Consider the following 52687-nt stretch of genomic DNA (forward strand, 5'->3'; position numbering starts at 1 on the left):
GGCCTCATCCCGTTCCCGTCATTCGCCGCGCCCGAGCGGCGCGAAGCGAGGGAGTTCTTAGTGCAGTCGACCGTCCTGTTCGTACCCGGCCTGCGCGATCATGTCGCCGACCACTGGCAGACCCTGCTGGCGGCGGAGATCCCGGGTTCGCGCACCGTGCCGCCTCTGGAGGCGGACCGGCTGAGCCGCGCGGCCCGCGTCGAGAGGCTCGACCAGGCGATCGCCGCCATCGACGGGCCGGTGATCCTGGTCGCCCATAGCGCGGGCTGCCTGATGGTCGCCCACTGGGCGCAAAGCCACGGCCGGCCGATCAAGGGGGCGCTGCTGGCCACGCCGGCGGACGTCGAGACGCCGCTGCCGCCCGGCTATCCCACGCCCGAGCAGCTTCGCGACGGCGGGTGGTTGCCGACGCCGCGCCGGCCGCTGCCCTTCCGGAGCATCCTCGCCGCCAGCGCCAACGACCCCCTCGCCGACTTCGACCGAATGGTTCGGCTGGCGAGCGACTGGGGGAGCCAACTGGTCCCTCTCGGCGACGTGGGGCATCTGAACCCGGTGTCGGGTTTTGGGCCATGGTCCAGGGGCCGCCACTTCATCGACATCCTGGACGCACCGGTCGCGGCGCCGGCGACCTCGGTCGGCGGCTGACCATGGCCAGCGATCTCCAGACCGACGCCCAGGAGGCCCACGGGCTCTTCGAGTCGCTTCACGGAATGGAGGGACTGCCCGCGCAAGCGTCGGCCGCGCGATCGCGCGGCCGCATGGCGGCGCAGCTCAACGCCGTCTATCCGGGCCTGCTGGCGGCCGGGACGATCGGGCTGGCGGCCACCTGGCTGTCGCAGCACTACGGCGCGCCGGTGATGCTGTTCGCGCTGCTGATCGGCATGGCCTTCCACTTCCTGCACGAGGACGGCCGCTGCGTCGCGGGCATCGAGTTCACCTCGAAGGCGGTGCTGCGGGTGGGCGTGGCGCTGCTGGGCGCCAAGATCACCCTGGGCCAGATCCTGGGCCTGGGCCTGATGCCGATCGCCACGGTCATGGCCGGCGTCGTCACCACGATCGGCCTGGGCTTCCTGGCCGCGCGCCTGTTCGGGCAGAGCCGGGCGTTCGGCGTGCTGTCGGGCGGGGCCGTGGCGATCTGCGGGGCCTCGGCCGCTCTGGCCATCGCCTCGGTGCTGCCCCGGCGGGAAAACAGCGAGCGCGACACCATCCTGACGGTGGTGACGGTCACGGCGCTCTCGACCGTGGCCATGATCACCTATCCGCTGCTGGTCGCCGCCGTCGGCCTGGACCACACCCGCGCCGGCGTCTTCCTGGGCGGGACGATCCATGACGTGGCCCAGGTGGTGGGCGCGGGCTACACCGTCTCGTCCAAGACCGGCGACGTGGCGACCTATGTCAAGCTGCTGCGGGTGGCCCTGCTGATGCCGGTGGTCCTGGGCCTGATGCTGGCGCTGCGCGGCCGTCGCGCCGAGGGCGAGCCTAGGGCCCGCCTACAGCCGCCGCTGTTCCTGCTGGGCTTCGCCGCGCTTGTCGTCGTCGGCAGCCTTGGCCTGCTGCCGCCGGTCGCCACCGAGGCCGCCTCGACGGCTTCGCGCTGGTGCCTGGTGGGCGCGGTCGCCGCGCTCGGCATGAAGACGTCGTTCGGCGCCCTGGTGAAGGTAGGCTGGCGCCCCGTCCTCCTGATCGTCACCGAGACCGTCTGGATCGCGGGACTGGTGCTCGTAGCCACGCTGGTGTGGCGATGAAAGGTTCTGTTCCGACCATGACCGTTTCGCCCGCCGACGCCGATGCGAGGATCGGGGGCCGCACCTGGCTGGTGTTCGCGGTCTCGTTCGGCCTGCTGCTCTCTGACTACATGTCGCGCCAGGTGCTGGCGGCGGTGTTCCCGCTGCTGAAGGCCGACTGGGGGCTCTCCGACGCCAAGCTCGGCGCGCTCGGCGGCGTCGTGGCCCTGATGGTGGGTTTGCTCACCGTGCCGCTGTCGCTGCTGGCCGATCGGATCGGCCGGGCGCGCAGCGTGGCGATCATGGCGTTCACCTGGAGCCTGGCGACCCTGGCCTGCGGCCTCTGCGCCAACTACGGCCAGCTTCTGGCCGCGCGGCTGGTGTTGGGCGTCGGCGAGGCCGCCTACGGCAGCGTCGGCCTGGCGGTCGTGTTCACCTACTTCCCGGCTCGCCTGCGGGGAACGATCACCAGCGCCTTCATGGCGGGCGGCGTGTTCGGCTCGTTCGCCGGCCTGACGCTCGGCGGCCTTGTCACGGCCCACATCGGCTGGCGAGGCGCGTTCCACGTGATGGCGGCGTTCGGCCTCCTGCTGACCTTCGCCTATGTCCTGATCGTCCGGGACGACCGGCGCAGGGGCGGGGAGGGCGTCGCCCGATCGATGGCCGGCCTGGGGCCGCGCGCGATCGCCGCGGGCCTGTTCGGCTCGAAAAGCCTGGTGCTGACCTATGTCGCCAGCGGCCTGCAGCTGTTCGTGATGGGCGCCGCGATCGCCTGGACGCCCAGCCTGCTCAACCGCTCCTACGGCCTGTCGCCCGCCAAGGCGGCGGTGGCCGCCGCCGTCCTGCTGCTGTCGTGCGGCGTGGGCATGGTGGCGTGCGGCATGCTCAACGACAGGCTTTGCGCCAAGCGCCCGGCGCTGAGGTCGCGGCTCGCCGTCGCCTTCTGCCTGATCACCTTCGTGTTCCTGCAGGCGGCGTTCCTGTTGCCCGCGGGACCGCTGCAGATCGCCTGCGCCTTCCTGGGCCTGTTCTGCGCCGCCGGGACCACGGGCCCCGCCGGCGCCGCGGTCGCCGAGGCCGCCCCGCTGGCGCTGCACGGCACGGCCCTGGCCGTGCTGACCCTCGCCAACAACCTGATCGGGCTCGCCCCCGGTCCCGCGCTGACCGGCGCCCTGGCCGACGTGCTGGGGCTCCAGGCCGCGCTCCAGATCGCCACCTTCGCCGCCCTGTTCTCCGCCGGATTTTTCTGGCTGAGCGGCAGGGGAGGACGTCGAAATCCATAAAAATTCATAAGAGGCCGATGTCGGCCCGTCGGGGAGGAACCACTATGAAACACCGTACTATCTTGTGCTGGGGCGCATCCTGGATCGCGCTCGCCGCCTGCGCGGCGCCCGCCGCCGCGCTTGCCGATGACCAGACTCAGAACGCCGGGACGGTCGAGGAGGTCGTCGTCACCGCGCAGAAGCGGGCCGAGAACATCCAGGACGTGCCGCTGTCGATCATGGCGGTCTCGGCCAAGGCCATGGAGGCCAAGGGCGTCGAGGACGCGACCGATCTTGAACGGACCGTCCCCAACCTGCGCCTCGACGCGATCGCCCAGGCGTCCGGCATCGCCATCCGCATCCGCGGTTTCGGCGCCCAGTCCAACGCGGCGATCGATCCCAGCGTCGCGCCCTATGTCGACGGCGTCTTCATTCCGCGGCCCGGGGCCGTCCTGTCGACCTTCCTCGACGTCGAGACCGTCGAGGTCCTGCGCGGGCCCCAGGGCACGCTGTTCGGCCGCAACGCCACCGTCGGCGCGCTGTCGGTCAAGACCTACGCGCCCCAGTTCGGCGGGATGTCCGGACGGATCGGCGCCCAGATCGGCAGCTATGGCGAACACCAGGTCGACGGCATGATCAACGTGCCCGCCGGCGAAAATTTCGCGCTCCGTTTCGCTGGCCTGGCCAACGAGACCGACGGCTTCGTCAAGAACAAGCTGGACGGCAAGACCTACGGGGCCAAGGACACGGTCGAGGGCCGCCTGTCGGCGAAGTGGCAGCCGACCGACGCCTTCACCTGGATCGGCCGGGCCGACTACGCCCATACCTCGGGTGACGGCGTGGCCATCAACCAGGTCGACATCTCGACCGCCACCCCCGCTCAGCTGGCCGCCTACACCGCCCGCACCAACGGCAACCCGACCACGCTGAGCGATCCGCCCAGCTTCACGGCCAACCAGCTCTACAAGAACCTGAACCTCGCCGACATCCAGTGGGGCGCCAGCAGCGACATCACCTGGGAGTTCGCCGGCGGCTACACCCTGCGCCTGATCGACGCCTATCGCGACTGGCAGAACCAGCAGAGCGACGGCGACGTGGTCTTCACGACCCTCGACCTGCTGAGCCGCGACGCCCGCTTCGACAGCAAGAGCCAGAGCCACGAGCTTCAGCTGATCTCCCCGAAGGGCGCCTTGATGGACGGACGGCTCGATTTCGTCGCCGGCCTCTACTACTTCGACGAGGACTACAAGATCGACGAGGTCTTCCACGTCGGCAGGCAGTTCTGCACCTTCGCCGCGCCGGTGGCTTTGCGGGCGTTGTGCGAAACCTTCCCCAAGACCGCCGCGACGGTGGGCGCCTTCACGCAGGACGCCAAGAGCACGGCGGCCTACGCCCAGGCCACCTTCGCCTTCACCGATACGCTCGACCTGATCCTCGGCGGTCGTGAAACCTGGGACAAGAAGTCGGGGACCTTCGTCCAGACGATCAAGAACCCGCTGCTGGCCTCGACCCTGCGGGCGCCCGAAAGCGCGGCCCTGACGTTCGACGACAGCCAGCCGAACTGGCGCGCCAGCCTGTCGTGGCGGCCCATGCCGGACGTGACCGCCTTCATCACCTACGCGACCGGCTACAAGTCGGGCGGACTGAACTCGGCCGGCGGAACGGTCGCGCTGGGCGCTCGCCGCCTGTTCGACTCCGAGACCTCCACGGACTGGGAAGTCGGCGCCAAGTCGGTGTTGCTCGACCGTCGCCTGCTGCTGAACGTCACCGCCTACCGGACCGACCTGGACGACTTCCAGGAGCGTTCATTCGACGGCACCAGCTTCATCGTCCGCAACGCCGGTTCGATCCGCGCCCAGGGCGTCGAGCTGGAAGGCCAGGCCAAGCCGACCGCCAATTTCTCGGTCGATTTCGGCATGGCCTACCTGGACTCCAAGTTCACGGCGAACCACTTCGCGCCGGGCCTGCCGGCCTGTACCGGCGCGGCCACCTCCTGTCCGCTGACCCAGGACCTCACCGGCAAGCGGCCCACCTACTCCCCGGAGTGGACGGGCAATCTCGGCGCCGAGTACGTCACGCCCCAGTTCGCGGACGGCTTCACCGTCGCGATCCGCGGCGACGCCAGCTACAGCTCCAGCTACGCCTCGACGAACGACCTGAGCCCGCAGGGCATGATCGATGCGGTCACGCTCTACGGCGGTCGGGTCACGTTGACGAGCCCGGACCGCAGCTGGCAGGTCGCGCTCTACGGCGAGAACCTGACCAACGAGAAGGTCTTCCGCACCAAGTTCCCGCAGGTGCTGGATGCCGCCTTCGGCACGCGCGACCCGGCCACGGGCCACACCCTGTACCGCGGCTTCATGGGCACGCCCCGGACCTACGGCGTGCGGATCAGCAAGACCTTCTAGGCTTCGACGGCGGCGGGTTCGACCTCGGGTCGGGCCCGCCAACCGCGATCGGCCCCAAAAGACGGGTGACGAATTCGCGAGGACTCGAGCCTGGCTCGAGAGCGGGATGGCTTGGGCGCGCTTGCTGGGCTAACACCCTGACATGGCACGAACCAAGCAAAGCCCTGAGTTTGAGATCGAGGTCGGCGGAGAGCCTTTTGTCTGGCGCCTTCATCGCCAACCCGGGTGGTCCAGCGACGCTCCGGTGCGGCACGGCATGGCGATCGCCGTGCGCCACATGGAGGGCCAGCGCGAAGCGGTGGTGGAGTTCCCGCCGGGCCCGCAGCCCCGGTACGGCGCGCCGCAACTGAAGCCCTCGCAGATTGCCACGGAACTGGTGGCCAGAGCCATCGCGTCCGCCATCGCGGCTGGATGGGATCCGCTGTCCCGGGGCAAGACCGTCGCCATCGTCGTGGACGCAACCGGCGCCTGACGCGGGCCTCGCCTTGCGCCGCCCGCTTCGCCCGTCGGGGAGGGCAAGGGCCGCGCCTGAATCCAGGCCCTGGTGCGGGCGGCCGGGGTCGAACCGGCAAGGGATTGCTCCCGACGGATTTTAAGTCCGTTGCGTCTACCAGTTTCGCCACGCCCGCGCTGGTCCTGCCCGTATAGGATGGGGGGAGAGCCTCGCCAAGGCCCTGTGCGGACAGGCGCCTGTGTGTGCGGCGCCGGCGCGAAACTGGACCTTTGCGGCTCGACGTGCGGTCGGTGCGTGATAGCTTCGCCGTTCTCGATCGCCTGGGGACTGGGCGACGACTGGGGGTCGTGATCATGCAGCGCAAACTGGCCGCTCTGGCTTTCCTGGCGGCGGCCTGCGCCGGGCCGTTCGCTTCCCATGGGGCTCAGGCGGCCGAGGTCGAGGTCGTGCGCGCCGCGCGGCTGCTCGACGTGGCCACGGGCAAGTATGTCGACAATCCGCAGGTGGTGGTGACCGACGGTCGGATCACCGCGGTGGGCAAGGCGGGCGACGCGGTTCCGGCCGGCGCGAGTGTGATCGAGCTGCCGGGCGCGACCCTGCTGCCGGGCCTGATCGACATGCACGTGCATCTGGACAGCGTCGCCGAGATCGGCGGCTACACCGGCCTGCAATACAGCGACGCCTTCTGGAGCGTGGTCCAGACCCGCAACGCCAAGGTCACCCTGGAAGCCGGCTTCACCACCGTGCGCAATGTCGGCTCGGCCGAGTTCGACGACGTGGGTCTGCGCGAGGCGGTCGACGGGGGCTACGTGCCCGGCCCGCGGATCGTCAGCGCCACCTACGCGATCGGCGCGACGGGCGGCCACTGCGACTCGACGTTCTTCCCCCCGTCGATGGAGCAGAAGAGCCCCTACAACGTCGACAGCCCCGACGAGGGCCGCAAGCGGGTGCGCGAGCTGAAGAAGTACGGCGCCCAGGTGATCAAGATCTGCGCGACCGGCGGGGTGTTCTCGCACGGCGACGAGCCGGGCCAGCAGCAACTGACCCTGGCCGAGATGACCGCCATCGTCGACGAGGCCCACATGGCCGGCCTGAAGGTCGCCGCCCACGCCCATGGCGCGGCGGGCATCAAGGACGCCATCCGCGCCGGCGTCGACACCATCGAACACGCCAGCCTGGTCGACGACGAAGGGATCAAGCTGGCCGTCCAGCGGGGCGCCTACTTCTCGATGGACATCTACAACACCGACTACACCCAGGCCGAGGGCGCCAAGAACGGCGTGCTGGAGGACAACCTGCGCAAGGACCGCGACATCGGCGAGCTGCAGCGCGAGAACTTCCGCAAGGCGCTGAAGGCCGGGGTGAAGATGATTTACGGCACCGACGCCGGGGTCTATCCGCACGGAACCAACGCCAGGCAGTTCGCGGTGATGGTCCGCTACGGCGCCACCCCGCTGCAGGCGATTCAGGCCGCGACGGTCACCGCCGCCCAGGCCCTGGGCCAGGAGAAGGACGTCGGCCAGGTGGCCGTGGGCCGCTATGGCGACCTGATCGCGGTGGCCGGCGACCCCCTGAGCGACGTCACGACGCTGGAAAAGCCGGTGTTCGTGATGAAGGGCGGGGCGGTGGTGAAGCAGCCCTGAGGGGTCTCGCCTCTCGCCAAATGGAGCGCCAGCGCCTAAATGCTCGCGCTCCATAACGCCCGAGCCCGCCCGTGATCACCTTCCAAGACGTCTCCAAGACCTATGCCGGCGCCGGCGACCGCGCCGCGCTGACGGGAGTCAGCCTGTCGGTCGCGCCCGGCGAGGTGTTCGGGGTGATCGGCGCGTCGGGGGCGGGCAAGTCGACGCTGATCCGGCTGATCAACGGCCTGGAGAAGCCTTCGGGCGGCAAGGTCGTGGTCGACGGCGACGACGTGGCGGCCCTGGGCGTCGAGGGGCTTCGGTCCCTGCGCCGCCGGGTCGGGATGATCTTCCAGCACTTCAACCTGCTGTCGTCCAAGACCGTGGCCGGCAACGTCGCCTTCCCGCTGAAGCTGGCGGGGCGCCCCGAGGCCGAGGTCAAGGCGCGCACCGCCGAGCTGCTGGCGCGGGTGGGACTGAGCGATTTCGCGGGCAAGTATCCGGCCCAGCTGTCGGGCGGCCAGAAGCAGCGGGTCGGCATCGCCCGGGCCCTGGCCACCGGCCCAAAGGTGCTGCTGTGCGACGAGGCGACCAGCGCGCTGGATCCCGAGACCACCGAGCAGATCCTGGAGCTGGTCTCCAACCTCAACCGCGAACTGGGCCTGACCATCGTGCTGATCACGCACGAGATGGACGTGGTGCGCCGCGTCTGCGATCGGGTGGCGGTGCTGGAGGGCGGCAAGGTCGTCGAAACCGGCGCGGTCGAGGAGGTGTTCCTGCACCCGGCCAGCGCCACGGCCCGGCGGTTCGTGATGGAGGCCGACGGGGTCCCCGGCGAGGCCGGCGCGGTGGTCGGCGGCCGCGTGGTGCGCCTGACCTTCCGCGGCGAGGCGACCTACAAGCCGATCCTGGGCGCGGTGGCCCGCGAGACCGGCGTCGACTACTCGATCCTGGGCGGCCGCATCCATCGCCTGCGCGAGACGCCCTACGGCCAGCTGACCCTGTCGCTGACGGGCGGCGACGTCGAGGCGGCGATCGCCCGGTTCCAGGCCGACGGCGTCCGGGTCGATCTGATCACGGAGGCCGGCCGATGAACGCCTTCATGGACAACATCGACTGGTCCGAGATCGGCCAGGCGACGCTGGACACCCTGTCGATGCTGGGCGGCTCGATGGCGCTGACCGTGGTGCTGGGCCTGCCGCTGGGCGTGATCCTGTTCCTGACGGGACCGGGACAGATGCTGCGGAACCGGCTCGCCAACGGCGTGCTGTCGCTGGTGATCAACATCCTGCGCTCGGTGCCGTTCGTGATCCTGCTGATCGTAATGATCCCGCTGACCGTGGCCCTGGTTGGAACCTCACTGGGCGTGGCCGGGGCGATCCCGCCGCTGGTGGTCGGCGCGGCGCCGTTCTTCGCCCGCCTGGTGGAAACAGCCCTCCGTGAAGTGGACAAGGGCGTGATCGAGGCCAGCTTCGCCATGGGCGCCCGGCGCCGACAGGTGGTGCTGGGCGCGCTGCTGCCCGAGGCCATGCCGGGCCTGATCGCCGCGGCGACCGTCACGGCCATCGCCCTGGTGTCCTACACCGCCATGGCCGGCGTGGTCGGCGCGGGCGGTCTGGGGGATCTGGCCATCCGCTTCGGCTATCAGCGCTTCCAGACCGACGTGATGGTGGTGACCGTGGTGCTGCTGCTGGTGCTGGTCCAGGCGCTGCAGATGATCGGCGACGCGGTGGTGCGGAAGGTTTCGCACCGCTAGAACGATCCCATGACCGACGACATCCCCATCCTGTCCGCCCCGCCGCCCGAACACTGGGACGAAAGCTTCGCCCAGGGCCTGGTCGGCAAGCTCATGCTGGTCAACCTGACCTTCCTGGACGCCGACGGCGAGCTGGAGGGGCGCGAGGCGTTCTACGGCGTGGTGATCACCGCGCACGCGGAGGAGGGGATCCTGCTCGACCTGCTGGGCCCACAGGATGGCGACACCACGACCCTGCCGCCCCAGACCTCGAACATCACGGCGGCCAAGCCGGGCCTGTACCCGCTGAGCGGCGGCGAGACGGTCGAGAACCCCGACTTCCTGTCGAGCTGGACGATCGCCGGGCCGGAAGAGCCGGCGAACGATCCCGAATAACCCTCTCCCATGGGGAGAGGGAGGGACCCAAGCGAAGCTTGGGAGGGTGAGGGGGTTCTGCCTTTGACGGCGTGCCGGCAGGGCGCTCTGAGAAAACGGTGAGGGTGTAACCCCTCACCCTCCCACGCCTTCGGCGCGGGCCCCACCCTCTCCCTCTGGGAGAGGGTGTCTTTAAGCCTGGTCGAAGGGAAACGGCAGCCGGCCGGCCTTGAACAGGATCACCGGGTTCTCGTCGTAGTCCCCCAGCTCGACGTCCGCCGAGGCCGCGAACGCCACCACGCCCTCGCGGATGGGAGCCAGACGCTCGGCCTTGCGGCGGGCTTCCTCGGCGTCCTTGCAGCCGACCTGCTGCTCGGCCTTCAGGCCCTTGCCGCGGCCGGCCTTGTAGGCTTGGACGATGTAGACGGTTTCTCGGGCCATCCTCATCCAGGCGACCTGTTTGGCGGCGAGGTCAAGGCTCGGAGAAGATTGATCCCCAAGGACGATGGTTGAAGACTCTGCGCGCCGGTTCAGGAAAACTGATTTCCCGATCCGACGGGAAGCGGGCAATACCCGACCCGATTAATCGCCTTAACGGAGCCGTTCATGGTCGCTCGCCGCGCCCTTCTCGTCAGCCTCGCCGTGCTGAGCCCCCTTTTCCTGGGAATGACGGCCTGCGGCAGGAAGCCCGCCGCCAGCGCCGGCGACACCCTGACCGTCGCCGCCACGGCCATCCCGCACGCCGAGGTCTTGGAGTTCATCCGGCCGAAGCTGGCCGCCGAGGGGCTGAAGATCGAGGTCAAGGTCTTCAACGACTACGTCCAGCCCAACACCCAGGTCGCCGAAAAGCGCATGGACGTCAGCTATTTCGAGACCCTGCCGTACCTGGAAACGTACAACACCGACAAGGGCACCAACCTCGTGCCGGTGATCGGCGTGCACATCGAGCCGATCGGGGCCTATTCGCATCGCCACAAGACCATCGCCGACCTGCCCCAGGGCGCGACCGTGGCCATCCCCAACGACGCCAGCACCGAGGACCGGGCCCTGCGCCTGCTCGCCCGGGGCAATGTCATCGCGCTGGACACCAGCAAGAAATCGCTGAGCCTCAAGGATATCAGCGGCAATCCCAAGGGCCTGAAGTTCAAGGAACTGGAGGGCGCGACCCTGCCGCGGACCCTGGATCAGGTCGACCTGGCGGTGATCAACACCAATTACGCCCTCGACGCCAAGCTGGACCCGTCCAAGGACGCCCTGCTGATCGAGGACAAGAACAGCCCCTATGTGAACTACCTGGTCGCTCGTCCGGACAACAAGGACGATCCGCGCGTCCAGAAGCTGGCCAAGGCCCTGACCTCGCCCGAGGTGAAGGCGTTCATGGAGAGGAAGTACCACGGCGCGGTGGTGCCGGCGTTCTAGGCTGACAACGATTGGGGACACACACGCATCCAACGGTGCGTGATTGCTGGGCAAGACGCGGGAACGCGTGTGTGTCCCCGTCAGCATCCACGCCCTTAAGTAGAACGCTCGCTGGCGCCGTCTGACATTTCACCTTACATATCAGGCTCGCTTTCCATCGGAGCCCCGCCTTGCGACAGTTCATGGCCCCTGACGACGCCCTGGCCAGCGGCCAAACCGCTGGGGGCCGCGACCGGATGCTGGTTCTGGACATCTGTTCGTCCTCGGGGCTCGAGGACTGGTCGCCCGACCTGCAGAAGGCCAAGGTCTACGAGCGCATCCTGCTGGACCTGATCCTGGGCCGCCTGGCGCCGGGCGCGCGCCTGGACGAGCAGTCGCTGGCGGCCCGCTACGACGCCGGCCTGGCCGGGGTGCGCGACGCCCTGGGGCGGCTGGCCCTGGAGGGGCTGGTCATCCGCCGGGCCCGGTCGGGCACCACCGTCGCCCCGCTCGACCTGGTCGAACTGCGTCAGGGCTACGAGGCCCGCGCCCTGATCGAGCCGCACTGCGCGGGCCTGGCCGCCCGGCACGCCAGCAAGGCCGAGGCCGAGGCCATCCGCGCGGCCTTCGACGGCGGCGAACAGGCGGCCCGCGAACGCAACCTGCCCGCCCTGGTGGCCATGGATCAGCGCTTCCACGCCGCCGTCGCCCGAGCGGGCGGCAACCTGGCCCTGGCCCGCATCCTCATCCCCCTGCAGCACAAGGCCGCCCGCTACTGGGTGTTCTCGTTCGGCGCGGCCACCGAGGCCGAACTGATCGCCGACGTCGAGCAGCACCGCGCGGTGGCCGACGTGATCGCCACGGGCGACGTCGAGGGCGCCAGGCTGGCCATGATGCGCGTGCTCAACATCATGCCGGAAGCGACCCGGCCGATGGTTCAGGGCTGAGTGCGCGGCTGACGCCCCCTCCGTCACGATGCGTATTCGCATCGCGCCACCTCCCCCGCGATGCGGGTGAGGAGGATGCGGCGCTGTTCTTCTCCTCACCCGTGCAACGGGGGAGGTGGCGCGTCGCTAGCAGCGACGTGACGGAGGGGGCGTCCCGCCGCACTGATTGCTTTCCTAATTGGCGCCTCAATATAATTCCTTCTGAAATGTCACATAACGTTTTGACGAACGTTGCGTAACATCCCATTTGCTAGCTCCACCGCCGCTTCCTCGGCGGGCCTTGGAGCTCCCGCGATGTCGATCCGCGCCTTCCTGCTGGCCTCCGCCATGACCTTCGGCGTCCTGACGCCGGGGCAGGCCCTGGCCGAGGATACGCCCCAGGCCGACGCCGTCGACGAAGTGATCGTCCTGGGGCGCGATAAGGCCGGCCTGCTTGAAAAGCAGCCGAGCACCACGGTGTTCGGCCTGGAAAAGTCGCTGCTGGAGACGCCGCGCTCGGCCAGCTTCGTCAGCGACACCACGCTGCAACGGTTCGGCATCGAGACCATCGACGGCCTGACGGCGGTGTCGCCGGGGACCTACACCGCCAGCTTCTACGGCGTGCCCGGCGCGCTCAACATCCGCGGCACCCTGGCCGAGAACTATTTCCGGGGCTTCAAGCGGGTCGAGAACCGCGGCACCTACTCGACCCCGATCGGCGGCGCTGCCCGGATCGAGATCGTGCGCGGACCGCCGACGCCGATCTACGGGGCCGGCAAGGTCGGCGGCATGCTGAACTTCATTCCCAAGTCGGCGCGCGACGAGGGGCGGTTCCTGACCGACCCCAAGGGCGAGATCACCGCCACCTTCGGGGCCTATGACAAGAAGAACGTCACCGGCCAGGTCGCCCTGCCGGTCAAGCTGGGATCGGCCGACGGCGGGGTCTACGCGTATGGCGAGCTGGACGACTCAAAGAGCTTCTATCGGGGCCTGCATCCCAAGCGGCAGCTGGCCGAGGTCTCGGCGGACTTCGACCTAAACAATGGCTGGAGCACCGCTTTCGGCGGCATGGTCTATCACTCGACCGGCGACATTCAGACGGCGGGCTGGAACCGCCTGACCCAGGACCTGATCGATCACCGGACCTACACCACCGGCCGCGACACCACCCTGGTCGACGCCGACGGCAACGGCCGGCTGACCCCGGGCGAGGTGGGCTTCTACCCGTACGGCAGCGCGCTCTACATTCCGTACTACGGCTTCCCCGCCACCGACGCCAACCACACGCTGGACACCGGGGTGGGCACGACCAAGCTCGACCCGCGCACGGTCCATGTCAGCGGCGCCGACTTCTCCAAGACCTGGACCAACACCTTCTATTTCGACCTGGCCAAGCGGTTCGACGACGACAGCCTGCTGAAGCTGCAGCTGTTCTATGACGACCAGGAAAACAAGCGCTTCGTCTCGTACGGCTACCCGGCCTGGTTCGACAGTTCGGTCTGGGAGGCGCGGGCCAGCTACGCCTTCGCCCGCGACTTCGGCGGGGTGGCGACCAAGACCATCGCCGGGGCCAGCTATCGCGCGTTCGACGGCCGCCGGCGCGAGAGCTTCAACAGCGGTATGATCGCCATCGACCGCCGCGACATCAGCCATGGCGCGACGGCCACCGACATCATCGACAGTCCGTTCAGCACCGAGCCGGCCGGGGCCCAAGGGCTGGACTGGGAGAACGACAACAAGAGCACCTGGCGCCAGACGGGCCTGTTCTTCACCAGCGACGTCAAGTTCGGCCAGCGCCTGACCCTGACCCTGGGCGGCCGCTACGACTGGTACGATGTGGCGGCCGAGGACACCGGCTTTCTGCCGTTCACCGTTGCGGGCCGCCAGACCGACGATCGGGGGAAGGCGACCTACAGCGCCAGCCTGACCTACCAGACCCCGCTCGGTCTGATGCCCTATGTCAGCTACGCCAAGGCCTCGGCCCTCGAGGTCAGTCAGGCGGGCGACATCGCCCCGGGCCTGGTCGCCGACGGCTCGTGGCTGTCGAACAGCGACCTGGCCGAGGCGGGGGTGAAGTTCCAGCTGCTGCGCGGGACCCTGGTCGGCTCCCTGGCCGGCTATCGCCAGAACCGCACCCAGCTGTCGGGCCTGACGCCGGTGGTGCAGGGCACGCGGGCCAAGGGCGTGGAGCTGGAGATCCGCTGGCTGGCTTCGGAGCATCTGAGCTTCACGGCCACCGGCAACAGCCAGCACACCACGGTGAAGGGCCCGGACCAGTCGTTCCAGTACATCCCGGCCTATACGGCTGGGGTGTCCGGGGCTCAGGGCTATGGCGGCAGCTATGTGGTCTGGACCTTCAGCAGCCTGCCGGGCCGGGCGGGCGACTACGACTACACCCTGATCCCCAAGTCGGTGGTCAGCCTGTACGGCGCCTACACCAGCGATCCGCACGACTGGGGCTCGGCCGGGGCGACCCTGGGCGTCACGCACGTGACCAAGACCTCGGGCACGGTGCAGCACGCGGTGACCTATCCCGCCTACGCCGTGGTCAACGCTTCGGCCTACATCGCCCGCGGGCCGTACACCGCCGAGCTCAACGTCGATAATCTGTTCGACACGCTCTATTTCACCCCGGACGCCGACACCTATGCCAATCTCGCGGCCTTGCCCGGCAAGGGGCGAGAATGGCGCGTGACCCTGAAGCGGACGTTCTGATGACCGAGCTGTCGATCTCCCGCGCCGCGACCCACTGGCGCCCGTGGCTCCTTGTCGCCGTCTTCAGCCTGCTGCTGTTCCTGATCACGGCGGCGACCTATTCGTCGCTGGGCGTGGTGATCCCGGCCATGGTTCCGGAGCTGGGCTGGAGCTGGGAGCACGCGTTCCTGGGCTTCACGATCCTGGGGGTGTTCACCGGCCTGTCGTCCTGGCTTCCGGCGCTGCTGATCCGCAGGATCGGGGTGCGCGGCGCGATCCTGGTGGGCGTGGCGGTGATGGCGGGGGGGCTGGCCTGCCTGTCGCGGGTTCACGCCCTGCCGATCTATTTCCTGGGCACGGCCCTCTGCGGGATCGGCTTCCAGATGGCGGCCCTGATTCCCGGCACCCACGTGCTGTCGGCGATCTTCAAGGAACGGGCCCTGCCGTTCGGAATCTATTTCACCTTTGGGGCCCTGGGCGGGGTGGCGGGGCCGTGGATGGTGGTCAGCGTTCTTGGCGCCACCCACAACGACTGGCGGCTCTACTGGGCGCTGCAGGCGGCGGTCGTCGGCCTGGTCGGTCTGGCCTGCGCCGTGGCCGTCGGCGGGCCGCGCTGGCTGGAGCAGGCCGGCGCCGCCCTGGACCGGGAGCTGGACGCCGAGGCCAAGGCGGGCAAGACGCCTTCCGGCGTCTATCACACCGATCACGAGTGGAGCGTCCGAGACGCGGTGCGCACGCCGCAGTTCTACGTGCTGCTGGCCGCCTATTTCAGCCACCTGCTGGCGGGCATCAGCGCCGCCAGCCTGACCCAGGCCCACCTGACCCAGCTGGGCGTCGCCGGCGCGGTGGCGGCGGGCATGCTCAGCCTGGAGGGCGGGATGCAGGTGATCGCGCGGCTGGGGGGCGGGGCGATCGGCGACCGGATCGACCCGCGCTGGCTGCTGGTGTTCGCCCAGGGTCTGCTGGTGGTCGGGCTGCTGGCCCTGTCGCGCGCCACGACGCCATGGCTGCTGACGCTGTACGCGGTCGGCGTCGGGGTCGGCTTCGGCCTGACCGTTCTGGCCGTCAGCCTGCTGCTGCTGAACTATTTTGGCCGGCGCAACAATGTCGAGCTGTTCTCCCTGACCTGTCTGGTCGGGGCGGTGTCGGCCGCGGGGCCGTTCATCGGCGGCGCCATCCGCGACCGCGTCGGCTCGTTCACCCCGGCCTTCCTGCTGTTCGCGGCCCTGACGGCGGTGGTGTTCCTGGCGGCGCTGTTCATGCGGCCGCCCGTGAAGGCGCGCTGAGCGGCGCGCAAAAGAAAAGGCCGCCCCGACGAGGTCGGGACGGCCTTTTCCGGTCTTTGGAAGCTTTAAGCTTAGAACGCGGCCTTCAGGGACACGGTCACGGCCGAGCCGTAGAGGCTCTTGCCGAAGTCGTGGCTGTCGGTGTCCGAGTAGCGCAGGTCGGCGGTCAGGTGGTCGGTGATCGCGGCCGAGACGCCCAGGTTCCAGGTGACGTAGTCGTTTTCCACGCCCGAGAAGTAGCCGTCGGCGTCGACGGTCTGGAAGCCCACGGCGCCGCTCAGGGTCAGCTTTTCGCCGATCGGGGCCGAGCCGTTGGCTTCGACGTAGATGGCTTCACCGCCGTCCGACGGGAACTCCGGCGAATAGTAGCCGGCGACGCCGAACGTAGCGGGACCGAACGCCTTGGAGGCGGCGGCCTTGACTTCGAAGTAGCTGTACGAGCCCGGGATGCCGTTCTTGTCCTTGGTGTAGCCGTAGTAGACCACGCCGAGGTCCAGGTTCACGTCGCCCACGACCGGCTTCACGCCGGCGTAGACGTCGATTTCTTGGTCGGGGTTCGGGGTGCCGAAGTCGACGTTCGAGGTCCAGACGCCCGCATAGCCGATGCCGTAGGTGGCGTCGATGCCGCCGAAGATCTGGCCCTTGTTGTTGGTGTTGCTGATGCCGCGGAAGATGTAGTCGCTGGCCACGCCAACATTGTACGAGAGCTTCAGCTCTTCAGCCATCGCGGCGCCGCTCATGGCGACCGAAGCAGCGGCGGCGACCAGCGCCAGTTTCAGAAACTTCATGTGTTCTATCCCCTTGATTTCGTTTTGCCGACCGAAGGGTGTGGAGCCTTCGACGTCCAGCGACGCCTGCAAGCGTGTTTGGGCACAACAGGAATAGTTGTCGGCTGCGCCCTAGTTGCAATCACAGTGGTCAAATCGCCAGCACAAACGGCGCCCTTGGCACAAAGAATGGGCGAAGTGTGACGATTTTGCTTCAGAAGTGGCGTTGGGCGCCACAGTGTCAAAGGATCGTTTGTTTGAGCTTTACCTGCGGCTTTAGCGCATCGCTAGACTCGCTCCGCCCAAGTGCAGTCCGGCGTCCACCAACAGCGTTTCGCCGGTGATGTGCCGCGAGTCGGGGGAGGCCAGGAACACCGCGGACCCGGCGATGTCCTCGGCGGTCGAGGCGACCTTCAGAGGCGTGGCGGCGGCCGCGCCGGCGCGCAGACGATCGACGCGTTCGGCGTCCATGGCCTTGCCGAACCACGGGGTGTCGATGAATCCCGGGCAGACGGCGTTCACGCGGATCCGCGGCGCCAGGGCCCGGGCCAGCGACAGGGTCATGGTCGTCAGGGCGCCCTTGGAGGCCGCGTAGGGCACCGACGAGCCGTTGCCGACCACGCCGGCGATCGAGGCGGTGTTGACCACGGCGCCCGGCTGGGGCGCGGCCTCCAGCAGGCTGCGGGCGGCGCGCACCATCTGAAAGGCGCCCACCACATTGACCGCGTAGAGCCGCAGGAAGTCCTCGGCGTCGACCGCGTCGAGGTCGGCGTGGTTGGGGGCGAACTTGGTCACCCCCGCATTGTTGAACAGCGCGTCGATTCGGCCCGTGCCGGCCGCCGCCTGGGCGATGCGGCGACAGTCGGCGTCCTGGGCCACGTCGCCTTGGACCAGGACGGCCTTGGAGCCTTCGGCCTCGATCAGCCGCGCGGTCTCCTCGGCCTCCCGCGCGCTGCTGGCGAAGTTGACGACCACCAGGGCCGCGCCGCGCCGCGCGGTCTCCACCGCCATGGCCCGGCCCAGGCCGGTGGAGGCGCCGGTGACCACCACCGTGAAGCCGTCGAAATCGCGTCCGCTCATGGCGTCTTCCTGTCCCAACATCTGTTTGATGCGACGATAGCGACGTCGCGCGCGCTTGTCTCGTCGGGGCGCGGGGCCTAGATGACCGCCCATGACCGAACTTCATGTGACCCAGCTGGGCCAGGTGGTTGAGCCCGCCGCCAGCCCCGACCAGGCCGTTCTCGAGCGCGTGCCCAACCCGCAGAGCGACGTGACCTATCTGGCCCGCTTCGTGGCCCCGGAATTCACCTCGCTGTGCCCGGTGACCGGCCAGCCGGATTTCGCGCATCTGGTGATCGACTATGCGCCGGGCGACTGGCTGATCGAGAGCAAGTCGCTGAAGCTCTATCTGACCAGCTTCCGCAACCACGGCTCGTTCCACGAGGACTGCACGGTCAAGATCGGCCGCAAGATCGTCGAGATCGCCCAGCCGCGCTGGCTGCGGATCGGCGGCTACTGGTATCCGCGCGGCGGCATTCCCATCGACGTGTTCTGGCAGACCGGCCCCGCGCCGGAGGGGTTGTGGGTTCCCGACCAGGGCGTGGCGCCCTATCGCGGCCGCGGCTGATCGGCTCGCGAACGCCGAAATGAAGAGGGGCGCGTCCAGGCGGACGCGCCCCTTTTTCCTTGCGCCTAGCGTGGAGGCGGCGCCGGCGGCGGGGTCGGGACCGCGGGCGGTCGCCGGCCCGGCGGTTGCACGGGGCGCGCCGGGCCGATCAACTTGCGGAAGCTGATCCGCACCGTCCGGCCGATCGGGTCGCGATAGTCGGGCTGATAGGCTTGGGGCGTGAGGCCCAGGCGGTCGTGGACGTCCTGGCGGGTGTCGAACAGGTTCTGGGCCTGGAGCTGCACCCGCGCGCCGCGCAGCCACGGATGGGCCCGCAGCAGGTCGGGTCGCGCCGACAGGTCCGCGAACAGGTTCAGGCTGACGGTCGACAGGTCGCCGAAGAACAGATCCTTGTCCGCGCTCGCGCCGTTGAGACGATAACCGCTGCGCCAGCTGCCGTTCAGGAAAGCGCCCATGCCGCTTTTGGAGACGCCGGCCTGGAGCTGGACCTCATGCTCGGGGCTCGCGCCCGAGCCGCCGTTCAGGCGATCGATGATCGGCAGGCCGTCGCGGATGGTGATCTCGTCCCGCAGTTTCCAGGTGTGATAGAGCGAGACCTGGAATTGGCCCTGGCCGGGCCGCGGGCCACGGAAACCGGCGCCGCCACGGAAGCCGCCGCCCCCGCCGCCTCCACCGCCGCTCGCGCCAGGACCGCCGCCGGGGGGCGGGCCGGGAGGCGGGCCGCCCCCACCGCGGCCTGGGAACTGGAAGCCCCCTGGGCGCGGCTGGCCGAACGGCCGCGACAGGTTGAAGCCCCAGCGAACCTGCTGCTGCTCGGTCTTGGCGTAGTTCACCGGCCGGGAGTCGACGGAGATCAGATTGCCGTCGGCGTCGCGGCGGATCCGGTCGGGGAAGGCCTGCTCGATGTCGGCGGTGATGGCCGGGAAGTTGTTGGTCGAATCGTCGACCCGCGTGGCCGTGTAGTTGGCGTTGATCTGCAGGTTGGTCTTGGCGTCCCTGGGCAAGGGCCTGATGTTGACGCCCAGCCTCACCACCTGCCGGCTGTCGGACAGCAGGTTCGGGTTGCCGCCTTCGATGCGCGTGGCCAGCACGGTCCGATTGTTCTTGAAGTCGAAGATCGAGACGTTCGGCGTCGAGAGGATCGGATCGTTCAGTTGCGAGGCGCTGGGGGCGCCCTGGTCGTCGCTGTAGCTGAGGATGAAACTGACCGGATCGATCGGCGTCCAGTTGGCGCCGGCGCCCAGGGTGGTCAGGCCGCCGAAGTCCGAGACCTCCTCGTACTGGCCGTTGAAGTTGACCGACAGGTCGCCCAGGAACGGCAGCACGCCCTGGGCGCGGTTGGCGATCGGCACGCTGATGCTGGCCTGGAGGTCGCCGCTGGTGCGCGAAATGTCGCGATCGACCACCAAACCCGCGCGGGTGCTCCGCGAGTCCTGGTTCTGGGTGTTGGCGCCGGCCTTGAAGGTGGTCGACACCTTGCCGGCCGGAGCCCGCAGAAGCGTCCCGACCAGGACCACCTCGCCGTTGGCGTTGTTCGAGGTCGAGTGGGCGGTGTCGGGCGAGGTCCGGGCCAGCAGCTGCGACGGGATGTTGCCGAACGGATTGAGCGTCGGGTCGCCGGCCGCGACCCCGGCCGCGAAGGCCGACGCGTCCAGGCCGCGCCCGGTGGTGGTTTCGCTGGTCGAATAGACGTAGCCGCCGGTGGCGGTCCAGCGCCAGTCCTTGATCCGGCCGTTGGCCGCCGCCGTCGCGGTGGCCTTCTGGGTGTCGACCTTGCGGGTCATCGAGACGTAGTCGTCGGCGTAGCGGAAGAGCTGGACGTCCTGGGTGAACGGCGAGAACGGATTGCCGTCGGGCACGACCACGCGGATGCCGGGCAGGCCCAGATAGCTGAGCGTGCTGGTGTCGTCGAAGCCGCCGGTGATCGTGGCCATCGACGATTTGCCGAGCGGGCGGGTGACCGCGCCGGTCAGGCTGGCGGTGGTGTTCTCCGGCGCCAGGCTGCGCCAGGACGTTAGGTCGTCGACGGCCGGCAATCCGGCGTCGGCGGCGAAATCGGCCAGGGTCGGCGCGCCGAGCGCCGCCGAGGCGGGCACGGGCGTGATGGTGACCGGCGCCCCGACCAGGGCGGTCAGGGCCGGGTCGATCGGCAGGAAACCGGTGAGGGTGCTGTTGGGGTCGTTGGCCGGGGCCCTGAGTCCGGTGACGTTGCCGGTCAGGTCGTAGGGCTGGCCCGACGGCGTCCGCACGATGTCGCGCTCGGTCTCGAACAGCGGCGTGTCGTGCGAGAGCTTGCCGTTGAACAGCCAGCGCTGGTCGCCCTGAACGCGGAAGAGCGTGCTCTGCAGGTCGGCGCTGGTGCGCCCGCCCGCTGTCGCGCCTTTCAGGCCGGCTTCGTTGGTCAGGGCGCGGAAGCGGCGGCGCAGAACGAAGTTCACCACCCGCTGGTCGGCGCGGTAGCCGTAGGTCAGGGACACCGCCTCGGGCAGGATCTCCATGCGCTCGATGGCTTCGGGCGGGATGTCGCGGACTTCCTGAAAGCCCGAGGTGCGGCGACCGTTGATCAGGACCACCGGCTGGCCGTCGCCCCGGCTCGAGCTGGTGCGCAGCTGCGGCTCGAGGAAGGCCATCAGCTCCGAGATGCTGCCGGCGCTGTAGGCGCGGATCTGGGCGGCGTTGAGCGTCAGGTCGGGCTTGACGTCGCCCTCGACCGAGCCGCGCGGCTTGCCGGCCACGACCTCGACCGCGTCGACCTCGGCGGCGTACGGGTCGACTTCGGCCCCCGCGGGCTGCTGCGGCGTCTGCTGGACCTGAGCCGCCGGTTGCTGCTGCGCGGGCGCGGCTTCGGGCGCGCCTTCGATGGCGGCGGTCATGCCGAGAATTAACAGAGAGAGCGTCATAAACCCCGTCGGCCGAAAAGTTTTGGTCGGCGTGTAGATACGCAGACATGGTCGAGCTTGGCCTTAGGCAACACAAGGCCAGATGACAAGTTACGATGCTTAAGGCCGATTTGATGCAGGACTGTTACATTCGATGTCATGGCTGATGCATGACGAAGCTTGCACTCAACAAGTCCCACGCCTTGGGACTAAAGACTAGGCTGGTGGCGATTCTACCGCGTCATCTGCCATTTCGGGGCGGAAATCGCCCGGACAAAGACGCCGGACCGATGCGGAAACGCAACAGCGGGCGATGGGATGCTCAGTCAGCTGACCATTCGGTGGTGATCGCCGCCACGTCGGGCCGCGCACGCTCCTGCGGGGCCTCGGTCGAGGTTCCCAGATAGAGGAAGCCCGCCACCAGCTCGCCGTCCGCGACGCCGAGAACGGCCTTGGCGCGCGGGTCATAGGAATACCAGTCGGTGATCCAGTTGGCGCCCCAGCCCATGGCGGCGGCGGCCAGCAGCATCTGCTGACAGACGGCGGAGGCGCTCTGGCGTTGCTCCCATTCGGGGATCTCGCCGGGGATGTAGCGCGAGATCACCGCCACGGCGACCGGCGGCCGGGTCAGCTTGCGCAGCGCCGCGTTAGCCTTGACCGGATTGGCCTGGCTGTCGGCCAGGGCGGTGATCTTCTCGGCGAAGACGTCCTTGGCCGCGCCCCGCAGGATCACGAACCGCCAGGGCGACAGCTTGCCGTGGTCGGGCACCCGGGCGGCCAGGCGCAGCAGATCGGCCAACTGGGCGTCGTCGGGACCCGGCCCGGTCAGGCTCATGGCCGACGCCGAGCGCCGCTTGGCCAGGAAGTCCAGCACCGCCTGCGACGGCTCGATCGGCAGCACTTCGCCAAATTCGGGGGCAGGGGGAACGAAACCGGTCAAGACGACCTCCAGGAACCAGGCCCGGAGACCGTTCCGGTCTCCAGATTTTTTGTTTGGCGCATTTTCTTCACGCGAACCGGAATCCACTTCGCTCGAAAATGCTCTAGAGCCAGCACACCTATGGCCGAGCCTCGGCCGCCACAAGCCGCGAGCCGCTCGCATGACCGATAAACCGACCTGGTTGAAGCCGCACGGGACGCCGTGGCGCGTGACCAGCGAAACGCTCGTCTACGACAATCCCTGGATCACCCTGACCGAATATCAGGCCGTCGCCCCCACCGGCCGGCCGGCGCTCTATGGCAAGGTCGGGTTCAAGAACCGGGCGATCGGGATCGTGCCGCTGCATGCCGACGGCACGGTCACCCTGGTGGGCCAGAACCGCTTTCCGTGCGACAACTACAGTTGGGAGATCCCCGAAGGCGGCGCGCCGCTGGACGAGGATCCGCTGGACGGCGCCAAGCGCGAATTGGCCGAAGAGGCCGGTCTGGAGGCCGCCGACTGGCGCCTGATCCTGACCATGGAGCTGTCCAACTCGATCACCGACGAGTTCTGCCACGGCTATCTGGCCCTGGACCTGACGTCGACGGCCAAGGCGCCGGACGAGACCGAGGACCTGGCGGCGGTCCGCGTCCCGTTCGGGGAAGCCCTCGACGCGGCGGTGTCCGGCCACATGCCGGACTCTTTGACAGTGGCTTTACTGCTTCGGGTGCACCATATGGCGGTGAAGGGCGAGCTGCCGGCCGACCTGGCGCGACTTGTGCTGGCTTAGGCGCGTTCCTAAATGGCGAACGGTTTCGCGGCTTGGCCGTTGAAATCGAAGAGCGTCTGGAGCATTTCCAAAAAGGATGCTCTATAAGAGACGTAGGCGAGGGAGATCCCGGTGGCCAAGCATCTAGAGGTCGTGACGCAGGAAGCCACGCCGCCCGTCTGGGCCGCGCTGCGCAATCAGGCCGAACATGCCGCCAAGGCCGAGCCGGCCCTGGCTTCGCTGCTCAACGCCGTGATCCTCAGCCACGACAACCTGGCCGACGCCCTGACCTTCCAGCTGGCGCGCAAGCTGGGCGACCAGGAGATGCGGGCCATGACCGCCCGCGAATTCGCCGCCGACGCCTTTGAAAGCGATCCGTCGCTGGTCGCCGCCGCCGAGGCCGACCTGATGGCGGTGTTCGAGCGCGACCCGGCCACCAAGGGCTATGTCCAGCCGTTCCTGTTCTTCAAGGGCTTCCTGGCCCTGCAGACCCATCGCGTGTCGCACTGGCTGTGGGCCCAGGGCCGCGAGACCCTGGCCTTCTACCTGCAGAGCCGGGCCAGCGAGGTCTTCCAGGTCGACATCAATCCGGCCGCCCGCATCGGCCAGGGCGTGTTCATCGACCACGGCACCGGCATCGTCATCGGCGAGACCGCGGTGGTCGGCGACGACGTCTCGATGCTGCACGGCGTGACCCTGGGCGGCACCGGCGCCGAGCGCGGCGACCGCCACCCCAAGATCGGCCGCGGCGTCCTGCTGGGCGCGGGCTCGAAGGTGCTGGGCAACATCACGATCGGCGACTACGCCAAGATCGCCTCGGGCTCGGTGGTGCTCAAGCCCGTGCCGCCGCACTGCACGGCCGCCGGCGTGCCCGCCCGGATCGTCAATTGTCCCACCTGCGACGAGCCGGCCCGGACGATGGACCATACGCTGGCCGACGTGGTCTATGACTACGTGATCTGATCCTCTCTGCGCGCCGATTTGCCTTCCGGAGACGCCTCGTCTAGAGGCGAACCGTCGTTCCGAGGGGAGGAAGGCATGACGGACACCGTGGCTTCAGCGCGATCGCCGCGCTTTCACCGTCTGATCTGGCTGATGCCGGCGGCCTATGCGCTGCATATCGTCGAGGAGCACCGAGGCGGTTTCGCGGCCTGGGTCACGCACGTCGTCGGCGGCGAGATGAACGATCTGGCCTTCGCGCTGAACAACGCCGCCTTCATGGCGATCCTGCTGGCGCTGGTGGTCTGGACCGCCGTCTCCAAGTCCCGGCTGGCGACCTTCCTGCTGATCGTGTGGTCCAGCGGCAACCTGTTCTGGGACGCGCTGTTCCACGTCGTTCTGACCCAGGCCTTGGACCGGTATTCGCCGGGCCTGGTCACGGCGGCCCTGCTGTATGTTCCGATTTCGCTGGTCGTCGCCCAGCTCGCGCTGGGCGAACGCCTGCTGACCCCGCGCGCCTTCCTGGCGGCGACCGCCCTCGGCGCGGGGCTGATGGGCTTGGTGATCTGGTGCGGACTGTTCCACTTCGCCGTCTGACGGCCGTCCCGCCCAGCAAAAAGGGCCGCTCCCGGAGGAGCGGCCCTTGATCGTCTCCAGGGCGTGGAGGACTAGTACACCACCCCGCCCACGCCGCCGTCGAGGCTGAGGCTCAGGCTGGAGCTCGACTGCTCGCGCACCGTCTCCTCGCGATAGTCGGTGTATTTCTCGGTGGTCAGCATGGTCAGGATCTTCACGCCGGCCCCGTAGCGGCGCAGCAGCGAGCGCTCGTTGCAGTCGCGGGCCGGTTTCTGCGGCCGGCAGGCCACGGTGCCCCCTTGGGCGCCGGGGGCGTAGTAGAGCGCGTCGTTCTTGCCGCAGATATAGGTCTCGCCGGCGAAATTGCTTTCGCTGGAGCCTTCGTAGCCGCCGATCACGTACTGCATGCGCGACCCGGCGATGCAGCGATAGAGCTCGCCGTCGTAGCCGCTGCCGATCTCGCGGTCGGGGGTGACCTGCGAGGCGGGGTGGGGCACGTCGCGGTCGTCGAGACAGACGGCGCGGATGACCACGCGCTTGAACTTGGTGCGGGTGGCTTCGTAGGACGCGCGGCGGCGCGCCTCGCCGCCCTCGACGTTCAGGCCCTGGATGTAGCCGGTCGAGACCGGGCCGGAATAGTAGCCGCCGTGCGTGCCGCCGCCGTAATAGACGGTCGAGCCGGCCGAAGCGCCGGCGCCGGCGCCCGCGCCCGCCCCGGCGCCGGCCACGGCGGTGCTGGTGGCCGAGGCGCTGGCGTTGACGACGACCGAGCCGCCGACATGGATGTTGATGCCGGGCACATAGACGTTGTGGCCGCCGCCGCAGGTGTTGCAGCTGGGCGGGGTGGGCGGACGCGGCGGGGCCGGCGGCGGCGCGCAGCAGGGCGGCGGCGGCGCGCAGCATTGGGCGTAGGCGGCCCCGCCCAGCATCAGCGCGCCCAGTCCTCCAACGAGGCCGGCCGCCAGGCTGATCCACAGCTTGGGCAAGGTCATTTTCGGCGCCTTCATAGGCCTCTTTCCCTTCACGACACGCCGGCGCGTCGCCTGGCCGAAGCCAAGCAAGTTTCACGCCATGGCCGCCGCTCCGCCGGGAAACTGTCCCAGGACGGCACGGTCCAGGGGGTGGCCCGGTTCTCCTTGCAAGCTCGGTGCGGTCGAAAAGGGACCGTGAGTGAGCCCGCGAGGGGAACGACGATGTTCCATCCAAGCACGGAACGGTTGATAGACTATTGGCGTGGCAAGGCCGTCGACGACGGCGTGCCCGCGCGAGCCAGCGTCAATCCGGGTGATTTCCTCGATCTGTTGCCGCAGGTGTTCATCCTTGGACGCGACCCCAAGGGCCGTTATCCGGTGCGGCTGGCCGGCGGCTTCGTCACCGATCTGCACGCCCGCGACCTGCGCGGCGAGGACGCCCTGGGCTTCTGGGCGCTGTCGCATCGCCTGGAGGTCAAGTCGGCCCTGGAGGTCGCGCGCCGCCGGGGCGAGCCCGTCGTGATCACCGCCGACATCCGCTCGATCGGCGCGCCGTCGGTGGGCATGGAGGTGCTGCTGGCTCCGATGGTCGGCGCCGACGGCCAGACCGACCGCTTCCTGGGCCTTTACCAGCCCATCGCCATGATCCAGCGCCTGATGGGCCGGCCGGCCTCGGAGCTGGGCGTCCGCAAGATCCAGTGCCTGGGTCCGGCCAACGAGGAATCGCCGCGGCTGCGGCTGGCGACGCTGCACGGGCGGCTTATCGCCTAGAGAAATTCACGAGCTTTTCCGTGCCGGGGGGGACGGAAAGGGCGGCGCGTTGGGGGCGCGCCGTTGATGGGAAGGGGGCGCCGCAGGGCGACCCCTTCCCATTGTCTTTTAGGCTATGCCGCCGCCGACCGCCCGTCCTCGAACACCGGCACGTCCAGCGCCGGCAAGGTCGCCTTGCCGCGGATCAGGTCCGAGGCGCGTTCGGCGATCATGATGGTCGGGGCGTTGGTGTTGCCGCCGATCAGGGTGGGCATGACCGAGGCGTCGATCACGCGCAGGCCGGCGATCCCCTGCACCCGAAGCTGGTCGTCGACCACCGCCAGCGGATCGCCCGCCGCGCCCATCCGGCAGGTGCCGACCGGGTGGTAGATGGTCTCGGCCTTGGTCCGGATCCAGGCGTCGATGTCGGCGTCGCTCTTGATGTCGGCGCCCGGCGCGTATTCGGCCTCGCGATAGGGATCGAAGGCGGACTGGGCCACCACCTCGCGGGCGATCTTCACGCCCTCGCGGACGGCGCGGCGGTCTTCGTCGGTGGCCAGGTAGTTGGCCAGGATGGTTGGATCGTCGAACGGATCGGCCGAGCGCAGGCCCACCTTGCCCCGGCTCTCCGGACGGAGCTGGCAGACGTGCAGGGTGAAGCCGTCCTTCTCGACCTGGGTCTTGCCGTGGTCCTGCATGATCGCCAGCACGCCGTGGATCTGCAGATCGGGGCGGTCGAGGTCGGGACGCGACTTGAGGAACGCCCCGCTCTCAAGGAACTGCTGACGGCCCAGGCCCTTGCCCATCAGCATGTAGGACAGGCCCGTGCTCAGCTTCTTCAGGCCCTTGTTGGCCGAATAGGCGGTGACCATGTTCTTGGTCGTCCATGACAGGCAGACGTCCAGGTGGTCCTGCAGATTGGCGCCGACGCCCTTGGCCGCGTGGGTCACCGCGATGCCCTGGGCCCGCAGATCATCCGGATCGCCGATCCCCGACAGCTGCAGGATGTGCGGCGACTGCACGGCGCCGGCGCTGAGCAGCACCTCGGCGTCGGCATGGGCGACGAGGCGGTCCGGATTGGTCCCGACCACGTATTCGACGCCGATCGCCTTGCCGTTCTCGATCAGGATGCGGGTGGTGCGGGCCTCGGTCACGCAGGTCAGGTTCGGCCGGGTCAGGGCCGCCGTCAGATAGGCCGCCGCCGCGCTCCAGCGCTTGCCGTCGCGGATGGTCAGGTCGTAGGGCCCGAAGCCCTCCTGCTGGTAGCCGTTGAAGTCCTTGGTCGTCGCGTGGCCCGCCTGGCGGCCCGCTTCGATCAGGGTCGGATAGAACGGGCTCTTGGACTCGCCGTGCGAGACGTGCAGCGGCCCCGACCCGCCATGATAGGCGTCGCCGCCGCCGTGGTGGGTCTCCGAGCGCTTGAAGTAGGGCAGGACCTCGGCGTAGGACCAGCCCGACAAGCCCATCTGCCGCCACTGGTCATAGTCGCGCGCATGGCCGCGGATGTAGATCATGCCGTTGATGGCCGAGCTGCCGCCCAGGCCCTTGCCGCGCGGCCACCACAGCTTGCGGTCGTTCAGATGCGGCTCGGCCTCGGTCCAGAAGCCCCAGTTCTGGTCGCCCTTGGCCTTGATCAGCTCGCCGACCCCGGCCGGCATCTTGACCAGGATCGAGGTGTTCTTGCCGCCCGCCTCCAGCAGCAGGACCTTGACGTTCGAGTCCTCGGTCAGCCGGGCCGCCAGGACGCAGCCGGCCGAGCCGGCGCCGATGATGACGTAGTCGTAGCGCGTGCTGGCCATGGCCCGACGTCGCCTCCCTGGTTTGTTATCGTTGTTAAGCCAGAGAGTGACGCGGGTTTGGTCAGGCGGCAAGAGGCCGTTACGTCAGCCGCCCGACGCGGCGGCGAACACCGCCAATTGGGCGTCGAAGGCGCGTTTGAAGGCGGGCCGCGCCTCGCCGCGGGCGACGTAGGCCGCCAGGTTCGGATAGTCCTGGACCAGGCCTGACGAGCCCAATCTGCGCAGCACCGTCACCATCGCGATGTCGCCGGCGCTGAACGCGCCGTCGAGCCATTCGGCGTCGCCAAGCCGGTTGGAAAGATCGCTCAGCCGAACGCGGACCTGCTGTTCGAGACCGGACAGGCGTTCCTCGAACCAGGGCTTTTCGCGTTCGAACAGCGTGGCCATGCCGTGCTCGACGATCGGCGGCTGCATCGTGACGAGCGCGGCGAACATCCAGGCGATCGCCCGCGCGCGGCCGTTCGCGTCGTCCGGCAGCAGCCCCGGATGACGCTCGGCGACATGCAGCACGATGGCGCCGGACTCGAACAGGACGAGATCGTCTTGCTCATAGGTGGGGATCTGCCCGAAGGGCTGGATCGCGCGATGAGCGGGCTCCTTCATTTCCGGGAAGGTGACGAGGCGCACGTCGTAGGGTCGGCCGACCTCTTCGAGCGCCCAGCGAACCGACATGTCGCGCGCCAGCCCCCGGCCGCGATCGGGCGAAGTCTTGAAGGCGGTGATGGTGGGGCTCATCGTCGTTCTCCCGGCTCTTGGTATCGTAACGACGAACGACCGGACGGCTCCACGACATGCGCTCGGATTTTTTTGCCGCGCCGGCCCTCAGGCCCCGCCGGCTCGCGCCGGAGCGGTTTCTTCCGGCTCCAGCGCCCGCGAAACCGCCGCCAGCAGCTCCTCTCGCCGGATCGGCTTGGCGACGTGGTCGTTCATGCCGGCCTGGCGGCAGCGGACGATCTGCTCGGGCAGGGCGTCGGCGCTGAGGGCGATGATCGGCACCCCGCCCCGCGGGCCGGGCAGGCCGCGGATGGCGCGCGCGGCGGCCAGGCCGTCCATGCCCGGCATGTGCACGTCCATCAGGATCAGGTCGAAGTCGCCCAGGCGCGCGGCCGCCAGGGCCTGGACGCCGTCGTCGGCGGTGGACACCTCGCAGCCGGCCAGGGTCAGCAGGGCGTGGCCCAGTTCGCGGTTCATCGGATGGTCGTCGACCAGCAGCACGCGGGCTGGACGGCGCGCCTCGAGCTGGGCCGGTTCGGCCTCCGCGACCGCCGCCGCGACGACCTGCGCCGACAGCGTCACCCAGAATCGCGAGCCCTCGCCGGACGTGCTGGCGACGTCGATCTCGCCGCCCATCCGGTTGACCAGCGCCTTGCTGATCGCCAGGCCCAGCCCGGCGCCGCCATAGCAGCGGCTGATCGAGCTGTCGGCTTGGCTGAAGCGCTGGAACAGACGGGTCTGGACCTCGGGCGCGATGCCGATCCCCGTGTCGCTGACCTCGAAGCGCAGATCGCCGGGACCCGGGCCGATCGTCAGCCGCGCGTCGACCTGGCCCTGGGCCGTGAACTTCAGCGCATTGGTGAGCAGGTTCAGCAGCACCTGGCGCAAGCGGGTTTCGTCGAGGGCCAGCAGCGCGGCCTCGTCGCCGTCGCCGACCGTCTCGACCCGCGCCGACAGGACCAGGCCCTTGGCCTGGGCGGCCGGCGCCACGATGGCGACGGCGTCGCGCAGCAGATCGGCGGGCGAGACGGGGGTCAGCGTCAGGTCCAGGCGGCCGGCCTCGACCTTGGCGAAGTCCAGAAGATCGTTGACGATCTCGGCCAGGGAACGGCCGGCGCGTTCGACCAGGTCCAGGCGGCGGCGGTTTTCCGGCGACAGGCCGGCGTCGTCGCTGACCAGGGCGGCGAAGCCCAGGATGCTGTTGAGCGGGGTGCGGATCTCGTGGCTGATGGTGGCCAGGAAGTCCGACTTGGCCTGATTGGCGGCCTGGGCCTTGGCCTGGGCGGCGCGCGCCACGGCCTGACGGCGGACCAGCAGGGCCTGCAGCCGCGTTTGCCGGCTCAGCGCCAGGGCGGCGGCCAGGCAGACGGCGTAGAGCACCAGGTGGAAGATCTGGGCCTCGCGCAAGGGCCGCGCGGCGGCGACGGGGTCCATCCCGGTCTTGTGCAGGATCGCCGGGATGGTCGCCGCCAGCGACCCGGTCACCAGCACCGCCGCCGCTCGCGGCCCGCCGCGGAACACCGCCAGCAGGGCGGGCGCGAACAGCAGCACCTGCAGGGCGGTGTCGGCGGTGAACACGGTCACGGCGGTGGCCAGCACCAAAGCCAGGACCAGCACCGATTCCAGCGGGCCGACGCGAAAGCCCTCGCGGTGTCGGCGGTCGAACAGGATCAGCAGGGTCGGCAGGGCGATGGCCACGCCCAGCACGTTGGACGTCGTCCATTCGCTCCAGCTCCGCCAGAACGGGCCGCCGAAGCTCATCGACAGCAGGCCGTTGACGACGATCGAGGTCGCGGCCGTCAAGGCCGTCGCGACGGCCATCAGGACCAGTAGGCCGGGCATCGAGCGCACACGGATCGGCAGGCGCATCAGCCGCAGCAGGGCCGCCGTCGCCGCCGTCTGCAGGACGTCGAGCAGGGTGACGCTCAGCACGAACCGCGGCGGGTCGCCGACCGACAGCTCCAGGACCACGTGCAGCACGGCGGTCAGGCCCAGAAGGGCCAGGCCTTGCCGGCGGTTGAGGATCAGCAGGCCGGCGATCAGCACGGCGTTGGCGGTCCAGATCGTCGGGATGTGTTGCGCCGCCCCGGCCAGGAACAGGCCGTAGGCCATGCACCCCGCGTAGACGAGCGTCAGGACCGCCAGGCGTCCGTGCGCGGGATTCCAACGTCGTCTCGGGCTCGCCGCCATACGCTTTTCCCAGGCCATGGCCCGAGCGTGCCTCATAAACCGTCGGTATTTTGTTAAGTCGGGTCGCCGACGCCCTAGTCCACGCGCGTCAGCTCGGTTCGATAGCGCTTCCAGTTCTCGACATAGTGCAGCGCCGAGGCCTGCAGCCCGAGGGCGTGCTGTTCGCCGATCTCGCGGATCACCTTGCCCGGCGCGCCCACGACCATCGAATTGTCGGGGATCACCTTGCCCTCGGTGATCAGGGCGCCGGCCCCGATCAGGCAGTTTTTCCCGATCCTGGCCCCGTTGAGGATGATCGAGCCGATGCCGATCAGCGAGCCGTCGCCGATCGTGCAGCCGTGAAGCATCACCATGTGGCCGATCGTCACATTGGCCCCGATGGTCAGCGGGCTGCCGATGTCGGTGTGCAGTACTGACCCATCCTGAACGTTGCTGTTCTCGCCGATCTCGATCGGATCGTTGTCGCCGCGAACTATAGCACCCCACCAGATGCTTGAGTTCTTCCGCATGATGACATTTCCCATCACCGAGGCACTGGGAGCGATCCAATATTCGCCTTCCGGGGGAAGCGAGGGATTTGTGGCGCCCAGGGAATAGACAGTCATCCGTACACCTCGTGTTCTAAATTTGGGCAAAGCCTTAACGAGTCGTAAACCATGCTCGCCCCATTGTATTTGTGCGATTCGAGGGGGAACACTCCCACATCGGGAGTCATTCTTCTCGTATCCGAGCCGCGCTCGATCGCCGAACGCGGCCTCCCGGTAACGGAGACCTTGGGTGTCGGTTTTGGGGTTTGGGCGTACATTACCGCCTTCGGGGGCAAGCTCCGAACCGCCCGGCCGCGCTCGCGTCTCCGTTTATCTCCTCCCCACCTGCTCCAAGGACGTCGCCATTCGGCCACGTCCTTTTTTCATGCCTGAATGGAGGCTTACATGACCAAGCGAGCTCTCAAGCGGATGGTGCGCGAAGGCGCGAACGACGCTGGCCGTTACGACGACGACGCCAAGGTGCGTCGCCTGCCGGTGGAGCATCGCAGCGCCTGGTCGCCGCTTGGGACTCCGGGGCATGAGGATCGGGATCAGAGTTACCTCAAAACGATCAAACCCAAATCGCCCGGTCAGGCCGGGCTGATGGAGGCGATCGACACCAAGAACCTGGTCATGGCGCTGGGTCCGGCCGGCACCGGCAAGACCTACATCGCCATCGCCAAGGCCGTCGAGGCGCTGGAAGCCGGCAAGGTCGGCCGCATCGTGCTGTCGCGTCCCGCCGTCGAGGCCGGCGAGTCGATCGGCTACCTGCCGGGCGACATGGAGGACAAGCTGGCCCCCTATCTGCGCCCGCTCTATGACGCGCTCAGCGACCGCCTGTCGGTCAAGCGGATGCGCGCCCTGATGGCCGAGGGCGCGATCGAGATCGCTCCGGTCGGCTTCATGCGCGGCCGCACCCTGAACAACGCCTTCGTGGTGATCGACGAGGCCCAGAACTGCACCTACATGCAGTTGAAGATGCTGCTGACCCGCCTGGGCTGGAACTCGACGATGGTGGTGACCGGCGACCCGAACCAGTCGGACCTGCTGCCGGGCATTTCGGGCCTGGCCGAGGTCTCGGCGAAGTTCGAGCCTGTCGAGAACATCGCGGTGGTCCGCCTGGCCGACCGCGACATCGTCCGTCACCCGCTGGTCGCCGAGATGCTGGGCGTCCTTTGAGCTGACGACGCCGCAAACGGCGTCAATTGACCTGTCAGGAGCGGGCCCGGTCGATCCGGGCCCGCTCTTTTCGTTCTGGCCTTGGTTTTCGAGGCGAACGGGGGATTGCGCCGTGTGTACGGCTGAGATTATTCTTCCAGAGGTTGAAGCTTGTCTCTGCAGGAGCTGAGGCGGCCAAGCTATCGGATGTCTGTTTGAGCCCGGAGAACGTTCAATGTCGTTGATCCGAACCGCCGCGATCGCCGCGATCCTCCTCGCCGCCGCTTCGCCAGCCTTGGCCGAACAGGCCATGGTGCCGGTCAACGTTGGCGCGATGAGCCCGCTGGACATGTGGGGCCGTCAGTTGACGGCCATCGCGGGCGCTCACGCGACTCGGGCGCAATGGAAGCGCGCGGTGAAGGCCGCCGATCTGATCAACCACAACCGCTGCAAGGACGCGTATTTGTTCGCCGCCAACAATCAGGACCAGCGGCTGGCCAAGCGCGTCTACGAGGTCTGCACCGCTCCGACCACCTTCTAGCCGGCGAATAAGACCGCGGCCTCGTTCGCCGGTTGCGGCGAGGCTTCGGGGCGCCTTCCGACTGGGTCGCGTCACGCCATGACCGCGGCGGGCCCAGGTGTCCGCCCCCGTTGTTTCACGTTGCGGCGTTATCCGTTGTGTAGCATGCTGCCTAGGGTTGAAGCCGCCGCGTTGAGCGTGTTCCGCCCTACTCATGTTGAAGCTGGATGGAGAAGCCGGGATGTCTTTTGTCAGAATCGCCGTGATCACCGCCGCCTTGTTCGCCGTCGGCGCGCCAGCCTTCGCACAGCAGGCGCCCACCCCGAAGCCCATCCCGATCATTGTGCCGCAAGGCGGAGCGGGCAACATGAGCGAGTTCTACCTGCAAAACGAACGGCGGACCGCCATCGCCCGCGCCCACGCCGGAAAGGTGCAATGGGAGCGCGCGACGCAGGTCGCCAGTCTGATCAACAGAAACCGCTGCAAGGACGCCTATCTCCTGGCCGTGGACGAGAAAGACGAGGTGCTGGCCAAGCGCGTCTACGAGGTGTGCACCGCCGCGCCTTCCCCGTTGGGATAACCGATCCCAAAGGGCGAAGCCGGCTTTCCTGGTCAACGCAAAGGAAACATCAGCGATGAAGGTCATGAGAATCGCGCTGACCGTATCGGCGATGCTCGGCGTCAGCGGGCCGGTCATGGCCCAATCGGTGCAAGTTCACAGCCTGAGGTCCGTTCAGGCCCAGGTCGCTTCGGGCAACTATTACGGCCAGTCCGACAACGTGCGCTGGACCAACGACCTGGAGGGTGTCGAGGTGGCGCGCCCGACACCCGTGCAGTTTGCCCGCGCGCGCAAGGCCGCCGCCCTGATCAACGCCAATCGGTGCGCGGACGCTTATCAACTGGCGGTGAAAGCCAAGGACGACAAGCTGGCGTCGCGCGTCGAAGAGGTCTGCGCGCCGCGGTCATAAACGACCGCAAAACCGCGAAATGCGGAACAAGACTTGAGTTTAGGGCGGTCGGACGTGCAAGGTCCGACCGCCTTAACTGTTTTGGGACCCTACATGTCGTCCGACGCCGCCGCGACTCCCCGTTCGGAGTTCACTATCCGAGGGGTCCTTCTCGGCATCCTCATCACCCTCGTCTTCACCGCCGCCCAGGTCTATCTGGGTCTGAAGGTGGGTCTGACCTTCGCCACCTCGATCCCGGCCGCGGTCATCTCGATGGCCCTGCTGCGCGCCTTCAAGACCGCGACGATCCAGGAAAACAACATCGTCCAGACCATCGCTTCGGCGGCGGGGACCCTGTCGTCGGTGATCTTCGTGCTGCCGGGCCTGCTGATGATCGGCTGGTGGAGCCACGTGCCGTTCCTGACCACCTTCGGCGCCTGCCTGGTCGGCGGGGTGCTGGGGGTGATGTACACCATCCCCCTGCGCCGGGCCCTGGTGACCAATTCCGACCTGCCTTATCCCGAGGGCGTCGCCGCCGCCGAGGTGCTGAAGGTCGGCACCGGCTCGCGGGCCGGCGCCGCCGAGGGCCAGGCCGGCCTGATGGCCGTGGTGCTGGGCACCGTCGCCTCGGCCCTGTTCGCGGCCCTGGCCGCCGCCAAGATCTTCGCCGCCGAGGTGGCGGGCTACTTCAAGGCCGGGGCCGGCGCGACCGGCCTGGGCGCCTCCAGCTCGCTGGCCCTGATGGGCGCGGGCCACCTGATGGGCATCACCGTCGGCGTCGCCATGTTCGCGGGCCTGGCCATCGCCTGGGGCGTGCTGGTGCCGGTCATGACCAGCCTGCACCCGATCCCCGGGGCCTCGGTGGCCGACCACGCTCTGACCGTCTGGAAGACCGAGGTGCGGTTCATGGGCGCGGGCGTCATCGGCGCCGCCGCCATCTGGACCCTGGGCAAGCTGGCCCTGCCGATCTGGTCGGGCCTGATGTCGGCCTTCGAGGCCAACAAGGCCCGCAAGGTCGGCGGCGCGGTCATCCCGCGCACCGAGCAGGACATCCCGATCGGCATCGTCGGCCTGGTGTCGCTGCTGCTGCTGGCCCCGGCCGGCTGGTTCCTGGCCCACTTCCTGACCGGCGGCCCGATCACCAGCCTGGCCACGCCCCTGGTGGCCATCGGCGTCGGTTACGTCCTGGTCGCCGGCCTGCTGGCCGCCGCCGTCTGCGGCTATATGGCCGGCCTGATCGGCTCGTCCAACAGCCCGGTCTCGGGCATCGCCATCCTGACGGTGCTGGGCGCCTCGCTGATGGTCGGCGTGGTCGGCCGCGGCGTGATCGGTCCCGACATCGCCAAGGCCCTGGTCGCCTACGCCCTCTATGTCACCACCATGGTGCTGGCCGTGGCCGTCGTGGCCAACGACAACCTGCAGGACCTGAAGACCGGCCAGCTGGTCGACGCCACGCCGTGGAAACAGCAGGTGGCCTTGATCATCGGCGTCGTCGCCGGCGCCATCGTCATCCCCTTCGTGCTGGAGCTGCTGAACCAGTCGAACGGCTTCGCCGGCGCGGCCAACCTGGCCACGGTGGCCGGCTCCACCCCGCTGAACGCTCCGCAGGCGACCCTGATCTCGACCCTGGCCAAGGGCGTGATCGGCCACGACCTGAACTGGAGCCTGCTGGGCTACGGCGCGATGATCGGCCTCGGGCTGGTGATCGTCGACATCATCCTGCGCCGCGTCAGCGACGGCCGCCTCAGCCTGCCGCCTCTGGGCGTGGGCCTGGCCATCTACCTGCCCAGCACCGTGACCGCGCCGGTCGTGGTCGGGGCGGTGATCGGCTGGCTCTATGACAAGATGGTCGACAAGGACCGGATGGGCGAGGCGGCCAAGCGTCTGGGCGTGTTGATCGCCTCGGGCTTCATCGTCGGCGAGAGCCTGTTCAACGTCGCCCTGGCCGGCCTGATCGTCGCCACCCAGAAGCCCGGTCCGCTGGAGGTCCCCTTCGCGCCGTCCGAGCACGTGGGCATGATCTTCGCCCTGATCGCCGCGGCGGCCGTGGTCGTGGGGCTGTACGGCTGGGCCCGCCGGTCGGCGAACAAGATCCAGGCCTAGTTGAAGGCTTGAGCGCTTTGAGGGACCCGGAGGGCGAAGGCTCTCCGGGTCCTTTTTTGTTTCAACTCCTCCCAATTGTCATCCCGGGCGTAGCGAAGCGAAGACCCGGGACCGCCGGAAGCTCTGAGTTCACGCGTCGGTCCCGGATCGGCGCGCTGCGCGCTTGTCCGGGATGACAGCTATTTGGGGGGCTAGGCGGCCGCCAGCACGGTCAGTACCTGCTCGCACCGGAACCGGAACCCCAGCGCCTCGTACAGCGCGATGGCGCCGGCGTTGTGGGCGTAGCTGTGCAGGAACGGAGTCTCGCCGCGGTCGACGATCTTGCCGGCCACGTGCAGCATCAGCCGCGCCGCATAGCCCTTGCCGCGATGGTCGGGATGGGCGCAGACGCCGCTGACCTCGGTGAAGCCGTCGGGCCTCATGCGCTCGCCGGCCATGGCGACCAGCCGGCCGCCGACCTTCACCCCGACGAAGTCGCCCAGCTCGTGGGTGCGCGAGAAGAACGGGCCCGGCGCGGTCAGGGTGGCCAGGGCCAGCATCTCCGGCGCGTCGGCGTTCGTCAGCGGCAGGATCTCGAAGTCGACCGGCTTGGGCTCGGCCAGGGTGTCGGCCGTCATCTGCCAGCAGAGGGCGCGGTTGACGACCGTGGTCCCGGGGACCGGCGGCGGATCGAACCGCTCGACCAGTCCGACCTCGCCGCCATGGGCGCGGACCAGCCGGCCCAGGGCCTCCAGCGTCTCGGGCCCGTCATCCGCCGTGGCGGCGAACAGGCCGAAGTCCGGATGCACCCGCAGCGCGCCGCCGTCGCGCAGCGCAAGGTCGGCTTGGCGGCCCGTGAAGGCGGACCAGACGGGACGGTCTAGGGGATGGCTCATCATCACTCAGTTGGGGAGCAATAGGCGCCGATCAACGCCTTGACGGCGCCGACCACGGCCAGGGCCGGCTTGTCGTCGTCGTCGAACATCTGGCTGGAGGTGAACACCCCCTCGACCAGCAGCATCATCGCATCGCCCAGCGCCCCGGGGTCGGACGCGCCCATCGCCTCGGCCTTGGCCCGCAGCCGCGCGCGCAGGTCCTGCTTGTGGACCTGGGCCACGGCCCGGCCGGCGTGGTCGCGGTCCGGATATTCGACCACGGCGTTGCTGAGCGCGCAGCCCCGATAGTCCGCGCCGCCCGACCGCGCGGCCAGGCCCTCGAAAAAGGCGACCATCTGGGCCCGGGGATCGTCGGGAAAAGCCGCCTCGGCCGCCTCGAAGCGGCCCCAGAACCCGACCTCGACCTCGCGCAGCACGGCGGCCACCAGATCGTCCTTGGACTTGAAGCCGCGATAGAGGCTGGGCTTGGTCACCCCGGCCTTGGTGACGATCTCGTCGACCCCGACAGCCCGGATGCCCTCGCGATAGAACAGCTCGCGCGCGGTCTCGAAGATCCGCTCGGCGGCGCGCGGGCCCGGCCCGTAGGGCAGGTGGTGTTCGGGCGTTTCGCCCAAACTCTTCAAGGCGGGGGTTTTTTCGTCGTTCTTGGCCATGGCTCTTGACGATGTTACTTACCGGTACGTATGCATGGCGACAAGCCCTGTACCGATCGGTTACATCGCATGCAGACTCTCATGGCTTTTGGCCGCCGCACCCTTGGAAACCGCTACGCCTTCGTCGTGGCCGCCGCGACTTTCCTCGCCCTCCTGTCGGCCGCCGGCCTCCGCGCCGCGCCGGGCGTGCTGATCCTGCCGCTGGAGAAGGCCTTCCACTGGGACCGGGGCTCGATCTCGCTGGCCGCCGGGGTGGGCATCTTCCTCTACGGCCTGACCGGACCGTTCGCGGCGGCGCTGATGCAGTCGTTCGGCGTGCGGCGCACGATCAGCCTGGCCCTGCTGCTGATGGCGGCCTCGACCGGGCTTTCGGCCTTCATGACCCAGAGCTGGCAGTACGTGGCCACCTGGGGCGTGATGGCCGGGGTCGGCAGCGGGGCGGTGGCCATGGTGCTGGGCGCGACCATCGTCAATCGCTGGTTCGTCCAGCGGCGCGGGCTGATGCTGGGCCTGTTGACCGCCGCCACGGCCACCGGCTCGCTGATCTTCCTGCCGGCCATGGCCTGGATCGCCGATCAGGGCGGCTGGCGGCCGGTGGTGCTGACCGTGGCCGCCGTCGCCGCGATCATGGCCCCGATCTGCTGGCTGCTGATTCCCGAGGACCCCGCCGCCATCGGCCAGCGCCCGTTCGGCGCGCCCGACGACTGGACGGCGCCGCCGAAGGGCTCGGCCTCCAACGCCCTCTCCGCCGCGTTCGGCGCCCTGCACCGGGCCAGCAAGACCCGCACCTTCTGGCTGCTGTTCGGCGGCTTCTTCATCTGCGGCCTGACCACCAACGGCCTGATCGGGGTGCACATGATCGCCTTCTGCGGCGACCGCGGCCTGCCCGAGGTCAGGGCGGCCGGCCTGCTGGCGCTGATGGGGTTGTTCGACTTGTTCGGCACCACGGCCTCGGGCTGGCTGACCGACCGTTACGACCCGCGCAAGCTGCTGTTCATGTACTACGCCCTGCGCGGGCTCTCGCTGATCTACCTGCCGTTCTCGGACTTCTCGCTGATGAGCCTGTCGGTTTTCGCGGTGTTCTACGGGCTGGACTGGATCGCGACCGTGCCGCCGACCGTGCGGCTGGCGACCGAGGCGTTCGGGGATCGCGACGGGCCGGTCGTGTTCGGCTGGATCGGGGCCGGCCACCAGCTGGGCGCGGCGACGGCGGCGATCGGCGCGGGGGTGATCCGCGCGCGGGACGGGCAGTACATGGAGGCGTTCATCATCGCCGGCGTCGCGGGACTGCTGGCGGCGGGGGCGTCGCTGATGGTGCGGCGGAGTTTGGTCGTGAGCGCGGCCTGACTTGCCCCCTACGGGTCGCTTCGCGACCGTCTTCCCCCATGGGGGGAAGAGGGTCTTGAGCGTGGCGTCCTCCGCCCCCTATGGGGGCGGACAGGCGGCGAAGCCGCCAGGTGGGGGCAAGTCGGAAGCCGAACTAGCCTTCCAGGTCTTCGGCCAGGATCGCCATCTCGAACATGAACGAGCCGTCCTCGTCCTCGTCCTGGAAGACGACGCCGATGAATTCGCCCTTCACCTCGACCTCGGCGGAATCCTTCTGCTTGGGACGAGCCTTCAGGGCGATGTGCGGGTTGCCGAAGGTGCGCTTCAGATGGCCTTCGAGCTTGGCGATGGTGGCGGCGTCCATGACGGGCTCCTGATCTCGGTGGGGCGCGCGGGGCGCGGGGGATCGGCGGAAACTAGAGGGCGGAACGCGAAAGTGTAAGGGGTTTTGCGCCGGATCCCGGCTCAGCCTGTTGAGAACCCGGTTCGGGTGTCGGGCGGGGAAGCCGTCGCCGCGCCCTGGACGACCAGCCAGTCGCGGAACCGCCGCGCCGCGCGGGTGGCCTTGCCCCGGGGTGTCAGGGCGCAGACCTGGGCCTGGCCTGGGACCAGGCCCAGCGGCGCCACGAGGCGGCCGGCCGCCAGGTCTTTCTCGACGAAAGCGTAGGGACTGAGGGCCACGCCCAGGCCGGCGGCGGCCGCTTCCAGCATATAGAAATAGTGGTCGAACTCGCGGTTCACCGTCGCCGGCGACAGGGCGACGCCCGCCGCGGCCTCCCATTCGGCCCAGCTTTCCAGAAAGGTGCGGGTGTGCAGTCGGGGCAGGCGGGCCAGGCTGTCCAGATCGTCGACCTGGGCAGCCAGATCGGGCGAGGCCACGGGGCCGACATAGTGTTTGAGGAACGGGGTGACGTCGGCGTCGGGCGAAGGCGGTGCGTGCGGCAGGCGCATGCGGATCGCCAGGTCGACGCCGTCGGCGCGAAAGTCGAACGGCCCGTTTGACTCCACGATCCGCGCCTGGATCTCGGGGTGGGCGGCGACGAAATCGGGCAGGCGCGGGATCAGCCACTTCATGGCGAAGGTCGGCAGGCACGAGACCACCAGCGTCCCGTCGCCGGCCCCCGCGGATCGGGGCAGGGCCGCCTCGATCTGGTCCAGCGCCTGGGTCAGGGCCTGGGCCAGGGTCAGGCCCGTCTCGGTCAGGGTCAGGCGGTTGCGCGGTCCCTCGGTCAGGGCGACGCCGAGGTGGTCCTCGAGCTGGCGGATCTGTCGGCTGATCGCCCCGTGGGTGACGCACAGCTCGTCGGCCGCCAGGGTCATCCGGCCGCGTCGGCCGAACGCCTCGAAGGCGCGCAGGGCGTTGAGCGGCGGAAGCGAGCGGGCGGCCATGTGACGAAACCTCACAGATGCCGCCTGATAAGTCGTTATTCGCGCCAGGGCAACCGGTCGATAAGGCCGGCATGAACCGGACCAAGCCCCACGACGTCACCCTCGCCCAATGGGCGGCCGTGTTGGCCGTTTGGGGTCTCGTGGCCTACGGGGCTCTCGCCCACGCGCCGGCCCAGACCCGGCGGGATCAGGTTCGCCTGATCGCTTGCCGCTAGGGCGCGGGCCGTGGCGCCGCGCATCGCCCGCTGCGTCTGCGGAGACCTCCAGCTGGCGTGCGGGGACGAGCCCCGGAAGGTCTCGATGTGCCATTGTCTCGACTGCCAGCGTCGGACCGGCAGCATCCTGAGCATCGCGGCCTTCTACGAGCGGGCGGCGGTGACTCTGGTCCAAGGGTTGCCGCGTCAATTCACCCGCGACTCCGCCAGCGGCAAGCCGGTCACCTTCCACTTCTGCGGAACCTGCGGCGCGAACGTCTTCTGGGAGCCGGCGCGGATGCCGCATCTGGTCGGCGTGGCGGTCGGGGCCTTCGGAGACCCCGACTTTCCCAGGCCTGAACAGGCGGTCTGGACGAAGGACCGACATCGGTGGCTGCACCTGCCCGCGGACACGCCGAGCTTCGAGGTCAATCCGCCACCGAGGTAACCTCAAAGCTCCGCTCATCCCGGCGTTCGCCGGGATGAGCGGATCCATTTGAAGGTCTTCGACCCTACTTCCCCTCCGGCTTGACGATCATCGTCCACGACTTGTCGTCGCCCAGGAAGGTCTGGGCGGCCTTCTGGACGTCGGCGATCGACACCCGCTGCAGGCCGGCCAGCACCGAGCGGGTGGCGGTCAGCAGGCGCGGGTCGGTCTGGGTCCCCGACAGGGCTCCCAGCCAGTATTCGTTGGTCTCGCGGGCCTTCTCGATCTGGTCGATGCGCGGCTTCTTGGCCCGCTCCAGCTCGTCGGCGGTGATCGGCTTGTCGCGCAGGTCGGCGGCGATCTTGCGGATGCTGGCGATCACGCCGTCGATCTTGTCCGGCGGGGTCTCGACGCTGACCGCCAGATAGCCCCAGTGGGTGAAGGCCACGCTGGCCGTCGCCGAGGCCGAGGGCGAATAGGTCGCGCCCTGCTTCTCGCGCAGTTCGTCGGTCAGCCGCAGCTGCATCACCTGGGCCAGGACCTGGGTGTTGCGGGCCCGTTGCAGGTCGGCGAACAGGTCGTCGGTCCTCCAGGCCATGAACAGCTGGCCCTGGTCGGCCCGGCCCTTGTGGGTGCGGGTGATCGGGGTCGGCGAAGGGGCGGGGAAGGGCGCGTTCTCGGCCCCTGCCGGGGCGGGAAGGTCGGCCCGGGGCGGCAAGGCGCCGAAGGTCTGGGCCACCGCCGCCACGGCCTTGTCGACCGTGGTGTCGCCGACGATCACCACCTCGATGGAGTCGGCGGCCAGCGGGCCCGACACCGAAGCCTTCAGCTGGTCCAGCGTCGTTCCGGCGATCTGCTCGCGGGTGGGGAAGGTCCAGCGGCCGTCGCCGCCGTGCAGCAGCCCGCCCAGGTCGCGGCCCATCACGCCGCTGGGCGTGCTCTGCAGCTGATCGTGGATCGTGCCGTAGTAGGTCTTGATGCGGGCGAAGGCCTCGGGGCGCCAGCCGCCTTCGGTGGCGTAGGCGGCCAGCACCTGCAGCTCGGTGTCGAGGTCTTCGGGACGGGTGCGGCCCGACAGGCTGAAGGCGTCGTCCTCGACCCCCAGGCCGGCGTTGTAGACCTTGCCGTTCAGCACACGCTCCATGTCCTGGGTGCTGATCTGCTTGAGGCCGCCCTCGATGAAGGCCGAGCCGGCCCACATCGGGCTCTGGGTGGCGGCCGGCAGGTCGAGCAGGCCGTGGCCGATCCGGGCCTTCACCAGGATCTGGTCGTCGCGGAACTTGGTCGGCTTGACCGTCAGGCGCACGCCGTTGGCGAACCGCACGAAGACGGTGTCCAGATCGGTGACGTCCTTCTGCTCGACGACCGCGCCCGTGGCTCCGAACGTCGCGTAGGGCCAGGTGGTGACGCCCGGCCCGGTCGGGGCGGCGACCGGGGTCTTGGCCGAGGCGGCGTAGGCGTCGGTCACGGCCTTCTCCGCGCCTTCGATGGCGGTCGGCGTCGGGATGGTGATCAGCGGGCCCGAGCCGGCGAACTGGGCCTTCAGCATCGCCGAGACCTTGTCGGCGGTCAGGCCTTTCGTGGCTTCGTCGAACACCGCCAGGTTCTGGGACGGGCTGGTGACGATCTCTCGGTCGGTCAGCGTGCCGACGATCGCGCCGGCCAGGGCGGTGGTGCGCTGGGTGGCCTCGCCCGCCGCGGCGGCCGCGAAGCCGGCGCGCAGGGCGGCGATCTCGCGGTCCAGCTCATCCTGGCGCACGCCGTACTGGACGATGCGGCGCTGTTCTTGCTCCAGCGCGGTCAGGGCCTGATTCCAGTCGCCCGGCCGGACGGTGGCGGACAGGGTGGTGATGTCGGCGGCGTGCTCCTGGTCGTTCTGCATGGCCACGGCGACGATGAACGGCGGTTCGGCCGAACGGGTCAGCACCTGCAGCCGGCGGTTCAGCACCGCGAAGCCCAGGGCCTTGACCAACTCTTCCTTGTCCTTGGCGCGGGTTTCCAGCTCCAGGTCGGGCGGCAGGACCCAGGCCATCTGGACCGAGGTCTGGGCGCCGGGCTCGACCAGCACCTTGGCGGTCAGGCCGCGCTTGGCCACCGGTCCCAGATCCGGCCTCACGCCGGGTTGGCCCTGACCCTTCCAGTCGCCGAACCGGGCCTTGATCTTGGCCTCCATCGCGTCGACGTCGAAATCGCCGACCGCCACCACCACGGCGTTCTCGGGCCGGTACCAGGCCTGGTAGAAGTCGCGGATGCGGTCGGCCGGGGCGGTCTTGAGGATCTCGGTCTGGCCGATCGGCAGGCGCCGCGGCGGCCGTTGGCCCTGCAGCTGAAAGCCGAAGGTGTTGACGAACACCCGGTAGCCCGGGCTGTCGCGCGTGCGCTCCTCCGACAGCACCACGCCGCGCTCGCGGTCGACCGCCTCGGGCGCGATGGTCAGCTCGCCGGCCGCCTCGCGCAGCAGCATGATGGCGCTGTCGACGGTGTCGTCGTCGGTCTTGGGCAGGTCCAACTGGTAGGTCGTCTCGCTGAAATTGGTCGAGGCGTTGGTGTCGGCGCCGAAGGCCAGGCCGTGGCGCTCGAGGATCTTGGTCATCTCGCCTTCGGGCACGTTCTTGCTGCCGTTGAAGGCCATGTGCTCCAGGAAGTGAGCCAGGCCCTGCTGTTCGTCGGTCTCGTTCAGCGAGCCGGCGTCGAACCACAGGCGCAGGGCGGCCTGGCCGGGCGGGGTGGCGTTCTTCTGGATCGCGTAGCGCATGCCATTGGGCAGCACGCCGAACCGGATGCGCGGGTCGGGCGCGACGTCCGACACCGCCTGCGGCCACTGGCCGGGCTTCACCAGGTCGATGGTCGGGGCGTTGGAGGAGGCCGGCGCGGCGGGAGCCTTGGGCGTCGACGAAGACGCGACGGTCTTGTCGCCCTGGCCGGGCTTCAGATGGGACAGGGTCGCGCAGGCGGAGAGGCTGAGCCCGGCCGAGAGAACGAGGGCCAGGCGCGAAACGCGGATCATGTGCGACCTTGAAGCAGAGCGTTGAAAGTCGCGCGCCTTGGCCGGAGCGCGTGGCGCAAGCAAGGCGACGGTTGGGCGGAAAGGCCACGCTTCGGCGCGGTCATGCGAGATTCAGCCCTGCGCCGCCGAGGCGCCGATCATCGCTCTCGGCGCCAATGTCCTGGCCCGGCAGATCGGGAAATATCGCGCTTGCGGGAGGAACGATCCCATCGCCAAGCCGATCGCCGTCGGCGAACTGCCGAGCAAGGTGGCGCCGTGGAGCGATGCGGCCGCCGGGGCGCGGACGCCTCAGGGCGCCTGATCGAGAATCTTGCCGGTGAGGCCGAAGATTTCCTCCGAGCCTTCGGGCGCGTCGAGCAGCAGGTTGGAGCCGGCGTAGACGAAGGTCCGGTTGTCGTTCGCGGACACCGACTTGACGCTGGAGTCGCTGGTGATCCGCACGGGGGTCTTGGCGCAGGCGCGCAGCGACGGGATCACGGTGTCGCCGACGGTCTCCAAGCGCAGGGACCAGGCGTCACCGGTGAAGGCGGCCAATGGGTCGTCCGACCGCCCGGTGTCGCGAAACAGCGAACCGGCCGGCACCACCAAGGCGCGGATGGGCGGCGTCGCGGTGTCGAACACTCTGCAGATCAGCAAGGTCGCGGCCCGGCTGGTGATGGGCGTCGTCAGCACGACGCCCATCGCCAGCGCGCACGCCAGGACCCTGGATCTACTGATTGATCGCGAAGGTGTAGCCATTGTCCCCCGCGGTGACGATCAGGTTGGCGGTGGCCCCGGGACTCTCCTGGCTGACCAGGATGCCGCCGGTCAGGGCGTCCACCGTGTCCGAGCCCATGGTGAAGGCGCCGCCGTTGACGGTCAGGCCCAGGGATGCGCCGCTGCCCGTCTGGACGACGCGCACCACGCCCGCCGCGCCCGCCGCGCCCACCGTATTGCTCAGCGTGGTGTTGACGGTCGAGCCCACGCCGCTGGCCTCGACGCTGTAGTCGACGCGGGAGGTCACGCCGGTGACGGTCAGGTTGGAGACCTGGGTCCCCGTGCCGCCGGTGAAGTCGTTGCTGATCGTATTGCCGTCGGCGCCGCCCACCGGCAGGGTGACGCTGAAGGTCTTGGCTCCGGCCCCGTTCGAGGTGTTGCTGACGTCGTTGTCGTCGGAGGCGATGGTGATCGAGCCGGAGATCGAGGTCGCGCCGGTGACGTTGTTGGTGACCGTGTTGCCGAGCCCGAGGACGCCGCCGGCGATGCTTTCGGTCAGGGTGACCGCGCCGGTGGCCGCCAAGGTGTTGCTGATGACGTTGTCGGTCCCGTTCAGGGTCAGGTTGTAGGTCAGGCTCGAGCCGTCCAGCACGTCGGTGATCGTGTTGGCGGCGTTCGTGGGATCGCTGTTGATGACGGCCACCGTGACGCTGGGATTGACCGGCGCCGTGGTCCCGCCGATCGTCAGGGTGTGATGGTTGTTGCCGCCGGTTCCCGCGGCCCCATAGGTGAGGCTGAGCGCGGCGGTCGTCGAGCCGCTCGAGGTGAACGCGCCGCCCAGGGTGTTGCTCTCGCCGATCTGGGTGATGGCGATGGTGTTCCAGGCTCCCCGAATCGGCAGGGCCGCGCCGTTGGTGGCGCCGTTCGCGGTGATCACGTGGGTGGGTCCGACGTTATCCTGTCTGATCCGCAGGCTCCGAACCGTGCCGCCGCCGCTGATGTCGATATTGAGCGTGTTGGCGGCGAAGGCTCCGTCGGCGGCCAGCCAGGCGGCTGACGCCAGCAGAAGCATTCTGGCCGATCGCGCCAGGCGGCCTTGACGGCCCGCGGCGAATTGAAACCGAGACATTTCCTCACTCCCTTTTTATCGAGACCCGTTCAGGACCACCATCCGTCGCGAAGCCCCTGGTTGATTAGTGCGATGAGTGCGCTGCGCACGGCGGCGCCCAGCGCCAGACCCACGGGCTCGTTGCCCGCGCCGCCGAATTCCAGTTCCACGACGTCGGCCGTGTAGATTTTCGAGATGTGTCCGCCGATCGACAGCGAGGTGACCGACTTGCTGACCGTGGTCTGGCCGAGGACCTCGCCCGTCTGCACGGCCACGGCCCGAAGGCTGAAGGTCACCAGGTCGGTGACGTATTCTCCGCTGCCGCCCGTGGAATTGACCGCCACGCCGCCGGCCACCTGACGCGTGGCGCGGTCGTAGGCGACCACCTGGCCGATCAGCAGGATCTCGGCGACCCTCAGCGTGATCAGACGCCGCACCGGCGGCGGTGGAAGCGCCTCGAGGCCGGCGGCGGGGGCGGTGGTCTCGGTCGGCGCGTTGAGCGCCAGGGTGGCCAGTTGCCGCTCGCGCAACAGCTCGTCGACATGCTGCCGCTCGACCAGGAAGACGTATCCTCGCGGCACCGAGCGCACGGCGTCGATCAGATAGGGGGTGCAGTCCATCGGAACGGCGGTGCTGAGCTCTTGCGGCAGGCGGGTCGGCCGCCGCTGGCCCGAGGTGTCGATGCAGCTGTAGACGCCGACCGTCAGGGCGCGCGCCGGCGCCGGCGGCAGGGCGATCTGCGGCTGGGCCAGCACCTCCGGCGGGCTGACCGGCGCGGATACGCAGCCGGCCAGGGCGGCCGCCGCTATCAATCCGATGAACGCTGGGCCCCCCCGCATCTTCAGGCCCCGCCGGAGGGGATGACCAGGGTGGTCGTGCCGGTCGGCGAGGTGATGGTCACGCTCAGTTGCCCGTCCGAATTGACGTAGGTGATGGTCACCGATCCCGACTGGACGGTGCCGGCCTGGCCGGGTTGGGCGTTGGCGATCTTCTGGGCGATGGTCTGGGCGACGATGCCGTTGAGCTGCGAGACGATGGCGTTGATGAAGGCCTGGTTGGGGTCGCTGGGCGTCGCCGAGCGGGCCGCCGCGGCCTCGGCCGCCGCTTCGGCGGCCTCCAGGGACTTCTTGTACTGCGCCATCTGGAAGGCGACGGGATTGAAGCCGCCGAAGTTGGGCGACATCGGCGCGTAGCGCAGATCGGTGGCCAGGGCCGGCGTCGTCGCCAGCGACAGGCTCAGCGCCGCCGCGCCGCCCGCGACCCAGCCCGGCCGCCGGGAGCCCTGTCGGGAACCCCGCCGACGAGACGGCGCAAGATCTCGTTCGCCGGAACCGGCGAGATTTCGCACCCGCCCGCCGGGGGGTGCGTAAGTGAAACTGTGCATAGTCAAGCCATCCTGGATGGCGATCGTCTTGACGGCAAACCGTCAAGCGGCGCCATAATAACCAAACCCTTGCTCCCCGGGTCTAGGGGTGTCAATCAGGTCTTTTACCTAGTTTTAGCTGTAGTGCGAAAATGAAGTCTGTGTATTCCATGCTTGGTGAAATACAGGAATGTCGACTTCCAATACTGTGTCGCCAACTTCGTCCGCTGCGCTTGCCTGTCTTGGAACGGGAACGGTTTTGGAAGCGTCGTGGATGGCGTTAGGCCGATCGCCATGGGCGACCCGCTGAGCAAGGTGGCGGTGTGCGGCGCACAGGCGGAAGGGTGAGGGCGGCCGCGTCCGCCTCCCGGCGCCGGCGCGGCCTCGCCGCTGCGGGCGGGTGTTTGACGAATGTTTCCCTACTTTTCAGTCGTCATCCCGGGCCTTGTGCCCGGGACCCCTCTGTCCGCCGCAAGGGGCGGGGGTGTGGCGCGCCGGCGCGCCATTGCACTGCACCGTCGGCTGAACCAGGGGGCCCGGGCACAAGGCCCGGGATGACGGGGTTTAGGGGATGGGCGAAGGTCTATCCCCGCCAGTGTCGCGAAGAACTCCAACCTTTCCAGCGCGTTGCAGAAAAATCAGCGTCACAACCGCGCCAGCGTTCAAACCCGGCGCACAATCATACCCGTCCCCATCGCGGGGGAGGGCTCTTGGTACCGGCCCAAGCAGGCGATGGAGATCGAACCGAGCGGGGCCTGGCTGGCCTGGCGGGCGGATCGTGTCGGGAAGCGGGTCTCAGAAGGATCCAAGGCCCGGGATGGACGAACGCCGGACAGTCGGGGTCGACGGGGCCGGAACGTTCAAACCGGCCTGTTCCAGGATCAGTCGGAGTCGCCGACGGCCCCTTCCGGGCGACCTGATCCTGCCCGTCCGAGGGGGAACGTCGATCGGGATGAAACAGGCCCTCAATCGACGTCCCTCGGTCAAAACGGTTCGGCGGAGCGGTCAGGTCTAGCCGAAACGCACATCCAAACCCACGGTCATCCGGGCTGGGCCCGGACCGCTCCGCGCCTCCCCATCCACTCGTCGCGAAAGCCCGAGGTCGAAGAGCCGTGCCTGCAACGTCGTGCCCGCGAACACTTGCCCTCACCTGGCGGCTTCGCGGTCTGTCCGCCCCCACAGGGGGCGGAGGACGCGCGGCGCCGGCGGCGGCGCCTCTTCCCCCTGCGGGGGAAGACGACCGCGAAGCGGTCCGTAGGGGGCAAGTGATCACCGCACCCCATCAAGAAGGGAGCCCGGTCCTGACGATCCTAGTTCGTTACCGAGAAGGTGGCGTTGTTGCCGGTCGCCGTGGCGACGCCGACCACCGAACGACCGGCGTTCACGGTCACCGTCGAGCGGGCGCTGACGTCGACATTGTTGGCCTGGCTGTTGGCGGCGGTCATGGCGCCCCCGCACTGATTGCAGGCGTATCCGCTGACCGCGTTGCCGATCGCCGTGGCGCCGGCTCCGGCGTCGTAGCCGCTGGTCCCCTCGAAGCTGGCGATCACCTCGACACCGCCGCCGTCATTGACCTGGACGTTGTCGAGCACCAGGCCCGGGCCGTTGGCGTTGCTGGCCATGGCCGAATTGCCCACGCCGTAGGCCGTGGCCTGGGCGCCGCCGAATTGGTACGAGCTCTCCTCGGCCTGGGCCCGCACATAGGCGGTGTTGACCTGGTGGCTGGCCACGTCCAGCAGCGTGCCGTCGTTGGCGGCGTTCAGGTTGTTGCCCGAGGCGGTGGCGGCCGTGGTGGTCAGGTAGCTGTTGCCGTAGGCGGCGAACTTGGTGGCCGTGACATTGGCCGCGCCGTTGTTCTGGTCGGTGATCACCCGGGCGGCCGACTGGCTGGCGCCGGTCAGGTCGATGTTGTTGCCCGCCGCCGTGCCGGCCACGACCGCGGTTCCGGCCACGTACTGGATGATCGCCCCGCCGTCGGCGGCCACGTCGGCCTGGTTGTTCTGGCTGACCCGCGCGCCCATCGCGCCGTTGACCATCAGCAGGCCTTGGCTGTTGCCGGCCGCCAGGCTGGTTTCGATCACGTCGCCGGCCTGGGCGGTCTCGGCCTCGATCTGACTGCGGGCGGTGACGGCGCCGCTGTTGGTCTGGACCATGAAGCCGCTGAGTGTGCCGTAGGCCGCCGTGGCCGTGCCGCTGTTGCCCACCGCCGTGGTGGTGACGTTGCTGCTGTCGCCCATGGAGCTTGAGACATTGACGACCCCGTGGGCGGTGACCGCGCCCTGGTTGACCTGGTTGGAGGTCAGGCCGGCGTCGGCGCCGACCACGGTCATGCCGAAGGTGTTGGCCCCGGCCGTGGTGGTGGCGGTGACGCCCTCGTCGGCGGTGACGACGTTCAGGGTCTGGTCGGCGAACAGGGCGCCGACGTTCAACTGGTCGTTCGAGCCCTGGGTCGTTTGGCTAGTAGCGACCCCGCTTGCCAGCATCACGCACATTGGGATCGCTGCGATCGTTCCAGCGAGACGGGTCTTCGCGGGTCTGCGCATTGTTGGTTCCCAGGTTGTTGTAGGCGGGGACGAAGGCTCCGGTCGCGCCCACCGTGTTGCCGGCGTAGGGATCGTACTGCAGGCAGCTCTGCGGGCCGGGCATGCCATAGAGGTTGGCGCTCATCTCGATGGTGGCTCGCTCGATCAGCGAGCGCACAGCCAGCTGCATCGGCTCCAGCGCGCCGCGACCGGCCGAGATGTCGAAGATGTTGCCATTGAGGAAGTCGAAGACGCCGACGCTGATCTCGCGGCCGACCACCTGCTTCTGGTAGGAGATCACGTCGACCACCTCCAGCGTGCGGGTGTTGATCAGCCGCAGGTCCAGGGCGATGTTCATCACGAACACCCGGCGGCGGAAGTTGGCCTTGAAGCCGTCGGTGTCCTTGTCGCCGCCATAGGCGTCGACGCCCGCCGAGCGGATGTTGTAGTTCAGCTCGGTGATGCCGCCAGCCACGTAGAAGTCCGACCCTGGCACCTGGCCCGCCAGGATGCGGCGATAGTCGGCCGGCGCGTCGGCGCCCGGCTTGGGGTTGTCGGAGATCAGCTTGTTGTTGGCGTATTTCAGTTCGTACTCGGACACCGAGGTGTCGAAGCGCTCGACCATCGGCATGCCGGCCTTGGCGAAGGCGGTCATGGCCAGCAGCGAGGCGCCCTGGGTGACCTTGCGGCCCGAACCGTCGGACTCTTCCTTGCCGGTGTAGTCGGCGATGCGGCCGATGGCGACGCGCGGCGCGACCACGTGGTTGGTCCGGGCGTACTGAGCCAGGCAGACGAGGCCCGCGGTGTAGGGGGTCGGGTTGGCGGTCACCGGCGCCGAGCCGATCGGCGTGGCGTAGTTGCCGTCGGTCATGGACTTGGGAACCCCGCCGCAGGCGCTCAGCGCGACGCAGGCCCCCGCCAGCAGGAGGTTGAGGCGCTTACTGGCCATTTCCCGATTTCCCGACGTTCGTTCCGGCCGTTATGGAGCCGTTGTTGATTTGACTGGAGTTGACGATCACCGTGTTGTTGTTGCCCTGGGTGACGACCGTCAGGTTGTTGCCGATCGCCGTGGAGCTGCCGTAGCCCCCCAAGGCGCCGACCCCCGAATAGCTGTCCAGCGATCCCGACGATTGGCTGGACGAATAGACGCTCTGGTCGGCGCCGGTCAGCATGACCCCGTCGACGATGACCCGGTTGCCGTTGGCGTCGCGGGTCGAATACTGGAGCACGTGGTTCTCGGAACCGGCCGTGCGGCCGTAGCCGGCGTTGAACGCGGCGGAATTGCTGTCCAGGGTCTGGGCATGGGCCTGGGTGGAGAGCACCAGGCCGGTCGCGGCCATGGCCAGAGCCAGAACCGCCGCGCTGATCGCCAGCGGGCGACCGGCGCCCGGCAGTTTCTTCTCACTCGCAGCCATCAGGAACCTCGTGAACACCGACGTGTCCGACGGCTAGCAACCCCCGTGCCAATATCGGACAGCGTTCGGTCTAACCCCGAAGGTCTCGCGATTTGGTTAAGTTCGCCGGTTCCGGGACGACTTTGGCGGTCGCGACAGGGATCCAGCGGGCCCCCCGTGATCCAGCCCATTGATAAGGGGGCCGCTTTGCGAGACCCTGAGCTGAAATAAGTATCAGGGAGGATTAAGCTTTGCTGGTTTCTCAGATCCTGAAGGACAAGGGCGACCTCGTCTTCACCGCCTCGCCCAACGAGACGGTGGGGGCCGCCGCGGCCCTGCTGCACACCCGGCGCGTGGGCGCGATGGTGGTGCTCGAGGAAGACGAGACGATCGCCGGCATCCTGTCCGAACGCGACATCGTGCGGGTGATCGCCGAGGGCGGCGCGGCCGCCCTGGCCAAGCCGATCTCCTTCTGCATGACCCGCGACGTGGTCTTCGCCCAGCCGGAAGAGACGGTCGACGCCCTGCTCGAGCGCATGACCGACCGCCGGATCCGCCACCTGCCGGTCTGCAAGGGCAAGCGCCTGGCCGGCATCATCTCGATCGGCGACCTGGTCAAATACAAGATCAGCGAGGCCCAGGCCGAGGCCGAGGGGCTGAAGGCCTATATCGCGGCCGGCTGAGGCGGCGTCGCGGATCTGTTTTGGGCGGCGAAACAGGGGCCGCCCACGCACTCTATATACGGCGCCTATATAGAGCGTCGATCAGCGCGCCGGTTCGCCCAGCAATTCCGCGCCCGAACCGGCGACCGCGTCGGCCAGGCTGTAACCTTCCAGCACCGCCGCCGTGGCGTCGCGAGCCCGCAGCAAGGCTTCGCGCAGGGCGCAGGTGGCCAGGTCGCGGCAATCCTCGCAGCGGCGAAACGCCGTGCGGCTGACGCACGGGGTCAAGGCCAGCGGACCATCGACCAGTCGAATGATCTCGGCGAAGCTGATCAGGGTCGGCTCCCGGCCCAGCAGATAGCCGCCGAACTTGCCGCGGCGGCTGATCACCAGGCCCTGGCGCGCCAGTGTAAGAAGTATGGCCTCGAGGAACTTGCGCGGCGCATCGGCGCGCACCGCCAGCTCGCCGGCGGTGACCTGTCCGTTCTCGCGGGCCAGTTCGATCATGGCGCGCAGGGCGTAGCGCGCTTTCTGGGACAGCATGGACGCGGGGCCTCCTCTTGCAGAGGTCTATGGAGGCAGGGGAGGGGATGGCGCAAGAGTCGTCGTCCCGGCAGGGCGACGAGGCCCAGCCTCAAACCATTCACAGATCCGCGCACAGGGAAAGAGATGTGTGCGGTTGATCAGGTCGCTTTTGCGGTTGCGACTCTTCGGGGCGGTGGCTAAACACCGCCCTCGCTTCGGGGCCAACGCCCGCCGGACGAATTCGAGGCCTTCGGGCCTTGCTTTTGGAAAGGTGGATCGCTAGGTTCCGCAGCCTCAATCGGCTCGGTGACGAATTTGCGAAGACCCTGTCTTCAAGGGCTTCGTCGCCGCGCTTTTGTCCTTCGAAGCGGCTTCGGCCAGCTCATAGACGAAAGCGAAAAGGCCGGTTGACAGGGAATGGCGGCTTCAATAGAAACCGCTCTCCCGAGAGTAACCAAGCTGGTTCGCAAGAACTTCTGAAGTTACTCTCCAAGTCTAGGTGGTTAA

Annotated in this window: 50 protein-coding genes and 1 tRNA gene; 27 read left to right on the forward strand and 24 right to left on the reverse strand. The window is 68.7% G+C overall.

Annotation, left to right across the window (positions count from 1 at the left end):
* The first annotated feature begins 60 nt into the window (after window positions 1-60).
* The 5 genes from ASD38_RS19990 (at window position 61) to ASD38_RS20010 (ending at window position 5866) form a co-directional block, all read left to right on the forward strand.
* Window positions 61-645 (forward strand): RBBP9/YdeN family alpha/beta hydrolase, encoded by a 585-nt coding sequence (locus ASD38_RS19990; RefSeq protein WP_056462827.1) that lies wholly within the window; start codon window positions 61-63, stop codon window positions 643-645.
* A gap of 2 nt (window positions 646-647) precedes the next feature.
* Window positions 648-1745 carry a YeiH family protein gene (locus ASD38_RS19995; protein ID WP_082560825.1) on the forward strand — a complete coding sequence of 366 codons (1098 nt, stop codon included), beginning with the start codon at window positions 648-650 and terminating at the stop codon, window positions 1743-1745.
* Between the two features lie 17 nt (window positions 1746-1762).
* The gene (locus tag ASD38_RS20000; protein WP_056462830.1) at window positions 1763-3007 is read left to right on the forward strand and encodes an MFS transporter; all 1245 of its coding nucleotides are present in this window, start codon (window positions 1763-1765) and stop codon (window positions 3005-3007) included.
* Window positions 3008-3051: 44 nt separating this feature from the next.
* A complete protein-coding gene (locus ASD38_RS20005; RefSeq protein ID WP_162252151.1) occupies window positions 3052-5394 on the forward strand; it encodes a TonB-dependent receptor in 2343 nt (780 codons plus the stop codon).
* Window positions 5395-5650: 256 nt separating this feature from the next.
* Window positions 5651-5866 carry a hypothetical protein gene (locus ASD38_RS20010; protein WP_235523907.1) on the forward strand — a complete coding sequence of 72 codons (216 nt, stop codon included), beginning with the start codon at window positions 5651-5653 and terminating at the stop codon, window positions 5864-5866.
* A 70-nt stretch (window positions 5867-5936) separates the two neighbouring features.
* Here the strand turns inward: ASD38_RS20010 and ASD38_RS20015 are convergent.
* A tRNA-Leu gene (locus tag ASD38_RS20015) sits at window positions 5937-6023 on the reverse strand.
* Window positions 6024-6201: 178 nt separating this feature from the next.
* Between ASD38_RS20015 and ASD38_RS20020 the strand changes: the two genes are divergently transcribed.
* From ASD38_RS20020 to ASD38_RS20035, 4 genes are all read left to right on the forward strand, one after another.
* A complete protein-coding gene (locus tag ASD38_RS20020; RefSeq protein ID WP_056462935.1) occupies window positions 6202-7491 on the forward strand; it encodes a Xaa-Pro dipeptidase in 1290 nt (429 codons plus the stop codon).
* Window positions 7492-7562: 71 nt separating this feature from the next.
* Complete coding sequence (locus tag ASD38_RS20025) at window positions 7563-8564, forward strand: methionine ABC transporter ATP-binding protein (protein WP_056442635.1); 1002 nt, start codon at window positions 7563-7565, stop codon at window positions 8562-8564.
* The gene (locus ASD38_RS20030) at window positions 8561-9226 is read left to right on the forward strand and encodes a methionine ABC transporter permease (RefSeq protein ID WP_056442634.1); all 666 of its coding nucleotides are present in this window, start codon (window positions 8561-8563) and stop codon (window positions 9224-9226) included. Before ASD38_RS20025 ends, ASD38_RS20030 begins: the two co-directional genes overlap by 4 nt.
* Before the next feature lie 9 nt (window positions 9227-9235).
* On the forward strand, window positions 9236-9601 hold the full coding sequence (locus tag ASD38_RS20035; protein ID WP_056442631.1) for a hypothetical protein: 366 nt from the start codon (window positions 9236-9238) through the stop codon (window positions 9599-9601).
* Between the two features lie 171 nt (window positions 9602-9772).
* Here ASD38_RS20035 and ASD38_RS20040 read toward each other — a convergent pair whose 3' ends face one another.
* Complete coding sequence (locus ASD38_RS20040; RefSeq protein WP_156390805.1) at window positions 9773-10021, reverse strand: hypothetical protein; 249 nt, start codon at window positions 10019-10021, stop codon at window positions 9773-9775.
* A 165-nt stretch (window positions 10022-10186) separates the two neighbouring features.
* Here ASD38_RS20040 and ASD38_RS20045 point away from each other — a divergent pair, with 165 nt between their 5' ends.
* From ASD38_RS20045 to ASD38_RS20060, 4 genes are all read left to right on the forward strand, one after another.
* Window positions 10187-10999 (forward strand): MetQ/NlpA family ABC transporter substrate-binding protein, encoded by an 813-nt coding sequence (locus tag ASD38_RS20045; protein ID WP_056462839.1) that lies wholly within the window; start codon window positions 10187-10189, stop codon window positions 10997-10999.
* Between the two features lie 200 nt (window positions 11000-11199).
* Window positions 11200-11925 carry a GntR family transcriptional regulator gene (locus ASD38_RS20050; protein WP_442856979.1) on the forward strand — a complete coding sequence of 242 codons (726 nt, stop codon included), beginning with the start codon at window positions 11200-11202 and terminating at the stop codon, window positions 11923-11925.
* A gap of 294 nt (window positions 11926-12219) precedes the next feature.
* Window positions 12220-14619: a TonB-dependent siderophore receptor gene (locus ASD38_RS20055; RefSeq protein WP_056462840.1), complete on the forward strand. Its 2400-nt coding sequence runs from the start codon at window positions 12220-12222 to the stop codon at window positions 14617-14619.
* The gene (locus ASD38_RS20060; RefSeq protein ID WP_056462844.1) at window positions 14619-15884 is read left to right on the forward strand and encodes an MFS transporter; all 1266 of its coding nucleotides are present in this window, start codon (window positions 14619-14621) and stop codon (window positions 15882-15884) included. Before ASD38_RS20055 ends, ASD38_RS20060 begins: the two co-directional genes overlap by 1 nt.
* Window positions 15885-15955: 71 nt before the next feature.
* Here ASD38_RS20060 and ASD38_RS20065 read toward each other — a convergent pair whose 3' ends face one another.
* Together ASD38_RS20065 and ASD38_RS20070 are read right to left on the reverse strand one after the other, a co-directional pair.
* The gene (locus tag ASD38_RS20065; RefSeq protein ID WP_056442615.1) at window positions 15956-16672 is read right to left on the reverse strand and encodes a TorF family putative porin; all 717 of its coding nucleotides are present in this window, start codon (window positions 16670-16672) and stop codon (window positions 15956-15958) included.
* A 255-nt stretch (window positions 16673-16927) separates the two neighbouring features.
* The gene (locus tag ASD38_RS20070; RefSeq protein ID WP_162250239.1) at window positions 16928-17752 is read right to left on the reverse strand and encodes an SDR family NAD(P)-dependent oxidoreductase; all 825 of its coding nucleotides are present in this window, start codon (window positions 17750-17752) and stop codon (window positions 16928-16930) included.
* A gap of 70 nt (window positions 17753-17822) precedes the next feature.
* Between ASD38_RS20070 and queF the strand changes: the two genes are divergently transcribed.
* Window positions 17823-18278, forward strand: coding sequence for a preQ(1) synthase (gene queF / locus ASD38_RS20075; protein WP_029907399.1), 456 nt, complete (start codon window positions 17823-17825; stop codon window positions 18276-18278).
* 65 nt (window positions 18279-18343) lie between these two features.
* On the opposite strand, the gene ASD38_RS20080 is transcribed toward queF, so the two are convergent.
* Both ASD38_RS20080 and ASD38_RS20085 read right to left on the reverse strand, forming a co-directional pair.
* Complete coding sequence (locus ASD38_RS20080; RefSeq protein WP_235523908.1) at window positions 18344-21151, reverse strand: TonB-dependent receptor; 2808 nt, start codon at window positions 21149-21151, stop codon at window positions 18344-18346.
* A gap of 328 nt (window positions 21152-21479) precedes the next feature.
* Window positions 21480-22097 carry a nitroreductase family protein gene (locus ASD38_RS20085; protein WP_056462850.1) on the reverse strand — a complete coding sequence of 206 codons (618 nt, stop codon included), beginning with the start codon at window positions 22095-22097 and terminating at the stop codon, window positions 21480-21482.
* Window positions 22098-22257: 160 nt separating this feature from the next.
* On the opposite strand from ASD38_RS20085, the gene ASD38_RS20090 reads away from it, so the two are divergent.
* The 3 genes from ASD38_RS20090 to ASD38_RS20100 all read left to right on the forward strand — a co-directional run bounded on the left by ASD38_RS20090 (window position 22258) and on the right by ASD38_RS20100 (window position 24381).
* Window positions 22258-22866 carry an NUDIX domain-containing protein gene (locus ASD38_RS20090; RefSeq protein ID WP_056462853.1) on the forward strand — a complete coding sequence of 203 codons (609 nt, stop codon included), beginning with the start codon at window positions 22258-22260 and terminating at the stop codon, window positions 22864-22866.
* A gap of 111 nt (window positions 22867-22977) precedes the next feature.
* Window positions 22978-23808, forward strand: a complete 831-nt coding sequence (cysE, locus tag ASD38_RS20095; RefSeq protein WP_056442604.1) for a serine O-acetyltransferase — start codon at window positions 22978-22980, stop codon at window positions 23806-23808.
* 75 nt (window positions 23809-23883) lie between these two features.
* Window positions 23884-24381, forward strand: coding sequence for an HXXEE domain-containing protein (locus tag ASD38_RS20100; RefSeq protein ID WP_056462856.1), 498 nt, complete (start codon window positions 23884-23886; stop codon window positions 24379-24381).
* Between the two features lie 71 nt (window positions 24382-24452).
* Here ASD38_RS20100 and ASD38_RS20105 read toward each other — a convergent pair whose 3' ends face one another.
* A complete protein-coding gene (locus ASD38_RS20105) occupies window positions 24453-25367 on the reverse strand; it encodes a hypothetical protein (protein WP_056442597.1) in 915 nt (304 codons plus the stop codon).
* A gap of 186 nt (window positions 25368-25553) precedes the next feature.
* Here ASD38_RS20105 and ASD38_RS20110 point away from each other — a divergent pair, with 186 nt between their 5' ends.
* Window positions 25554-26102, forward strand: coding sequence for a PAS domain-containing protein (locus ASD38_RS20110; protein ID WP_056442595.1), 549 nt, complete (start codon window positions 25554-25556; stop codon window positions 26100-26102).
* Between the two features lie 113 nt (window positions 26103-26215).
* On the opposite strand, the gene ASD38_RS20115 is transcribed toward ASD38_RS20110, so the two are convergent.
* The 4 genes from ASD38_RS20115 to ASD38_RS20130 form a co-directional block, all read right to left on the reverse strand.
* Window positions 26216-27880: a choline dehydrogenase gene (locus ASD38_RS20115; RefSeq protein WP_056462860.1), complete on the reverse strand. Its 1665-nt coding sequence runs from the start codon at window positions 27878-27880 to the stop codon at window positions 26216-26218.
* An 84-nt stretch (window positions 27881-27964) separates the two neighbouring features.
* A complete protein-coding gene (locus ASD38_RS20120; protein WP_056462863.1) occupies window positions 27965-28615 on the reverse strand; it encodes a glutathione S-transferase family protein in 651 nt (216 codons plus the stop codon).
* Between the two features lie 87 nt (window positions 28616-28702).
* On the reverse strand, window positions 28703-30784 hold the full coding sequence (locus ASD38_RS20125; RefSeq protein ID WP_156390806.1) for an ATP-binding protein: 2082 nt from the start codon (window positions 30782-30784) through the stop codon (window positions 28703-28705).
* A 74-nt stretch (window positions 30785-30858) separates the two neighbouring features.
* Window positions 30859-31389: a gamma carbonic anhydrase family protein gene (locus ASD38_RS20130; RefSeq protein ID WP_056442582.1), complete on the reverse strand. Its 531-nt coding sequence runs from the start codon at window positions 31387-31389 to the stop codon at window positions 30859-30861.
* 315 nt (window positions 31390-31704) lie between these two features.
* On the opposite strand from ASD38_RS20130, the gene ASD38_RS20135 reads away from it, so the two are divergent.
* From ASD38_RS20135 to ASD38_RS20155, 5 genes are all read left to right on the forward strand, one after another.
* Complete coding sequence (locus ASD38_RS20135) at window positions 31705-32490, forward strand: PhoH family protein (protein ID WP_156390807.1); 786 nt, start codon at window positions 31705-31707, stop codon at window positions 32488-32490.
* A 214-nt stretch (window positions 32491-32704) separates the two neighbouring features.
* Entirely contained in the window at window positions 32705-33010 is a 306-nt protein-coding gene (locus ASD38_RS20140) for a hypothetical protein (protein WP_056462867.1), read from the forward strand.
* 193 nt (window positions 33011-33203) lie between these two features.
* The gene (locus ASD38_RS20145; RefSeq protein ID WP_235523909.1) at window positions 33204-33569 is read left to right on the forward strand and encodes a hypothetical protein; all 366 of its coding nucleotides are present in this window, start codon (window positions 33204-33206) and stop codon (window positions 33567-33569) included.
* Window positions 33570-33624: 55 nt separating this feature from the next.
* The gene (locus ASD38_RS20150; RefSeq protein WP_056442568.1) at window positions 33625-33957 is read left to right on the forward strand and encodes a hypothetical protein; all 333 of its coding nucleotides are present in this window, start codon (window positions 33625-33627) and stop codon (window positions 33955-33957) included.
* A 93-nt stretch (window positions 33958-34050) separates the two neighbouring features.
* On the forward strand, window positions 34051-36039 hold the full coding sequence (locus tag ASD38_RS20155; RefSeq protein WP_056462872.1) for an OPT family oligopeptide transporter: 1989 nt from the start codon (window positions 34051-34053) through the stop codon (window positions 36037-36039).
* A gap of 191 nt (window positions 36040-36230) precedes the next feature.
* Here the strand turns inward: ASD38_RS20155 and ASD38_RS20160 are convergent, their stop codons facing one another.
* Together ASD38_RS20160 and ASD38_RS20165 are read right to left on the reverse strand one after the other, a co-directional pair.
* Complete coding sequence (locus tag ASD38_RS20160; RefSeq protein WP_056442549.1) at window positions 36231-36917, reverse strand: GNAT family N-acetyltransferase; 687 nt, start codon at window positions 36915-36917, stop codon at window positions 36231-36233.
* Window positions 36917-37567, reverse strand: coding sequence for a TetR/AcrR family transcriptional regulator (locus ASD38_RS20165; RefSeq protein ID WP_082554783.1), 651 nt, complete (start codon window positions 37565-37567; stop codon window positions 36917-36919). The genes ASD38_RS20160 and ASD38_RS20165 overlap by 1 nt, the downstream gene beginning before the upstream one ends.
* A gap of 69 nt (window positions 37568-37636) precedes the next feature.
* On the opposite strand from ASD38_RS20165, the gene ASD38_RS20170 reads away from it, so the two are divergent.
* Window positions 37637-38914 carry an MFS transporter gene (locus ASD38_RS20170; RefSeq protein WP_235523910.1) on the forward strand — a complete coding sequence of 426 codons (1278 nt, stop codon included), beginning with the start codon at window positions 37637-37639 and terminating at the stop codon, window positions 38912-38914.
* 133 nt (window positions 38915-39047) lie between these two features.
* On the opposite strand, the gene ASD38_RS20175 is transcribed toward ASD38_RS20170, so the two are convergent.
* Together ASD38_RS20175 and ASD38_RS20180 are read right to left on the reverse strand one after the other, a co-directional pair.
* Window positions 39048-39257, reverse strand: a complete 210-nt coding sequence (locus ASD38_RS20175) for a DUF3126 family protein (protein ID WP_028041048.1) — start codon at window positions 39255-39257, stop codon at window positions 39048-39050.
* A gap of 101 nt (window positions 39258-39358) precedes the next feature.
* On the reverse strand, window positions 39359-40282 hold the full coding sequence (locus ASD38_RS20180) for a LysR substrate-binding domain-containing protein (RefSeq protein ID WP_056442546.1): 924 nt from the start codon (window positions 40280-40282) through the stop codon (window positions 39359-39361).
* A 71-nt stretch (window positions 40283-40353) separates the two neighbouring features.
* Here ASD38_RS20180 and ASD38_RS24350 point away from each other — a divergent pair, with 71 nt between their 5' ends.
* Window positions 40354-40497: a hypothetical protein gene (locus ASD38_RS24350; protein WP_200946029.1), complete on the forward strand. Its 144-nt coding sequence runs from the start codon at window positions 40354-40356 to the stop codon at window positions 40495-40497.
* A gap of 10 nt (window positions 40498-40507) precedes the next feature.
* Window positions 40508-40924, forward strand: coding sequence for a GFA family protein (locus ASD38_RS20190; protein WP_056442539.1), 417 nt, complete (start codon window positions 40508-40510; stop codon window positions 40922-40924).
* 64 nt (window positions 40925-40988) lie between these two features.
* Here the strand turns inward: ASD38_RS20190 and ASD38_RS20195 are convergent, their stop codons facing one another.
* From ASD38_RS20195 to hfaA, 8 genes are all read right to left on the reverse strand, one after another.
* Window positions 40989-43910, reverse strand: a complete 2922-nt coding sequence (locus ASD38_RS20195) for a M16 family metallopeptidase (protein WP_056462878.1) — start codon at window positions 43908-43910, stop codon at window positions 40989-40991.
* Between the two features lie 288 nt (window positions 43911-44198).
* Entirely contained in the window at window positions 44199-44582 is a 384-nt protein-coding gene (locus ASD38_RS20205) for a hypothetical protein (protein WP_156390808.1), read from the reverse strand.
* A 37-nt stretch (window positions 44583-44619) separates the two neighbouring features.
* The gene (locus ASD38_RS20210) at window positions 44620-45678 is read right to left on the reverse strand and encodes a beta strand repeat-containing protein (protein WP_056462885.1); all 1059 of its coding nucleotides are present in this window, start codon (window positions 45676-45678) and stop codon (window positions 44620-44622) included.
* Between the two features lie 86 nt (window positions 45679-45764).
* Window positions 45765-46553 carry a CsgG/HfaB family protein gene (locus ASD38_RS20215; protein WP_082554782.1) on the reverse strand — a complete coding sequence of 263 codons (789 nt, stop codon included), beginning with the start codon at window positions 46551-46553 and terminating at the stop codon, window positions 45765-45767.
* Window positions 46554-46555: 2 nt separating this feature from the next.
* Window positions 46556-47098, reverse strand: a complete 543-nt coding sequence (locus tag ASD38_RS23530) for a curli assembly protein CsgF (protein WP_082554781.1) — start codon at window positions 47096-47098, stop codon at window positions 46556-46558.
* A 1289-nt stretch (window positions 47099-48387) separates the two neighbouring features.
* Window positions 48388-49569: a holdfast anchor protein HfaD gene (gene hfaD, locus ASD38_RS20225; RefSeq protein ID WP_056462889.1), complete on the reverse strand. Its 1182-nt coding sequence runs from the start codon at window positions 49567-49569 to the stop codon at window positions 48388-48390.
* The gene (gene hfaB, locus ASD38_RS20230; protein ID WP_056440000.1) at window positions 49535-50548 is read right to left on the reverse strand and encodes a holdfast anchoring protein HfaB; all 1014 of its coding nucleotides are present in this window, start codon (window positions 50546-50548) and stop codon (window positions 49535-49537) included. Before hfaB ends, hfaD begins: the two co-directional genes overlap by 35 nt.
* Window positions 50538-51014: a holdfast anchoring protein HfaA gene (hfaA, locus tag ASD38_RS20235; protein ID WP_442856958.1), complete on the reverse strand. Its 477-nt coding sequence runs from the start codon at window positions 51012-51014 to the stop codon at window positions 50538-50540. Before hfaA ends, hfaB begins: the two co-directional genes overlap by 11 nt.
* Before the next feature lie 230 nt (window positions 51015-51244).
* Between hfaA and ASD38_RS20240 the strand changes: the two genes are divergently transcribed.
* Window positions 51245-51676: a CBS domain-containing protein gene (locus ASD38_RS20240; RefSeq protein ID WP_056462892.1), complete on the forward strand. Its 432-nt coding sequence runs from the start codon at window positions 51245-51247 to the stop codon at window positions 51674-51676.
* 81 nt (window positions 51677-51757) lie between these two features.
* Here ASD38_RS20240 and ASD38_RS20245 read toward each other — a convergent pair whose 3' ends face one another.
* Window positions 51758-52198 (reverse strand): RrF2 family transcriptional regulator, encoded by a 441-nt coding sequence (locus ASD38_RS20245; protein WP_056462895.1) that lies wholly within the window; start codon window positions 52196-52198, stop codon window positions 51758-51760.
* Window positions 52199-52687 lie beyond the last annotated feature (489 nt).

The sequence above is a fragment of the Caulobacter sp. Root487D2Y genome (assembly GCF_001427165.1).
Classification (GTDB): Bacteria; Pseudomonadota; Alphaproteobacteria; order Caulobacterales; family Caulobacteraceae; genus Caulobacter.

Excerpts from the sequence above, each read along its gene's own strand:
- ASD38_RS20165 (WP_082554783.1), bottom strand. The coding sequence starts at position 37,567 with ATGGCCAAGAACGACGAAAAAACCCCCGCCTTGAAGAGTTTGGGCGAA.
- ASD38_RS20105 (WP_056442597.1), bottom strand. The coding sequence starts at position 25,367 with ATGAAGGCGCCGAAAATGACCTTGCCCAAGCTGTGGATCAGCCTGGCG.
- ASD38_RS20215 (WP_082554782.1), bottom strand. The coding sequence starts at position 46,553 with ATGCGGGGGGGCCCAGCGTTCATCGGATTGATAGCGGCGGCCGCCCTG.
- ASD38_RS20135 (WP_156390807.1), top strand. The coding sequence starts at position 31,705 with ATGGAGGCTTACATGACCAAGCGAGCTCTCAAGCGGATGGTGCGCGAA.
- ASD38_RS20080 (WP_235523908.1), bottom strand. The coding sequence starts at position 21,151 with ATGACCGCCGCCATCGAAGGCGCGCCCGAAGCCGCGCCCGCGCAGCAG.
- ASD38_RS20160 (WP_056442549.1), bottom strand. The coding sequence starts at position 36,917 with ATGATGAGCCATCCCCTAGACCGTCCCGTCTGGTCCGCCTTCACGGGC.
- ASD38_RS20065 (WP_056442615.1), bottom strand. The coding sequence starts at position 16,672 with ATGAAGTTTCTGAAACTGGCGCTGGTCGCCGCCGCTGCTTCGGTCGCC.
- ASD38_RS24350 (WP_200946029.1), top strand. The coding sequence starts at position 40,354 with ATGAACCGGACCAAGCCCCACGACGTCACCCTCGCCCAATGGGCGGCC.
- ASD38_RS20125 (WP_156390806.1), bottom strand. The coding sequence starts at position 30,784 with ATGGCGGCGAGCCCGAGACGACGTTGGAATCCCGCGCACGGACGCCTG.
- ASD38_RS20045 (WP_056462839.1), top strand. The coding sequence starts at position 10,187 with ATGGTCGCTCGCCGCGCCCTTCTCGTCAGCCTCGCCGTGCTGAGCCCC.
- ASD38_RS20175 (WP_028041048.1), bottom strand. The coding sequence starts at position 39,257 with ATGGACGCCGCCACCATCGCCAAGCTCGAAGGCCATCTGAAGCGCACC.
- ASD38_RS20140 (WP_056462867.1), top strand. The coding sequence starts at position 32,705 with ATGTCGTTGATCCGAACCGCCGCGATCGCCGCGATCCTCCTCGCCGCC.
- ASD38_RS20010 (WP_235523907.1), top strand. The coding sequence starts at position 5,651 with ATGGCGATCGCCGTGCGCCACATGGAGGGCCAGCGCGAAGCGGTGGTG.
- ASD38_RS20110 (WP_056442595.1), top strand. The coding sequence starts at position 25,554 with ATGTTCCATCCAAGCACGGAACGGTTGATAGACTATTGGCGTGGCAAG.
- hfaA (WP_442856958.1), bottom strand. The coding sequence starts at position 51,014 with ATGGCTGCGAGTGAGAAGAAACTGCCGGGCGCCGGTCGCCCGCTGGCG.
- ASD38_RS20000 (WP_056462830.1), top strand. The coding sequence starts at position 1,763 with ATGACCGTTTCGCCCGCCGACGCCGATGCGAGGATCGGGGGCCGCACC.
- ASD38_RS20020 (WP_056462935.1), top strand. The coding sequence starts at position 6,202 with ATGCAGCGCAAACTGGCCGCTCTGGCTTTCCTGGCGGCGGCCTGCGCC.
- ASD38_RS20055 (WP_056462840.1), top strand. The coding sequence starts at position 12,220 with ATGTCGATCCGCGCCTTCCTGCTGGCCTCCGCCATGACCTTCGGCGTC.
- ASD38_RS20035 (WP_056442631.1), top strand. The coding sequence starts at position 9,236 with ATGACCGACGACATCCCCATCCTGTCCGCCCCGCCGCCCGAACACTGG.
- hfaD (WP_056462889.1), bottom strand. The coding sequence starts at position 49,569 with ATGTGCGTGATGCTGGCAAGCGGGGTCGCTACTAGCCAAACGACCCAG.
- ASD38_RS20210 (WP_056462885.1), bottom strand. The coding sequence starts at position 45,678 with ATGCTTCTGCTGGCGTCAGCCGCCTGGCTGGCCGCCGACGGAGCCTTC.
- ASD38_RS20150 (WP_056442568.1), top strand. The coding sequence starts at position 33,625 with ATGAAGGTCATGAGAATCGCGCTGACCGTATCGGCGATGCTCGGCGTC.
- ASD38_RS20040 (WP_156390805.1), bottom strand. The coding sequence starts at position 10,021 with ATGGCCCGAGAAACCGTCTACATCGTCCAAGCCTACAAGGCCGGCCGC.
- ASD38_RS20090 (WP_056462853.1), top strand. The coding sequence starts at position 22,258 with ATGACCGATAAACCGACCTGGTTGAAGCCGCACGGGACGCCGTGGCGC.
- hfaB (WP_056440000.1), bottom strand. The coding sequence starts at position 50,548 with ATGGCCAGTAAGCGCCTCAACCTCCTGCTGGCGGGGGCCTGCGTCGCG.
- ASD38_RS20245 (WP_056462895.1), bottom strand. The coding sequence starts at position 52,198 with ATGCTGTCCCAGAAAGCGCGCTACGCCCTGCGCGCCATGATCGAACTG.
- ASD38_RS20180 (WP_056442546.1), bottom strand. The coding sequence starts at position 40,282 with ATGGCCGCCCGCTCGCTTCCGCCGCTCAACGCCCTGCGCGCCTTCGAG.
- ASD38_RS20170 (WP_235523910.1), top strand. The coding sequence starts at position 37,637 with ATGCAGACTCTCATGGCTTTTGGCCGCCGCACCCTTGGAAACCGCTAC.
- ASD38_RS20100 (WP_056462856.1), top strand. The coding sequence starts at position 23,884 with ATGACGGACACCGTGGCTTCAGCGCGATCGCCGCGCTTTCACCGTCTG.
- ASD38_RS20030 (WP_056442634.1), top strand. The coding sequence starts at position 8,561 with ATGAACGCCTTCATGGACAACATCGACTGGTCCGAGATCGGCCAGGCG.
- ASD38_RS20145 (WP_235523909.1), top strand. The coding sequence starts at position 33,204 with ATGTTGAAGCTGGATGGAGAAGCCGGGATGTCTTTTGTCAGAATCGCC.
- queF (WP_029907399.1), top strand. The coding sequence starts at position 17,823 with ATGACCGAACTTCATGTGACCCAGCTGGGCCAGGTGGTTGAGCCCGCC.
- ASD38_RS23530 (WP_082554781.1), bottom strand. The coding sequence starts at position 47,098 with ATGCACAGTTTCACTTACGCACCCCCCGGCGGGCGGGTGCGAAATCTC.
- ASD38_RS20130 (WP_056442582.1), bottom strand. The coding sequence starts at position 31,389 with ATGACTGTCTATTCCCTGGGCGCCACAAATCCCTCGCTTCCCCCGGAA.
- ASD38_RS20005 (WP_162252151.1), top strand. The coding sequence starts at position 3,052 with ATGAAACACCGTACTATCTTGTGCTGGGGCGCATCCTGGATCGCGCTC.
- ASD38_RS20070 (WP_162250239.1), bottom strand. The coding sequence starts at position 17,752 with ATGTTGGGACAGGAAGACGCCATGAGCGGACGCGATTTCGACGGCTTC.
- ASD38_RS20155 (WP_056462872.1), top strand. The coding sequence starts at position 34,051 with ATGTCGTCCGACGCCGCCGCGACTCCCCGTTCGGAGTTCACTATCCGA.
- ASD38_RS20060 (WP_056462844.1), top strand. The coding sequence starts at position 14,619 with ATGACCGAGCTGTCGATCTCCCGCGCCGCGACCCACTGGCGCCCGTGG.
- ASD38_RS20120 (WP_056462863.1), bottom strand. The coding sequence starts at position 28,615 with ATGAGCCCCACCATCACCGCCTTCAAGACTTCGCCCGATCGCGGCCGG.
- ASD38_RS20195 (WP_056462878.1), bottom strand. The coding sequence starts at position 43,910 with ATGATCCGCGTTTCGCGCCTGGCCCTCGTTCTCTCGGCCGGGCTCAGC.
- ASD38_RS20115 (WP_056462860.1), bottom strand. The coding sequence starts at position 27,880 with ATGGCCAGCACGCGCTACGACTACGTCATCATCGGCGCCGGCTCGGCC.
- ASD38_RS19995 (WP_082560825.1), top strand. The coding sequence starts at position 648 with ATGGCCAGCGATCTCCAGACCGACGCCCAGGAGGCCCACGGGCTCTTC.